This is a genomic window from Pseudomonas sp. SWRI68 (assembly GCF_014269165.1).
Classification (GTDB): domain Bacteria; phylum Pseudomonadota; class Gammaproteobacteria; order Pseudomonadales; family Pseudomonadaceae; genus Aquipseudomonas; species Aquipseudomonas capeferrum.
On record NZ_JABWRU010000007.1, the window covers coordinates 217,015 to 267,613 of the forward strand.

At 64.1% G+C, this 50,599-nt stretch carries 40 protein-coding genes, 1 rRNA gene and 2 pseudogenes (1 of these 43 cut by a window edge); 21 read left to right on the forward strand and 22 right to left on the reverse strand.

Translation table 11 applies throughout. The features are described 5' to 3' along the window. On the forward strand, window positions 1-1,086 hold the 3' portion of the coding sequence (locus tag HU770_RS13560) for an FAD-dependent oxidoreductase (protein ID WP_186663860.1). 282 nt of this gene lie to the left of the window's left edge; 1,086 of the gene's 1,368 nt are visible here — the last part of the coding sequence; the start codon falls outside the window, past its left edge; the stop codon is at window positions 1,084-1,086. Next, window positions 1,087-2,361, forward strand: a complete 1,275-nt coding sequence (preA, locus tag HU770_RS13565) for an NAD-dependent dihydropyrimidine dehydrogenase subunit PreA (RefSeq protein ID WP_033696706.1) — start codon at window positions 1,087-1,089, stop codon at window positions 2,359-2,361. Window positions 2,362-2,401: 40 nt separating this feature from the next. Here the strand turns inward: preA and HU770_RS13570 are convergent, their stop codons facing one another. From HU770_RS13570 to gnd, 8 genes are all read right to left on the reverse strand, one after another. Next, a complete protein-coding gene (locus HU770_RS13570; RefSeq protein ID WP_186660188.1) occupies window positions 2,402-2,797 on the reverse strand; it encodes a DUF4440 domain-containing protein in 396 nt (131 codons plus the stop codon). Window position 2,798: 1 nt separating this feature from the next. Further along, window positions 2,799-3,419: a TetR/AcrR family transcriptional regulator gene (locus HU770_RS13575; protein WP_033696704.1), complete on the reverse strand. Its 621-nt coding sequence runs from the start codon at window positions 3,417-3,419 to the stop codon at window positions 2,799-2,801. Continuing rightward, window positions 3,419-3,775 carry a VOC family protein gene (locus tag HU770_RS13580; RefSeq protein WP_033696703.1) on the reverse strand — a complete coding sequence of 119 codons (357 nt, stop codon included), beginning with the start codon at window positions 3,773-3,775 and terminating at the stop codon, window positions 3,419-3,421. Before HU770_RS13580 ends, HU770_RS13575 begins: the two co-directional genes overlap by 1 nt. 60 nt (window positions 3,776-3,835) lie before the next feature. After that, entirely contained in the window at window positions 3,836-4,123 is a 288-nt protein-coding gene (locus tag HU770_RS13585) for a HigA family addiction module antitoxin (RefSeq protein ID WP_033696702.1), read from the reverse strand. 15 nt (window positions 4,124-4,138) lie between these two features. Further along, the gene (locus tag HU770_RS13590; RefSeq protein ID WP_077068355.1) at window positions 4,139-4,417 is read right to left on the reverse strand and encodes a type II toxin-antitoxin system RelE/ParE family toxin; all 279 of its coding nucleotides are present in this window, start codon (window positions 4,415-4,417) and stop codon (window positions 4,139-4,141) included. A 129-nt stretch (window positions 4,418-4,546) separates the two neighbouring features. Further along, window positions 4,547-6,343 carry a glycoside hydrolase family 15 protein gene (locus HU770_RS13595; RefSeq protein WP_186663861.1) on the reverse strand — a complete coding sequence of 599 codons (1,797 nt, stop codon included), beginning with the start codon at window positions 6,341-6,343 and terminating at the stop codon, window positions 4,547-4,549. 72 nt (window positions 6,344-6,415) lie between these two features. Next, complete coding sequence (gene zwf / locus HU770_RS13600) at window positions 6,416-7,921, reverse strand: glucose-6-phosphate dehydrogenase (RefSeq protein ID WP_186663862.1); 1,506 nt, start codon at window positions 7,919-7,921, stop codon at window positions 6,416-6,418. Beyond that, window positions 7,918-8,940 (reverse strand): phosphogluconate dehydrogenase (NAD(+)-dependent, decarboxylating), encoded by a 1,023-nt coding sequence (gene gnd, locus HU770_RS13605; RefSeq protein WP_227697295.1) that lies wholly within the window; start codon window positions 8,938-8,940, stop codon window positions 7,918-7,920. The genes zwf and gnd overlap by 4 nt, the downstream gene beginning before the upstream one ends. A gap of 165 nt (window positions 8,941-9,105) precedes the next feature. Between gnd and HU770_RS13610 the strand changes: the two genes are divergently transcribed. The 8 genes from HU770_RS13610 (at window position 9,106) to HU770_RS13645 (ending at window position 21,556) form a co-directional block, all read left to right on the forward strand. Then, window positions 9,106-9,273, forward strand: a complete 168-nt coding sequence (locus HU770_RS13610; protein WP_077068354.1) for a DUF6026 family protein — start codon at window positions 9,106-9,108, stop codon at window positions 9,271-9,273. 542 nt (window positions 9,274-9,815) lie between these two features. Continuing rightward, window positions 9,816-11,375: a glycogen synthase GlgA gene (gene glgA / locus HU770_RS13615; protein ID WP_186663863.1), complete on the forward strand. Its 1,560-nt coding sequence runs from the start codon at window positions 9,816-9,818 to the stop codon at window positions 11,373-11,375. 14 nt (window positions 11,376-11,389) lie between these two features. Beyond that, the gene (treZ, locus tag HU770_RS13620; protein ID WP_186663864.1) at window positions 11,390-13,132 is read left to right on the forward strand and encodes a malto-oligosyltrehalose trehalohydrolase; all 1,743 of its coding nucleotides are present in this window, start codon (window positions 11,390-11,392) and stop codon (window positions 13,130-13,132) included. Continuing rightward, window positions 13,129-15,198: a 4-alpha-glucanotransferase gene (malQ, locus tag HU770_RS13625; RefSeq protein ID WP_186663865.1), complete on the forward strand. Its 2,070-nt coding sequence runs from the start codon at window positions 13,129-13,131 to the stop codon at window positions 15,196-15,198. The genes treZ and malQ overlap by 4 nt, the downstream gene beginning before the upstream one ends. Further along, the gene (locus HU770_RS13630; RefSeq protein WP_186663866.1) at window positions 15,195-17,969 is read left to right on the forward strand and encodes a malto-oligosyltrehalose synthase; all 2,775 of its coding nucleotides are present in this window, start codon (window positions 15,195-15,197) and stop codon (window positions 17,967-17,969) included. Before malQ ends, HU770_RS13630 begins: the two co-directional genes overlap by 4 nt. 14 nt (window positions 17,970-17,983) lie before the next feature. Beyond that, complete coding sequence (locus tag HU770_RS13635) at window positions 17,984-18,232, forward strand: DUF2934 domain-containing protein (RefSeq protein ID WP_033696691.1); 249 nt, start codon at window positions 17,984-17,986, stop codon at window positions 18,230-18,232. Between the two features lie 174 nt (window positions 18,233-18,406). Continuing rightward, window positions 18,407-20,560, forward strand: coding sequence for a glycogen debranching protein GlgX (gene glgX, locus HU770_RS13640; RefSeq protein WP_033696687.1), 2,154 nt, complete (start codon window positions 18,407-18,409; stop codon window positions 20,558-20,560). A gap of 201 nt (window positions 20,561-20,761) precedes the next feature. Continuing rightward, on the forward strand, window positions 20,762-21,556 hold the full coding sequence (locus HU770_RS13645) for an endonuclease/exonuclease/phosphatase family protein (protein WP_033696686.1): 795 nt from the start codon (window positions 20,762-20,764) through the stop codon (window positions 21,554-21,556). A gap of 3 nt (window positions 21,557-21,559) precedes the next feature. On the opposite strand, the gene HU770_RS27265 is transcribed toward HU770_RS13645, so the two are convergent. Continuing rightward, on the reverse strand, window positions 21,560-21,685 hold the full coding sequence (locus HU770_RS27265) for a hypothetical protein (RefSeq protein ID WP_256577300.1): 126 nt from the start codon (window positions 21,683-21,685) through the stop codon (window positions 21,560-21,562). A gap of 187 nt (window positions 21,686-21,872) precedes the next feature. On the opposite strand from HU770_RS27265, the gene HU770_RS13650 reads away from it, so the two are divergent. After that, window positions 21,873-22,949: an autotransporter outer membrane beta-barrel domain-containing protein gene (locus HU770_RS13650; protein WP_186661612.1), complete on the forward strand. Its 1,077-nt coding sequence runs from the start codon at window positions 21,873-21,875 to the stop codon at window positions 22,947-22,949. Between the two features lie 181 nt (window positions 22,950-23,130). Here HU770_RS13650 and glgB read toward each other — a convergent pair whose 3' ends face one another. The 3 genes from glgB to HU770_RS13665 are packed head-to-tail and all read right to left on the reverse strand — an operon-like array spanning window position 23,131 to window position 30,722. Beyond that, complete coding sequence (gene glgB / locus HU770_RS13655) at window positions 23,131-25,341, reverse strand: 1,4-alpha-glucan branching protein GlgB (protein ID WP_186663867.1); 2,211 nt, start codon at window positions 25,339-25,341, stop codon at window positions 23,131-23,133. Continuing rightward, entirely contained in the window at window positions 25,342-28,659 is a 3,318-nt protein-coding gene (treS, locus tag HU770_RS13660) for a maltose alpha-D-glucosyltransferase (RefSeq protein WP_186663875.1), read from the reverse strand. It lies immediately after the preceding gene. 44 nt (window positions 28,660-28,703) lie between these two features. Next, on the reverse strand, window positions 28,704-30,722 hold the full coding sequence (locus HU770_RS13665; RefSeq protein ID WP_186663877.1) for an alpha-1,4-glucan--maltose-1-phosphate maltosyltransferase: 2,019 nt from the start codon (window positions 30,720-30,722) through the stop codon (window positions 28,704-28,706). A 141-nt stretch (window positions 30,723-30,863) separates the two neighbouring features. On the opposite strand from HU770_RS13665, the gene HU770_RS13670 reads away from it, so the two are divergent. Further along, window positions 30,864-31,025 (forward strand): hypothetical protein, encoded by a 162-nt coding sequence (locus HU770_RS13670; RefSeq protein WP_003251307.1) that lies wholly within the window; start codon window positions 30,864-30,866, stop codon window positions 31,023-31,025. Between the two features lie 75 nt (window positions 31,026-31,100). Here HU770_RS13670 and HU770_RS13675 read toward each other — a convergent pair whose 3' ends face one another. After that, on the reverse strand, window positions 31,101-32,783 hold the full coding sequence (locus HU770_RS13675; protein WP_186663879.1) for an AMP-binding protein: 1,683 nt from the start codon (window positions 32,781-32,783) through the stop codon (window positions 31,101-31,103). A gap of 181 nt (window positions 32,784-32,964) precedes the next feature. Between HU770_RS13675 and HU770_RS13680 the strand changes: the two genes are divergently transcribed. From HU770_RS13680 to HU770_RS13695, 4 genes are read left to right on the forward strand one after another with little or no spacing between them, the layout of a single operon-like run. Beyond that, window positions 32,965-34,128 (forward strand): isovaleryl-CoA dehydrogenase, encoded by a 1,164-nt coding sequence (locus HU770_RS13680; RefSeq protein WP_186663881.1) that lies wholly within the window; start codon window positions 32,965-32,967, stop codon window positions 34,126-34,128. A gap of 19 nt (window positions 34,129-34,147) precedes the next feature. Continuing rightward, on the forward strand, window positions 34,148-35,755 hold the full coding sequence (locus HU770_RS13685) for a carboxyl transferase domain-containing protein (RefSeq protein ID WP_186661596.1): 1,608 nt from the start codon (window positions 34,148-34,150) through the stop codon (window positions 35,753-35,755). 3 nt (window positions 35,756-35,758) lie between these two features. Further along, window positions 35,759-36,574 (forward strand): gamma-carboxygeranoyl-CoA hydratase, encoded by an 816-nt coding sequence (locus HU770_RS13690; RefSeq protein WP_186663883.1) that lies wholly within the window; start codon window positions 35,759-35,761, stop codon window positions 36,572-36,574. Continuing rightward, window positions 36,571-38,523, forward strand: coding sequence for an acetyl/propionyl/methylcrotonyl-CoA carboxylase subunit alpha (locus HU770_RS13695; RefSeq protein WP_186663885.1), 1,953 nt, complete (start codon window positions 36,571-36,573; stop codon window positions 38,521-38,523). The genes HU770_RS13690 and HU770_RS13695 overlap by 4 nt, the downstream gene beginning before the upstream one ends. 94 nt (window positions 38,524-38,617) lie before the next feature. On the opposite strand, the gene HU770_RS13700 is transcribed toward HU770_RS13695, so the two are convergent. After that, window positions 38,618-39,325, reverse strand: a complete 708-nt coding sequence (locus tag HU770_RS13700) for a LexA family transcriptional regulator (protein ID WP_186663887.1) — start codon at window positions 39,323-39,325, stop codon at window positions 38,618-38,620. Between the two features lie 88 nt (window positions 39,326-39,413). Between HU770_RS13700 and HU770_RS13705 the strand changes: the two genes are divergently transcribed. Then, window positions 39,414-39,725, forward strand: a complete 312-nt coding sequence (locus HU770_RS13705; protein WP_033696675.1) for a hypothetical protein — start codon at window positions 39,414-39,416, stop codon at window positions 39,723-39,725. 433 nt (window positions 39,726-40,158) lie between these two features. Then, a complete protein-coding gene (locus HU770_RS13710) occupies window positions 40,159-40,674 on the forward strand; it encodes a DUF4880 domain-containing protein (RefSeq protein ID WP_186661587.1) in 516 nt (171 codons plus the stop codon). A 20-nt stretch (window positions 40,675-40,694) separates the two neighbouring features. Here HU770_RS13710 and HU770_RS13715 read toward each other — a convergent pair whose 3' ends face one another. From HU770_RS13715 to HU770_RS13730, 4 genes are all read right to left on the reverse strand, one after another. After that, window positions 40,695-41,027 (reverse strand): DUF3325 domain-containing protein, encoded by a 333-nt coding sequence (locus tag HU770_RS13715; RefSeq protein WP_186661584.1) that lies wholly within the window; start codon window positions 41,025-41,027, stop codon window positions 40,695-40,697. Then, complete coding sequence (locus HU770_RS13720) at window positions 41,024-42,544, reverse strand: PepSY-associated TM helix domain-containing protein (RefSeq protein WP_186663889.1); 1,521 nt, start codon at window positions 42,542-42,544, stop codon at window positions 41,024-41,026. Before HU770_RS13720 ends, HU770_RS13715 begins: the two co-directional genes overlap by 4 nt. Further along, a complete protein-coding gene (locus HU770_RS13725) occupies window positions 42,541-42,828 on the reverse strand; it encodes a hypothetical protein (protein WP_033696671.1) in 288 nt (95 codons plus the stop codon). The genes HU770_RS13720 and HU770_RS13725 overlap by 4 nt, the downstream gene beginning before the upstream one ends. Window positions 42,829-42,942: 114 nt before the next feature. Beyond that, window positions 42,943-45,183 carry a TonB-dependent siderophore receptor gene (locus HU770_RS13730; protein ID WP_186661576.1) on the reverse strand — a complete coding sequence of 747 codons (2,241 nt, stop codon included), beginning with the start codon at window positions 45,181-45,183 and terminating at the stop codon, window positions 42,943-42,945. A 200-nt stretch (window positions 45,184-45,383) separates the two neighbouring features. On the opposite strand from HU770_RS13730, the pseudogene HU770_RS27270 reads away from it, so the two are divergent. Together HU770_RS27270 and HU770_RS13740 are read left to right on the forward strand one after the other, a co-directional pair. Continuing rightward, window positions 45,384-45,524 (forward strand): annotated as a pseudogene (locus HU770_RS27270) (ArsB/NhaD family transporter); the annotation flags it as partial. Between the two features lie 18 nt (window positions 45,525-45,542). Further along, a pseudogene (locus HU770_RS13740) lies at window positions 45,543-45,674 on the forward strand (ArsB/NhaD family transporter); the annotation flags it as partial. Here HU770_RS13740 and HU770_RS13745 read toward each other — a convergent pair. Both HU770_RS13745 and HU770_RS13750 read right to left on the reverse strand, forming a co-directional pair. Next, window positions 45,671-46,969, reverse strand: a complete 1,299-nt coding sequence (locus tag HU770_RS13745) for a Y-family DNA polymerase (protein ID WP_186663891.1) — start codon at window positions 46,967-46,969, stop codon at window positions 45,671-45,673. The pseudogene HU770_RS13740 and the gene HU770_RS13745 sit on opposite strands and share 4 nt — an antisense overlap. Before the next feature lie 259 nt (window positions 46,970-47,228). Beyond that, a complete protein-coding gene (locus HU770_RS13750) occupies window positions 47,229-47,657 on the reverse strand; it encodes a S24 family peptidase (protein WP_033696667.1) in 429 nt (142 codons plus the stop codon). A 100-nt stretch (window positions 47,658-47,757) separates the two neighbouring features. On the opposite strand from HU770_RS13750, the gene HU770_RS13755 reads away from it, so the two are divergent. After that, window positions 47,758-48,462 (forward strand): SOS response-associated peptidase family protein, encoded by a 705-nt coding sequence (locus HU770_RS13755; protein ID WP_186661572.1) that lies wholly within the window; start codon window positions 47,758-47,760, stop codon window positions 48,460-48,462. Between the two features lie 34 nt (window positions 48,463-48,496). Here the strand turns inward: HU770_RS13755 and HU770_RS13760 are convergent, their stop codons facing one another. After that, on the reverse strand, window positions 48,497-50,311 hold the full coding sequence (locus HU770_RS13760) for an ABC transporter ATP-binding protein/permease (RefSeq protein WP_033696665.1): 1,815 nt from the start codon (window positions 50,309-50,311) through the stop codon (window positions 48,497-48,499). Window positions 50,312-50,480: 169 nt separating this feature from the next. Beyond that, window positions 50,481-50,596 (reverse strand): 5S ribosomal RNA (gene rrf / locus HU770_RS13765). Between the last annotated feature and the right edge of the window lie 3 nt (window positions 50,597-50,599).

Sequence of the window (50,599 nt, forward strand, 5' to 3'; positions counted from 1 at the left end):
GAAATCCTCTGCCAGCAAGCCTGCGTGCGCAACAACGCCCAGGAATGCGCACCGGTGCTGATCGGCCAACTGCAGCGCTATGCCTTGGACAACGCCCACTTCACCGAGCACCCCTTCACCCGCTCGCCAGCCACCGGCAAGCGCATCGCCGTGGTCGGCGCAGGCCCGGCCGGGTTATCCTGCGCGCACCGCCTGGCCATGCATGGGCACGACGTAGTGGTCTTCGAAGCGTGCGACAAGGCCGGTGGCCTCAACGAGTACGGCATTGCCCGTTATAAGTTGGTAGACGACTACGCCCAGCGCGAGGTGGAATTCCTGCTGGGTATCGGCGGTATCGAAATTCGCCACGGTCAACGCCTGGGTAGCAACCTCAGCCTGGGCGAGCTGCGCGATCAGTACGATGCGGTATTCCTGGGCCTTGGCCTGAATGCTGTGCGTCAGCTCGGCCTGGCCGATGAAGAAGCGCCTGGCGTGCTCGCCGCCACTGCATACATCCGCGAACTGCGCCAGACCGACGACCTGAGCCAACTGCCGCTGGCCGACCGCTGCCTGGTGATCGGCGCCGGTAACACCGCCATCGACATGGCCGTGCAGATGAGCCGCCTGGGCGCCCGTGACGTCAACCTGGTGTACCGCCGCGGCCACGCCGACATGGGCGCCACCGACCACGAGCAGGACATCGCCAAGGCCAACCAGGTGCGCCTGCACACCTGGGCGCGCCCCGATGCCGTGTTGCTGGATGACGCCGGCAAGGTGCGCGGTATGCGCTTCGCCCGCACGGCACTGGCAGATGGGCGCCTGCGCGACACCGGCGAAACCTTCGAGCTGGCCGCCGATGCGATCTTCAAGGCCATCGGCCAGCGCTTCGACGACGCCAGTCTCATCGACCCCGTGGCCACGCAACTGGCCCGCGAGGGTGAACGCATCCACGTCGATGCGCACATGCGCACCAGCCTTGCGGGTGTCTACGCGGGCGGCGACTGCACCGCCCTGGGCCAGGACCTCACCGTCCAGGCCGTGCAACACGGCAAGCTGGCCGCTGAAGCCATCCATGCCCAACTCATGCTCAATGTGGAGGCTGCGTAAATGGCCGACTTGTCTATCGAATTCGCCGGTATCAAGGCGCCCAACCCTTTCTGGCTGGCCTCGGCGCCACCCACCGACAAGGCCTACAACGTGGTCCGCGCGTTCGAGGCCGGTTGGGGCGGCGTGGTCTGGAAGACCCTGGGCGAGGACCCGGCGGCGGTCAACGTGTCGTCGCGCTACTCAGCGCACTACGGCGCCAACCGCCAGGTGCAGGGTATCAACAACATCGAGCTGATCACCGACCGCTCGCTGGAGATCAACCTGCGTGAGATCACCCAGGTGAAGAAGGACTGGCCCGACCGCGCGTTGATCGTATCGCTGATGGTGCCGTGCGAGGAACAATCGTGGAAGTTCATCCTGCCCCTGGTGGAGGCCACGGGCGCCGATGGCATCGAACTGAACTTCGGCTGCCCCCACGGCATGCCTGAACGTGGCATGGGCGCGGCGGTCGGCCAGGTGCCGGAGTATGTGGAGATGGTCACCCGCTGGTGCAAGACTTATTGCGCCCTGCCGGTGATCGTCAAGCTCACGCCGAACATCACCGACATTCGCCAGTCGGCCCGCGCCGCGCACCGCGGCGGGGCGGATGCGGTGTCGTTGATCAACACCATCAACTCGATCACCAGCGTTGACCTGGACCGCATGGTGGCCCACCCCATCGTCGGCGACCAGAGCACCCATGGTGGTTACTGCGGCTCGGCGGTCAAGCCGATCGCCCTAAACATGGTCGCGGAGATCGCCCGCGACCCCGAGACACGTGGCTTGCCGATTTGCGGCATCGGCGGTATCGGCAACTGGCGTGACGCTGCCGAGTTCATCGCCCTGGGCAGCGGCGCCGTGCAGGTGTGCACGGCCGCGATGCTGCATGGGTTCCGTATCGTCGAAGACATGAAAGACGGCCTGGCCCGCTGGATGGACCAGCATGGGCACCGCAACCTGGAGGCGTTCAGAGGCCAGGCTGTGGGGCATACCACCGACTGGAAGTACCTGGACATCAACTACAAGTCAGTGGCACACATCGACCAGGACGCCTGCATCGGTTGCGGGCGCTGCCACATCGCCTGCGAAGATACGTCGCACCAGGCCATTGCCAGCACGGCCAAGGCTGATGGCACCCACATCTACAGCGTGATCGAGGAGGAATGCGTGGGCTGTAACCTGTGCCAGATCACCTGCCCGGTGGAAAACTGCATCGACATGGTGGCGCAGGATACCGGCAAGCCTTATCTGAACTGGACGCAGGATCCGCGTAACCCCTATCGCGAGGCGAGCTGAGGCTGAAAAGGCCGGGGCCGCTGCGCGGCCCCATCTCTGGTCAAACCACCGCCGTCTCATGCAGGTACACCCACACCACCCGCTGCTCGTCACACTCCACAATGGCCAACGAATACCGCGCAGTCTCCTGCCCCTGCAACCGGTGCGTCTCCTTGTAGCGCACCGCCACACTCGCCCCCGCCTGCCACACTACCTGCACGTCACTGACCTCGATTTCCAGCCCTGGCCGAGCCCCGGCCCCCCGCTCGAACAACTGCCCCACCTGCTGCCGATCAACGATCGCGCCCGCCGTGGTGACCATACTGAAGTTGTCGGCAAACACTGCCAACAACTCGCTGCGAAGCGCCTCGGTTCGCGCAGCGGGCCGGGTGAATACTGCATGGATCAGATCATGTACATCGTGGATGCTGCGTGCAGCCCGTTCACTCAAGGTCATATCAAGGTTCCAAACCAATGCCACGCAGGATGACACTGGTCACCGTCTGCACCGCGTTTTCGAATGCCATGTCCGACAAGGGCTCGCCGCCATTGAGCAACGCCACTTGATAGCCAAAGTCGGCATAGTGCTGGGTCGATGCCCAGATCATGTACAACAGCGCAGACGGCTCTACCGGCAGGATGCGCCCGTCTTCCACCCAACGGCGAATCTTGGTCTCCTTCAGCTTCGCCCAGGGCACCAGGCTTTCGTCCAGGCTCACGCCCAGCACGGGCGCGCCGTGCAGCATTTCTTCAGCCCAGATTTTCGAGCCCAGCGAGCGTGACCGCGAATGGCCCATCTTGGCGCGGATGTAGCTGGTGAGCACCACACGTGGGTCATCGAAGTTCTCGAAACACAGCGCATCCTGCTTCCACACATCCAGCAGGTCCTGCAGCACGGCGCGGAACAGGTCGTCCTTGGTGCTGAAGTAGTAATGAAGGTTGGAGCGCGGCAACTCGGCCTGCTCGGCGATATCGCCCATCGAGGTGGCGCCATAGCCTTTCTCGGCGAACACCTTTTCTGCAGCCTGGAGAATCTTCTCGATGTTGCGCCGGCGGATCTCGATCTTGTGGTTGGCCATCAAGCTTGGGCCGTCCACACCGCCAGTTCATAGCCGTCCGGGTCGACGAAGTGGAACCTTCGCCCGCCGGGGAACGAGAACGTGGCACGGCTGATCTGCGCACCGGCGGCCTCGACCCGCTGCTGCGTGGCGTCGAGGTCGTCGGCGTACAGGATGACCAGCGGGCCACCCGGGCGTACCGGCTCGCCTGTAGTAAAGCCACCCGTCAGCCGACCATCGCTGAATTCAGTGTAGGCAGGGCCGTAATCGGTGAAGCGCCAGCCGAAGATGCTGCCATAAAAGGCCTTGCTCCGTGCGATATCGCTGACATTGAATTCGATGTTGTCGATCTGCCGATCGTGGCCACGAACGCTCATGCGTGCTCCTTGCCGAGAGGTAATTGCACTAGTCTACTCCGGTCGTTTCGCTCAATCGAATCAGGCAGCCTGGAACAACCGCGTGATCACAGGCTGCTGGCGGTGCCGCGCCTGCCAGATGTCGTAATCGGCCTGGATGGCCAACCACAGCCTGGCCGTACTGATACCCGCCATCTCCAGGCGTAATGCCAGGTCTGGCGACATTGCCGCACGGCCATGCAACACCCGCGAAAGCGCTTCACGCGAGAACCCAAGGTGCGACGCAAAGGCTTTCACCGTCAGGCCTAGCGCCGGCAGAACATCCTCACGCAAGCTTTCGCCGGGGTGTGGCGGATTGTGCAAAGGCATGGTCAGCCCTCCTGTTCAGTGATAATCAAGGTAATCAACCAGCTCGACATCCGAACCTGTAAAACGAAAAGTCAGTCGCCAGTTACCAGAGACGCTGATTGACCAAAAGCCTGACAAGTCACCTTTGAGCGAGTGCAAGTGCCATCCTGGAAGGCTCACGTCTTGTGCCGTCATGGCGCGATCGAGAAATTGCAACTGACGCTTCAAACGCTGTATGTGAGCGGCCTGGACCCCTCGGGTATTGCCCGTTTCATGAAGGATTCGTAATCCCTTGTGCCGAAAACTGATGATCATGGGTAGCTCGCCGTGTCCATTTGGGAGACGGGCTAAGTGTGACCCCACGCATCACACACAGCAAAGTAACATATGTGACTCGATGCGTCACACATTTATTAAGACCTGAAATCCTCCACAATGGGCACGCTAACCACAACGCGCCCGATCGCGCACCGGGCACTGCGCGCGGTGCAGGTTCAGCGCCGTGTTGATGATGCCGATATGGCTGAACGCTTGGGGGAAGTTGCCCAGCATTCGCTTGCCTGCCGGGTCGTACTGCTCCGCCAGCAACCCCAAGTCGTTGCACAGGCCGCTCAAGCGTTCGTACAGGGCCTGTGCCTGGGCTTGCCGGCCTAACAGGACATAGACATCGGCCAGCCAGAACGAACACACCAGGAAGGTGCCCTCCCCAGGGCTCAGGCCGTCGCTGCAGCTGTCGGTGTCGTAGCGCAACAACAGGCCATTTTTCAGCAGCCGCTTTTCGATTTCTGCCAGCGTGCGCAAAAACCGTGGGTCTTCCGCCGGCAGAAAGCCGGTCAATGCGATCTGCAACAGGCTGGCGTCCATTTCGTTGGCGCCGTAGGCCTGGACAAAAAACGCCCCGCTCGGGTCCAGCCCGCGCTCGCACACCTCACGGCGAATCTCGTCTGCCACCTGGCGGTAATGGCGCCCGCGCTCGCGGTCCTCTTCGGTGGTTTCGGCCAACCCCGCCGCGCGGTCGAACGCCACCCAGGCCATGACCTTGGAATGCACGAAATGCTGCCTGCCACCGCGAACTTCCCAGATACCTTCGTCCGGGTCTCGCCAGATGCGCTCCACGTACGGCAGGATCAAGCGGGCAATCGCGGCGCTGCGTGGGTGGCGGGGCAAACCGCCTTTGATCGCCTGGGTCATGGCATCGGCCAGCTCGCCGTAGATATCCAATTGCACCTGCCCGGCCGCCGCGTTGCCCACCCGCACCGGCTGCGAGTGCTCGTAACCGGCCAACCACGGCAGGGTGTACTCCTGCAGGTCACGCTCGCCGGCCAGGCCGTACATGATCTGCATCTGTTCGGGGTTGCCGGCCACCGAACGCAACAGCCATTCGCGCCAGGCCTGGGCTTCGTCGAAATAGCCCAGGTTCATGAACGCCAGCAGGGTCATGGTGGCGTCGCGCAGCCAGCAGAAGCGGTAGTCCCAGTTGCGTTCGCCACCTATGCGCTCGGGCAGCGAGGTGGTGACAGCGGCGACGATGCCGCCGGTGGGCGCGTAGGTCATGGCCTTAAGCGTGAGCAGCGAGCGCCGCACCAGGGCAGTGTAGGGACCGACCTCCGGGCTGCGGGCGGCAAAGGCCTGCCATTGATTGATGGTTTGCGCCAGCGCTGCCTCGACATCGCAATCGGGCTGCACAGGCAGGTGCGAGGGTTGGTGGCGCATGCTGAACACCTGACGTTGGCCGGCACCGACGCGAAAGCGTGCGACGGTGTGGTGGTCGCGTGCATGCGAGGGGACCGTGCTGCACAGGATCAGGCGGTCAGGGCCGGCTACGGCGCTGAGGGTCAGGGGGTCGAGCTTTTCTACCCAAGGCACGCTGCGCCCGTAGTCGAAACGCAGCACCAGGTCCATCTCGAAGCTGGTTTCGCCGGCCAGGCCTTCGACGATGCGCACGACCGAGTTGACCTCGCCCAGGGGCATCAGGTCGAGCACGCGCGCCCGGCCAGAGGCGGTGACCCAGGTGGTTTCAAGCACCAGGGTGTCCTCCAGGTATTGCCGGCTGGTGTGCTCGACCGGGTCGCAAGGGGCCAGGCGCCAGCGGCCGTTTTCTTCATTGCCCAGCAGGGCTGCAAACACGGCGGGGGCGTCGAAGCGGGGCAGGCACAGCCAGTCAATGGAGCCATCGCGGCTGACCAGGGCGGCGCTGCGGCAATTGCCGAGCAAGGCGTAGTCTTCGATGTGGGCGGGCATTGAGTCTCCTTTCGGTTGAGCCGGTTGGTCGCCTGTGTCGGCCTCTTCGCGGGGCAAGCCAGCTTGATCAGGTCACCCCAAACGGTGCCATTCCCGCCTGTCGCGGGTCAGCAGTTCATTGCCAGCCTCTGGCCCATCTTCACCTGCCGGGTATTCATGCACCTCGCCATCCTTGGCCCAGGCGTCGAGAAAGGGCTGCACCGCGCGCCAGCCGTTCTCGATGTTGTCGGCCCGCTGGAACAGCGTCTGGTCACCGGTCAGGCAGTCGTAGATCAAGGTTTCGTAGCCCGTCGCCGGGGTCATCTTGAAGAAGTCCTTGTAGGCAAAGCCCAGCTCGACGTTCTCCATCACCAGCTCAGGGCCCGGGCGCTTGGCCTGCAGGTCGAACCACATGCCCTCATTGGGCTGGATCTGGATCTTCAGGTAGTTGGGCTTGGGCCGCTCCAGCTCCGACTCGCGGAACTGCGCATAGGGCGCGGGCTTGAAGCAGATGGCGATCTCGGTGTCGCGCACGCTCATGCGCTTGCCGGTACGCAGGTAGAACGGCACGCCGGCCCAGCGCCAGTTGTCGATCATCACCTTGAGTGCCACGTAGGTCTCGGTCTGGCTGTCTTCGCCGACATTGGCTTCCTGGCGATAGCCGGGCAAGCGCTTGCGCCCCTGCTTGCCCGCCGTGTACTGGCCTCGCACCGAGTTTTTCAGCGCCATCTTCGCCGACCACGGGCGAATGGCGCCGACCACCTTGGCCTTTTCGCCGCGCACGGCATCGGCGCCAAAGGCGGCCGGAGGCTCCATGGCGACCATCGCCAGCAACTGGAACAGGTGATTGGGGACCATGTCGCGCAGGGCCCCGGTGTTGTCATAGAACGCACCGCGGGTTTCGACGCCGACGGTCTCGGCGGCGGTGATCTGCACGTGGTCGATGTAGTGGTTGTTCCAGAACGACTCGAACAGGCCGTTGGAGAAGCGGCTGACCAGAATGTTCTGCACCGTCTCTTTACCCAGGTAATGGTCGATGCGGTAGATCTGCCGCTCGCCCATCACCTTCAGCAAACAGGCGTTGAGTGCCTCGGCGCTGGCAAGGTCAGTGCCAAAGGGTTTCTCCACCACGACGCGACGAAAGCCCCCGGCCGACTCGTCGAGCAGGCCGGCCTGGCCCAGCCGCAGGGCCACTTCGGGGAAGAACCGTGGCGAGGTGGCCAGGTAGAAGATCGCGTTGCCATGACGGGTCGCTTCGATGCGCTTGGCAATCGCCTGGTACGTGGCCGGGTCAAGAAAGTCGCCGGTCTGGTAGTCCAGCCGTTTGGCCAGCCGCGCCCACAGTTTTTCGTCCAGGCACTTGGCGCTGCCCTCGCCGCCCTTGTCACGCTCCAGCATGAAGGCGTGCAGGCGCTCGGCGAACGCCTCGGCGGTGGCGGCATTGTGATCGACGCCAACGATGCGCAGGTTGCGGTCCAGCAACCCGTCACGGCTGAGGTTGTACAGCGCCGGCATCAGCAGGCGCTTGACCAGGTCGCCATTGGCGCCGAACAGAAACAGGGTGCAGGGAGGAGCTGCAGGGATCGTCTGTTTAGTCATTCGCCTTTCTTCTCGACATGCCCACCAAAGCCCAGGCGCATGGCCGAGAGAATCTTGTCGCCATACGTGCCCTGCTGCTGACGCGAACGGAAGCGGGCGAACAGCGCGCTGGACAGCACCGGCACTGGCACGGCCTGCTCCACGGCGGCATCGATGGTCCAGCGGCCCTCGCCACTGTCGGACACCGAACCACTGAACTGCGCCAACTGCGGGTCGGCCACCAGCGCATCGGCGGTAAGGTCCAGCAACCAGGACGTGACCACACTGCCGCGGCGCCAGACTTCAGCGATCTCGGCCACGTCGAGGTCAAAGCGCTGGTCTTCGGGCAGCTCGTTGCCGCCCTTGCTGCGCAGCAAGTCGAAGCCTTCGGCGTAGGCCTGCATCAGGCCGTACTCGATGCCGTTGTGCACCATTTTCACGTAGTGCCCGGCACCGGGTGGGCCTGCGTGGATGTAGCCATGCTCGGCGCGCTGGTGCTCGCCCTCGCGGCCATGGGTACGCGGGATGTCGCCGACGCCGGGCGCCAAGGCCTTGAACAGCGGCTCGAGGCGCTCGAACACGTCCTTTTCGCCCCCGATCATCATGCAGTAGCCACGCTCCAGCCCCCACACGCCGCCAGAGGTGCCCACGTCCAGATAGTGCAGGCCACGTTTGGCCAGATCGGCGGCACGGCGCATGTCGTCTTTATAGAAGGTGTTGCCACCGTCGATGATCGCATCGCCCGGTTCCAGCAGGTCGGCCAGTTGGGCGATGGTCTGCTCGGTAGGGTCACCGGCCGGCAACATCACCCACACCGCACGCGGGGCCTTGAGTTTTTGCACCAGGGCGCCGAGGTCGTGGGCACCTTGTGCACCCTCGCCCTCCAGCCCGACGACGGCGTCGCGGTTGCGGTCGTGCACCACGGTGCGATGGCCGGCGCCCATCAGGCGCCTTGCGATATTGCCGCCCATGCGGCCCAGCCCGACGATTCCCAGTTGCATGAGCCGATGCTCCCGTTTCGAAAATGGATGATGATGCAGTTAAGCGTTTCAGATTAGTCCAGCGTACCGCCCAAGGGTTCAGCGACGAACGGCGAGACCACGATAAACAAAAAAGTTCCCATGGGCGGCGAAAGAATTCAGAATGCGCCCCGCGTGAAGCGACTACGCTTTAACTGTCACCAGCCAAAACCGCGAGGTGTGCTCATGGGTACCTTGATGCCTGCTACTCCAACCCAGACCCTCTATGTCTCCGTACGCCGTGATGAGCTGCGTAAGTTGAAAGACGAACGTGACCAGTTGCGTCAGCAGGTCGCTCAGTTGCACATGATGCTTGAGCAAGCTCGCTCCGGCGACAAAGCTATCAATCTCTGATCGTGACCTTCCCCGGTGGGGGCTGACCGGCTCCCACGCTGCTCTACCTCCCCCTCTTCGCTTGCCTCTGCGCGCGCACCAAAACAGGGCATCCCCGTTCTCTGCGCGACGAAATGATGCGCGTCTGAAAGCCTGTGCCCTACCCTCGAGCACCCCGTTCACATCGGGTCACAGACGCCAACGTTTGCGTCTAAACCGGCCATAACGAAAGTGACCAGTGGGTCACCTTTTTTACTTCTTCTCTCCTACACTCAGCTTTCGGCCCGCCATTTGCTCATAGGAAGAGTGACGTAAAAAAGTCGAACTTTCACAAACGGCGGTGGGTCAGGAACTAAGTAGGCCAAATGCAACGGGACCTCCCCCGCTTCGGCCCACCAACCCCATTCAGTCCAATCGCCTTCGGCCGGAATGCTGATCGCGCTGTGCCTGCGCGCACGACTCAGGGGCATGGATAGCACTACACGGATTTGAACCAGAGAGAACCAACACGAGATAACGCCGCGGGTGCCAGCACCCGGCCAAGCATAGGGACGGAGAGAAGTATGATCAGTGCCGCTGTCGAGCCTCACGTAGATTCATTCAAACCGGACAACCGCGAGCCGCTTACCCCGGAATTCGCCACGACAGGCAAGGCACCCGGCGCACAGCGCCAGCACAACCCGAACAAACGCAAGATCCTGTTCGTCACCTCGGAAATCGCCGACCTGGTCAAGACCGGCGGCCTGGGCGACGTCTCTGCCGCCCTGCCCCGCGCCTTGGCGCACCTGCACGATGTGCGCGTATTGATCCCCGGCTATCGCCAGGTGATGGAGAGCGACAACCCGATTCACATCGTCGGCGAATTGGGCGGCCACGCCGCACTGCCGCCGTGCAAGATCGGCCGTATGGACCTGGCCGATGGCCTGGTCATCTATGTGTTGATCTGCCCTGAGCTGTACCAGCGTGACGGCACTCCCTATGGTGCCAACAATGGCCGCGACTGGCCCGACAACCATATCCGCTTCGCCCGCCTGGGCCTGGCTGCAGCCGAGATTGCCGCCGGCGAAGGCATGATCCACTGGAAGCCCGAAGTGGTGCACGCCCACGACTGGCCTGCAGGCCTGGCCCCGGCCTACATGCACTGGCGCGGGCTGAACACGCCGACCCTGTTCACCATCCATAACCTGGCCTACCAGGGCGTCTACAGCCGTGGCTGCAGCCCGGAGCTGGCAATCCCCGAGCACGCCATGCAGCAGGAAGGCATGGAGTTCTACGGCAAGCTGTCGTTCCTCAAGGCCGGCCTGGCCTACTCCAGCCACATCACCACGGTCAGCGCCACCTATGCCCGGGAAATCACCACCCCCGAGTTTGGCTGCGGCCTGGACGGTTTCCTTGCGGCCAAGGCCCAGCAAGGCCTGCTGGGCGGCATCCCTAACGGCATCGACGAAAGCTGGGACTCGGCCACCGACAAGCACCTGCAACACAACTTCAGCATCAATGACTGGGACGGCAAGGCGCGCAACGCCGAAGCCGTACGCCAGCTGTTCGAGCTCGAGCCCTCCGAGGGCCCGCTGTTTGCCGTGGTCTCGCGCCTGGTCTACCAGAAAGGCCTCGACCTGACCCTGGGTGTGGCTGACTACATCGTCGAGCAAGGCGGGCAGATCGCGATCATCGGCCGTGGTGAGCCGGAAGAAGAACAGGCCATGCGCGAACTGGCGCTGCGCCACCCGGGCCGTATCGGCGTGCGCATTGGTTTCAACGAGACCGACGCGCGGCGCATGTTCGCCGGCAGCGACTTCCTGCTGATGCCGTCGCGCTATGAACCGTGCGGCCTGAGCCAGATGTACGCGCAGCGCTTCGGTTCACTGCCGGTGGCGCGCAACACCGGCGGGCTGGCCGATACCATCGAGTGTGGGGTCACGGGTTTTCTGTTCAACGAATCGACCGTCGAGAGCTACCGCGAAGCGCTGAGCCGCGCCTTCTATGTGTACGGCAAGAAAGACTTGCTCAACGCCATGCGCTGCCTGTCGATGACCCAGCCGTTCAACTGGTGCCAGGCGGTGGAACCCTACGCTCGCCTCTATGAGGACTTGGTCAAGCAGGCACAGTTCAGCCACAACTGAGCGGAGAATCGAAGATGCACAGGCATGGCGCACAGTTGTTGGACGCCACGTCGGCGCGCTTCGCCCTCTGGGCGCCGGATGCGCGCAGCGTGAGCGTGGAAATCGAGCAGCAGCCGCCGGTCGAGCTGCTGCCCGACAATGATGGCTGGTACACCGGCACCGCCCCGTGCCAGGCCGGCGATCGCTATCACTATCGGATCGACGGCAAACTGCAGGTAGCGGACCCCGCGTCGCGCTACCAGCCCGAGGGCGTGCAGGGGCCGAGCGAACTGGTGGATGTGGCCAGCTACGACTGGCAACACCCCTGGCAGGGCCGCCCGTGGCACGAAGCGGTCATTCAGGAATTGCACGTCGGCGTGCTGGGCGGCTATGCCGGGGTTGCCCGGCAACTGCCACGCCTGGCCGACATCGGCATCAGTGCTGTCGAATTGATGCCGCTGGGGCAGTTTCCGGGTGAACGCAACTGGGGGTACGACGGCGTGCTGCCGTTCGCGCCGCAGAATACCTACGGCAGTCCGCAGCAGCTGTGCGCGCTGGTCGACAAGGCCCATGGCGAAGGGTTGATGGTGCTGGTGGACGTGGTCTACAACCACTTCGGCCCGGACGGTAATTACCTGCACCAGTACGCCAGCCCGTTTTTCCGCGAAGACCAGCAGACGCCGTGGGGCGCGGCCATCGACTTCCGCCGCGCCGAGGTGCGCGAGTTCTTCATCCAGAACGCCCTGATGTGGCTGTGCGACTACCGCTGCGACGGCCTGCGCCTGGATGCGGTGCACGCCATCGACCAGCCAGACTTTCTCGTCGAGTTGGCGCAACGGGTACGCGCTGCGGTGGAGCCTGGCCGGCATGTGTGGCTGGTGCTGGAGAACGAGCACAACCAGGCCTTTTTACTGGAGCAAGGTTTCGACGCGCAGTGGAATGACGACGGCCACAACGCCCTGCACGTGCTGCTGACCGGCGAAACCGAAGGCTATTATGCCGACTACAAACAGCGCCCCATCGACCAGCTCGCCCGCTGCCTGTCGGAAGGCTTCGTGTTCCAGGGCCAGGCCAACCGCCATGGCGAGCCGCGCGGTGAACCCAGCGGGCACCTGGCGCCGAGCGCGTTCGTGCTGTTCTTGCAGAACCACGACCAAATCGGCAACCGCGCCCTGGGTGAACGCCTGACCCGCCTGTGCCCGCCGCCAGCCCTGCGTGCGGCCACGGGCCTGCTGCTGCTGGCGCCGATGATCCCGCTGCTGTTCATGGGCGACGATGACGGCAGTTGCCGCCCGTTCCTGTTCTTCACCGACTTCCACGATGAACTGGCCGATGCCGTGCGCGAAGGCCGACGCGGCGAATTCGCCCACTTCACCGCATTCGCCGACCCCGCGCAGCGTGAGCGCATTCCCGACCCCAACGCCGAGCAGACATTCGAGTCATCACGCCCGCAGCACAATGAGGTCATTGCCGGCTGGCACGGCCTCTATCAGCAGTTGCTCGACCTGCGCCGTCGCCATGTCATCCCGCACCTGCCTGGCAGCCGTGCGCTGGGCGCCGACGTGCACGGCGACAAAGCGCTCAGCGCACGCTGGCGGCTGGGCGATGGCAACACCTTGCGCATCGACTTGAACCTGGCCGCAAGCCCCCAAGCCGTGGAACTACCCCCTGCCGCAACACGGCTGTTCGACAGCAGTGACAACCGCCACCCCGATACCCATCTGGCCGCGTACAGCTGCGTGGTCAGCCTGATTCCCCCTGGCCAGGAGCGCCCATGAGCGAAACCGCCCTGCACCGTCTGGCGGCCCGCGTCGGGCTCAGCCGTGACTGGATCGATGCCAACGCCCGGCCCCAGCAAGTCAGTGACGCCGTACTGCGCAACGTCCTCGAAGGCCTGGGCCACCCCGCCGTCGACGAGACCGCCATCCAGGCCAGCCTGCGCGCTGTGGAGGCCGCCGAGGACAGCGAGCACCTGCCGCCCTTGCTGACCGTCGAGCTGGGCCAACCGCTGGCCCTGCACCGCTATTTCAGCGCAGGCAGCGCGGTGCGTTGCACCTTGGAAGACCACAGCCAGCACAGCCTGGCCCTGGACAGCCAGGCTCGCCTGCCCGGCGAACTGCCCTTGGGCTACCACAGCCTGGAAATCGACGGCCGCACCTTCACCGTTGCCGTGGCGCCGTCGCGCTGCTACAGCCTCGAAGACAGCGTGCCGCAACCGCCACCGCGCTGCTGGGGCCTGGCAGTTCAGCTGTACAGCCTGCGGCGCAGCGGCGATGGCGGCTACGGCGATTGCCTGGCGCTGGAGCAACTGGCACGTACGGCCGCCGAGCGCGGTGCCGACGCCTTGGCCATCAGCCCGATCCACGCCCTGTCGTCCATCGACCAGCAGCACTACAGCCCCTACTCGCCCTCCAGCCGCCTGCTGCTCAACAGCCTTTATGCCAGCCCGGCCGCGCTGTTTGGCGAGCGCGCCGTGCGCATGGCCATCGAAGCCTGCGGGCTGCAGCAGCAGCTCGAAGACCTGGAGCAACGCCCGCTGGTCGACTGGCCCCGCGCTGCCAGTGCCCGCCTGCGCCTGCTCGAAGCGCTGTACCAGGACTTCAGCCAGGGCGATCACCCGCTGCGCAAGGACTTCGACAGCTACCGCGAGGCCGCCGGCCAGGCCCTGGAGCACCACTGCCGCTTCGAGGTACTGCAGGCACAAGCGGTGGAGCATGGCCTGGGCGCCGACTGGCGCAAGTGGCCCAGTGCCTGGCACGACCCCTACCACGCCGAGGTCGAAGCCTTCGCCAATGCCTACCCGGCCAAGGTCGAGTTCCACGCCTTTTGCCAATGGCTGACCGAACGCAGCCTGCAACGAGCCCAGGAGGCCGCCCGTGGCAATGGCATGGCCGTCGGCCTGATCGCCGACCTGGCGGTAGGCGCCGACGGTGCCGGCAGCCAGGCCTGGAGCCGCCAAGACGAGTTGCTGGCCAACCTCAAGGTCGGCGCGCCGCCCGACATTCTCAACCGCTCGGGGCAGGACTGGGGCATTTGCGCGTTCTCCCCAGAAGGCCTCAAGCGCAATGGCTACCGCGCCTTCATCGAGATGCTGCGGGCCAACATGGCCCATGCCGGTGGCCTGCGCATCGACCACGTCATGGGCCTGCGTCGGCTGTGGCTGATCCCCCGGGGCGCCAAGCCCAGCGAGGGCGCATACCTGAACTACCCCCTCGAAGACCTGCTGCGCCTGCTGGCGCTGGAGTCGGTGCGCCACCAGGTGATCATCCTCGGCGAAGACCTCGGCACCGTGCCCGAAGGCCTGCGCGAACACTTGGCCGACAAGGCCGTGCTGGGCATGCGTGTGCTGCCCTTCGAGCAGACCCAACCCGGCCACTTCAGGCCCATTCTCGACTGGCCGGACAGCGCCCTGGCCACCACTGGCACCCACGACCTGGCCCCGCTGGCCGGCTGGCTGCAGAACCGCGACATCGACTGGAGCCATCGCCTGCAGTTGATCGACGCCGCCACCGAACTCCATTGGCGCCACGAGCGCCAGAAAGAACACGACGGCCTGCGCCGCACCCTGGAGGCCAACTACGGCCCCTTGCCCGACAACGACGCGGTGATCGACGCCGCCCTGCGCTACGTCGGCCATACCCGCGCCCCGCTGGTGCTGGTGCCACTTGAAGACCTGCTGGGCTGCGACGAACAACCCAACCTGCCCGGCACCACCGAAGGGCACCCCAATTGGCGCCGGCGCTTCGCCCTGCCGGTGCGCGAACTGCTCGACGACGAAGACGCCGCACGGCGACTGGAGCTGCTGGCCCAAGCCCGTGAACAAGCCTGGGAGCGTGACCGATGAAGCCCTTGACCGCGACCCTGCGCCTGCAATTTCACAGCGACTTCACCCTCGACCACGCCGTGCCGCTGGTGCCGTATTTTGCCCAGTTAGGCATCAGCCACCTGTATGCCTCGCCGATTCTCAAGGCCCGCGCCGGCTCCCGCCACGGTTACGACGTGGTCGACCCGACCCAGGTCAACCCGGAGCTAGGCGGTGAGGCTGCACTGGAGCGCCTGGTGGCCGCACTGCGCCAGCACGGCATGGGGCTGATCCTCGACACGGTGTCCAACCACATGGCCGTGGGCGGCGCCGACAACCCGTGGTGGCAAAGCCTGCTGGCCTGGGGCCGGCGCAGCCCGTATGCGGCGTTCTTCGATATCCAGTGGCACTCCAGCGACCCGCTGCTGGCCGGCCAGTTGCTGCTGCCCTTCCTGGGCAGCGATTACGGGGCGGCCTTGAAGCAAGGCGATATGCCGCTGACGTTCGACAAGCACCACGGTGTGCTGCAGATTGCCCACTACGAACACCGGTTCCCCATCTGCCCGATCGACTACGGCTGGATCCTCGCGCAAAGCCCCGAACCCGCCTTGCAGGCGTTGGCCGCGCATTTCACTGCCCTGCACGACAGCGCCCAACCGCTGGCCGACGCCCTGCCCTTGCAGGCTGAACTGGCGCGCCTGGTAAAAGACGGCGCCGACCTCGACGCGGCCCTGCTCGCTTTCGATAGCCGCAGCGAGGCCGGTTTCAAGCGCCTGCACCTGCTGCTAGAACGCCAGACCTACCGCCTGGCCAGCTGGCGCACCGCCGCCGACGACATCAACTGGCGGCGCTTCTTCGACATCAACGAGCTGGGCGGCCTGCGGGTCGAGCGCGCCGTGGTGTTCGAAGCCACCCACGCCAAGCTGTTCGAACTGATCGAACGCGGCCTGGTGGACGGCCTGCGCATCGACCATATCGACGGCCTGGCCGACCCACGCGGCTATTGCCGCAAACTGCGCCGAAGGGTCGATGGCCTGCTGGCCCGGCGGCCCTTGCATGCGGCGCTGGAGCACTTCCCGATCTACGTGGAGAAGATTCTCGGGGCCAACGAACACCTGCACCGCGACTGGCTCACCGACGGCACCACCGGCTACGAGTTCATGAACCAGGTCTCGCTGCTGCAACACGACCCGGCGGGCGAAGCGCCGTTGACCGAGCTCTGGGCCAACGTCAGCGAACGCCCGGACTTCGCCGAGGAGGTGCGCCTGGCCCGCCACCTGGTGCTCAACGCCAGCCTGGCCGGTGACTGCGAATCGGTGGCCCAGGCGTTGCTGCAAGTGGCTCGCGACGACCTGATGACCCGTGACTTGACCCTTGGCGCCATCCGCCGGGCCTTGCAGGCGCTGGTCGCGCATTACCCGGTGTACCGCACCTACTTCAACGCCTGCGGCCGCCCAACCGAGGACGAAGCGTTCTTCCAGCAGGCCTTGGCCGCTGCCCGCCAGGACCTTGGCGAGGCGGACTGGCCACTGCTCGAACAGCTCGAACGATGGCTGGGCGGCCAGCCCTGGCGCGGCTTACCACCGGGCCGGCCGCGCAAGCACCTGCGCCATGCCTGCGTTCGCTTCCAGCAACTGACCGCACCCAGCGCCGCCAAGGCAGTGGAAGACACCGCCTTCTACCGCAGTGCGCGGCTGCTGTCGCGTAACGACGTGGGCTTCGAGGCCGAGCGCTTCAGCGCGGGCCCAGCGTACTTCCATAACGAGGCACAGCGGCGCCTGCGCGACTTCCCCGACAGCCTGCTGGCCACCGCTACCCACGACCATAAACGCGGCGAAGACACCCGCGCCCGCCTGGCGGTGCTCAGCGAACGCGGGCCGTGGCTGGCCAGCCGCGTGGAGCATTGGCGCGAGCTGGCGGCGCCCCTGCGGGCACAACTGGACGATGGCCTGGCACCCAGCCCCGGTGATGAGCTGATGCTGCTGCAGACGCTGCTGGGCAGTTGGCCGCTGGGCCTTGAGCCACACGATGACGGCGCACTGCGCCAGTACGCCGAGCGCCTGCGGCAATGGCAGCAGAAGGCCCTGCGCGAAGCCAAGCTGCGCAGCAGCTGGAGCGCCCCGAACGACGCCTACGAGGCCGCCTGCGCACGCTACATCGATGGCCTGCTGCTCGATGGCGAAAACCAGCAGTTGCGCAAGTCGCTGGCCGATGCCGCCCAGCTCATCGCCTGCCCAGGCGCGCTCAACGGCCTGGTCCAGGCGCTGTTGCGCATGACCGTGCCCGGCGTGCCCGACCTGTACCAGGGCAATGAATACTGGGACTTCAGCCTGGTCGACCCGGACAACCGCCGCCCAGTCGACTACGCCAGCAGGCGCCGCACCCTGGACGACGCCACGCCGGTCGCCGAACTGCTGGCGCACTGGCGCGATGGCCGCATCAAGCAAGCGCTGGTGGCGCGGGTGCTGGACTGTCGCCAGGCGCATGCCGAACTGTTCCGCCGTGGCGCCTACCTGCCGCTGACCGTGCAGGGCCGGCATGCCGACAAGGTGCTGGCTTTCGCCCGCCTGGGTGACGACGAGCGCGCCATCGTGATCGCGCCGCGCCTGGCCAGCGGCCTGCTCGGTAGCGCCCCTACACCGTTGATCCCGGCCCATAACTGGGACGACACCCGGCTGATACTGCCGTTTGCCTTGTCGTCTGCCAACTCGACGGGACTTTTCCCCTGTGCTGCGGTCAGCCTTTCAAAGGAGCTGCCGTTGAGCGCCGTACTGTCGGAATTTCCAGTCAATGTGTTGATACAACAATCTTGAGCATCAGGAGCGTCATGATGAGTGTCGATGAAAAACGTATTCGTGAATTTGCCTACCAGATCTGGGAATCGGAAGGTAAGCCGGTCGGTGAGGAGGAGCGCCACTGGGACATGGCGCGCAAGCTCGCCGAGGCTGAAGCGCTTGCGCCCAAGGCAGCGCCACGCAAGAAAGCGCCGGCCAAGCCTAAGGTAGCAGCAGAGCCGGTTCAGAAACCTGCAGCGGTGAAGAAGCCTCGCGCGGTGAAGAAGCCGGCTGCTGGTTAAACCTGTACCGGCCTCTTCGCGGGGCAAGTCGGATCGCCGCACCGCCGCTCCCACACAGTCAGGCCTGCACCCTCCCTGTGGGAGCGGCGGTGCGGCGATCCGACTCGCCCCGCGAAGAAGACGGCACAGACGCTGCACTGTTTCCCCCTTCACCACGGCCACACGAGGACCGCCATGAGCCCCCGCATCCCGAAGAAAACCCGCTCAGTCGCCCCATCGCGCATTCGCGAAGGTATGCCCTTCCCCCTCGGCGCCACCTGGGACGGGCTTGGGGTCAACTTCGCCCTGTTCTCGGCCAATGCCACCAAGGTTGAGCTGTGCCTGTTCGACTCCAGCGGCGAACAGGAAATCGAACGCATCGAACTGCCCGAGTACACGGACGAGATCTACCACGGCTACCTGCCCGACGCGCACCCGGGCCTGGTCTACGGGTACCGCGTCTACGGCCCTTACGAGCCCGAGAACGGCCACCGCTTCAACCCCAACAAACTGCTGATCGACCCCTATGCCAAGCAACTGGTCGGCAGCCTGAAATGGTCCGAGGCCCTGTTCGGCTACACCATCGGCCACCCCGACGGCGACCTGTCGTTCGATGAGCGTGACAGCGCGCCCTTCGTGCCCAAATGCAAGGTTATCGACCCGGCCTTCACCTGGGGCCGCGATCAGCGCGTGCAGATACCGTGGGAGCGCACCATCCTCTACGAAGCCCATACCCGCGGCATCAGCATGCGCCACCCGGCGGTGCCCGAAGCGCTGCGCGGGACCTTCGCCGGCCTTGCCAATGACGAGCTGCTCAAGCACATCAAGGACCTGGGCGTTTCCAGCATCGAACTGCTGCCGATCCACGCCTTCGTCAACGACCAGCACCTGCTGGACAAGGGCCTCAACAATTACTGGGGCTACAACAGCATTGCCTTTTTCGCCCCCCACCCCCGCTACCTGGCCAGCGGCAAGATCGCCGAATTCAAGGAGATGGTTGCGCACCTGCATGACGCCGGCCTGGAGGTGATTCTGGATGTGGTCTACAACCACACTGCCGAAGGCAACGAGCGCGGCCCGACGCTGTCCATGCGCGGCATCGACAACGCCTCCTACTACCGCCTGATGCCCGATGACAAGCGTTACTACATCAACGATTCGGGCACCGGCAATACCCTGGACCTGAGCCACCCTTGCGTGCTGCAACTGGTCACCGACTCACTGCGTTACTGGGCCGGTGAGATGCACGTGGACGGCTTCCGCTTCGACCTGGCGACCATCCTTGGCCGTTACCATGACGGCTACAGCGAACGCCACGGGTTCCTCGTCGCCTGCCGCCAGGACCCGATGCTGAGCCAGGTCAAGCTGATTGCCGAACCTTGGGACTGCGGCCCCGGTGGCTACCAGGTGGGCAACTTCGCGCCCGGCTGGGCCGAGTGGAACGACCGCTTCCGCGATACCGTGCGGGCGTTCTGGAAAGGTGACGAAGGCCAGCTGGCCGACTTCGCTTCGCGCATGACCGCGTCGGGCGACATGTTCAACAACCGCGGCCGGCGCCCCTATGCCTCGGTCAATTTCGTCACCGCCCACGATGGCTTCACCTTGCGCGACCTGGTGTCCTACAACAACAAGCACAACGAGGACAACGACGAGAACAACCAGGACGGCACCGACAACAACCTGTCGTGGAACTGTGGCGCCGAAGGCCCCACCGACGACCCGGAAATCAATGCCCTGCGCATGCGCCAGATGCGTAACTACTTCGCCACCCTGTTGTTTGCCCAAGGCACGCCGATGATCGTCGCCGGCGACGAGTTCAGCCGCACTCAGCACGGCAACAACAACGCCTATTGCCAGGACAGCGAGATCGGTTGGGTCAACTGGGACCTGGACGACGAGGGCGCCGCGCTGCTGGCCTTCGTCAAGCGCCTGACCCGCCTGCGCCTGGCCTACCCGGTGCTGCGCCGCTCACGCTTTCTGGTGGGCGACTACAACGAGGCGATCGGGGTCAAGGATGTCACCTGGTTGGCGCCGGATGGCAGCGAAATGAGCGTCGAGCAATGGGAAGACCCCCATGGCCGGTGCCTGGGCATGTTGATCGACGGGCGTGCCCAGGTCAGCGGCATCGCCCGGCCAGGCGCCGAGGCGACGGTGCTGCTGATCGTCAATGCCCATCATGACGTGGTGCCGTTCCAGTTGCCGACCGTGCCTGACGGTGATTACTGGAGCTGCCTGGTGGATACCGACCGGCCAGAGTTGCGCAAGGGGCAGCACTTGGCGTTCGAGAGCACGTTCGAGGTGAAGGGGCGCTCGATGCTTTTGATGGTGTTGCAACGCGAGGAAGAGTGAACCCGAAGGGCCCTGACCGGTCCCTTGTAGGAGCGGCCTTGCGTCGCGAAAGGGCTGCGCAGCGGCCCCTGGATTTCAGCTTCGCCGCAGAGCTGGATTTCAGCTTCGCCGCAGAGATTGCTGGGGCCGCTGCGCGACCCTTTCGCGACGCAAGGCCGCTCCTACAAAGGCCGTGCGTGACGTTTTAACAGAGGAGCCACTGTGAACCTCGAAGCCGGCAGTGCAGGTTTCGCCACCGTCAACCAGGCCCCGGCCGTGCATCGGCTGCGGGTACTCACGGTCAACACCCACAAGGGGTTTACCGCCTTCAACCGGCGCTTCATCCTGCCGGAACTGCGCGAGGCGGTGCGCAGTACCCAGGCCGACATCGTCTTCCTCCAGGAAGTGCTGGGCAGCCACGACCGCCACGCTGCGCGCTACCCCGGTTGGCCGCAAACCTCCCAGTACGAATTTCTCGCCGACAGCATGTGGAGCGACTTCGCCTACGGCCGCAACGCGGTCTACCCCGACGGCCACCATGGCAACGCCCTGCTGTCGAAGTACCCGATCATCGAGCACCGCAACCTCGACGTGTCAATCACCGGCCCCGAACGCCGTGGCCTGTTGCATTGCATCCTCGATGTGCCCGGCCCACACCAGGTGCATGCCATCTGCGTGCACTTGTCGCTACTGGAAAGCCACCGCCAGCAACAGTTGCAACTGCTGCGCAGGTTGCTCGAATCACTGCCGGAAGGCGCCCCGGTGATCATCGCCGGCGACTTCAACGACTGGAAGCTGCGCGGCAATCGCACCTTGGGCCTGCGCAACGACTTGCACGAAGCGTTCGAGCGCCACCACGGGCACTTGGCGCGCACCTACCCCGCGCGCATGCCGCTGCTGCGCCTGGACCGTATCTACCTGCGCAACGCCGAAAGCCATGCACCGCGGATTCTGGGGCACAAACCTTGGACGCACCTCTCCGACCATCTGCCGCTGGCCGTCGAGGTCAAGCTGTAGCAATCATTCTTCATAGCCAAGCAGCGGTAAATAGCGAACTTCGATATCCCCGAGTATTTCACTCAACAAATCAGCTACTTGTACCGAATCACAGGCTATGAACAGATCCTTCACGCTTTCTTGACGCAAGCCCAGACCTCTCCTTAGCTGAACAGTATCTAGTCGTAAAGATCTCGCGCCGGGCCTCTAGCTCGCGCCTTCGTGCGCGTTTGCGAAAGCAGGCGTGCTGGTTTGGGTCGCCCCCTGTTTTTGCCGTACAGCTCGTGACAACAGGCCAGGTCCTTGGGCTGTACCACAAAAACTACGGAGATCCGCCATGAAAAGAACCTCGAATCCCTTGCGCTTCGACAGCATTTTCTGCGCGGTTTCCACGTCGCTGCTTCTGGCAACCCCGGTGGAAACTTTCGCATTCGAATTGCAGGACGACCCGACCTCCCCCCGTTTTCTGCAACAAGCGGCGGTCCCGCAGCTATCGCTCGACCCGGTCAGCGCCAGCGGGTTGAACATCGGTACCCTCAACGCATTCTCGGAAAAGATGTCCGAGCGCCACGACCAGGGAGTAGCCGACCTGGTCGCCAGCCAGTGGTCGCAATTCTTCCCTGGCGCCCCGCGCACCGGTGCACAGGCGCCCGACCAGTTAGAGGCCCCCAGCCAGCAACTGATGATCGGCCCGGACCTGTTCATGCGTGAAACCACGGCGGGCAATGTGCACCGCGCGGGCATCTTCGTTGGCCACAACAACCTGCAGAGCAGCTTCAATGGCATTCGCCCGCTGCTGGGCGACAAGCAGCGCAATGCCGTGAACCTGAGTGGCGAAAGCCTGGGCGTGTACTGGAGCATGACCCATGAACGGGGCTGGCACCTGGATGCCGTGGCCATGGGCTCGCGTATCGATATCAATGGCCGTGGCGAGAGCGGCCAGCGCCTGGACGACAGCGGCCATGCCATGACCTTCTCGCTGGAAGGTGGCTACCCGATCGGCCTGGGCGGGGGTTGGGTGATCGAGCCGCAGGCACAGTTGATCAACCAGCAGTTTTTCCCCGGCAGTCGCGTGCAGGAGGAGACGTTGCAGGCGTTCGACAGCCAGCCCAGCTGGAGCGGCCGGGTCGGTGCCAAGTTGTCCGGGCGCTACGAGGTGCGTGGCATGCCGATCGAACCTTATGTGCGGACCAACGTCTGGTACGACTTCAGCAATGCCGACGAGGTGAAGCTGGACCAGGTCGACAAGATTTCCAGCTCGCGGTATTCGACCACAGTGGAATTGGGGTTGGGGCTGGTGGCCCGGGTGACGCCGAATGTGGCGTTGTTTGTGAGTGCCGATTACAGCAGCGATGTGGATGACAATGACCTGAATGGGTTGATCGGCAGCCTTGGGGTGCGGATGCGCTGGTAGCCGGTAAGCTCGGTTGTGTAGGAGCGGCCTTGCGTCGCGAAAGGGGTGCGTAGCAGCCCCTGGATTTCAGCTTCGCCGCAGAGCTGGATTTCAGCTTCGCCGCAGAGATTGCTGGGGCCGCTGCGCAGCCCTTTCGCGACGCAAGGCCGCTCCTACAACAGCAACCGAGTTGGCAGGCCGATCAGGCGGGTTTGAGGATCAATACGCCCAGCGGCGGCAGGTTCAGCGCCAGCGACAATGGCTGCCCATGGCTGGACACCTGGTCACTTTCCACGGCCCCCAGGTTGCCTACATTCGACCCGGCATACAGTTCGGCATCGCTGTTCAGCAGTTCTTCCCAGCGCTCGCCAAACGGCACGCCAATCCGGTACCCCTCGCGCGGCACCGGGGTGAAGTTGGCCACCACCAGCAACGGCTCGCCATTGCTGCTCCAGCGCAGCCAGGCATACACGCTGTTTTGCGCGTCGTCGCCGATCAGCCACTGGAAGCCCTGGGGCTGGCAATCCTGTTCGTGCAGCGCCGGCACCTCGCGGTACAGCCGGTTGAGGTCGCCGACCAAGCGCTGCACGCCCTTGTGCTCGGGGTACTGCAGCAGGTACCAGTCCAGCTCGCTGTCGTGGTTCCACTCGCGCCACTGGCCAAATTCGCAGCCCATGAACAACAGCTTCTTGCCCGGGTGCGCCCACATGAACGTCAGGTAGGCCCGCAGGTTGGCAAACTTCTGCCAGCGGTCGCCCGGCATCTTGTCGATCAGCGAATGCTTGCCATGCACCACTTCGTCGTGGGAAATCGGCAGGATGAAATGCTCGGAGTAGGCATAGATCAGCCCGAAGCTCATCTCGTTGTGGTGATAGGTGCGGTGCACCGGGTCGTTCTGGATGTAGTGCAAGGTGTCGTGCATCCAGCCCATGTTCCACTTGTAGGCAAAGCCCAGCCCGCCCTGCTGGATCGGCTGGCTCACGCCCGGCCAGGCGGTGGACTCTTCGGCGATGATCAATGCGCCCGGGGCCTCGTGCGCCGCCACGCCATTGAGGTGGCGGATGAAGTCGATGGCCTCCAGGTTCTCGCGCCCGCCATGGCGGTTGGGCACCCATTCGCCGGCCTTGCGCGAGTAGTCGCGGTAGAGCATCGATGCCACCGCGTCGACCCGCAGGCCGTCGATGTGGAACTGCTTGAGCCAGAGCAACGCCGAGGCCAGCATGAAGCCGCGCACTTCGTTACGCCCAAGGTTGTAGATCAGCGTGTTCCAGTCCTGGTGGTAACCCTCCAGCGGGTTCTCGTATTCGTACAAGGCGGTGCCGTCGAAACGCGCCAGGCCATGTTCGTCGGTGGGGAAATGCGCCGGCACCCAGTCGAGGATCACACCGATGCCGCCCTGGTGGCAGGCGTCGATGAAGGCGGCGAAGTCTTCGGCACTGCCGTAGCGCGAGGTGGGCGCGAACATCGACAGGGGCTGGTAGCCCCACGAGCCGCCGAACGGGTGCTCCATGATCGGCATCAGTTCGATGTGGGTGAAGCCCAGCGCCTGCACATAGGGCACCAGGCGCTCGGCCAGCTCGCGCCAGTTGTAGTAACGCGCGACTTCGCCCAGGTCATCCAGCTCGCATTGCCACGAGCCGACATGCAACTCATAGATCGACAGGGGCGCGCTGTAGGCGTGACGTTGCGCACGCTGCGCCATCCAGTCGTGGTCCTGCCAGGGGTGGCTGAGCGCGCTGGCCACCTTCGACGCCGTGCTCGGCGGCAGTTCGGTGGCACGGGCCAGCGGGTCGGCTTTCAAGGGCAACACACCGTCTTTGCCCAGCACCTCGAACTTGTAGGTTTCGCCAACGCCAAGGCGTGGCACGAACAGCTCCCAGACCCCTGCACTGTGACGCAGGCGCATGGGGTGACGGCGGCCGTCCCAGTTGTTGAAGTCACCCACCACCGACACCCGTCGGGCATTCGGTGCCCACACCGAGAAGCACACGCCGTCGACGCCGTCGGCCTGCATCGGCTGCGCACCGAAGCGCCCCGACAGGTCGCGGTGGTTGCCCTCGGCGAACAGGTACAAGTCCATATCGCCCAATTGCGGGCCAAAGCTGTACGGGTCTTCGGTCACCTGCTCGCCGCCGGCCCAAGCAATGTGCAGCTGGTACGACTGTGCCTCATCAAGGTGCGCGGTAAACAGCCCCGGCAGGCTGCCCTGGCGCATTTCGGCGAGTACGCGCCCATCGTCGCGCGCCAGTACGCGCACATTCAGGGCAGTGGGCAGGAAGGCGCGCACGAACTGCCCACCCGCGCCATCGCCATGGGGGCCAAGTACCGCAAATGGATCGGCGTGCTCGGCGCGGGCCAGGGCGTCGAGGTCCCGTTGCCGAAGACCGCCGTTTTCACGCGTGGTTGCATTCATCTATGACTCTCCCCAGGTACTGATCAGTCCATGCAAGCCATGCAAAGGCACGGCCAGCCAATTCGGTCGATTTTCAGCTTCGTATGTGATTTCGTACGCGGCTTTTTCCAGGCAGAACAATTCCAGCGCGGCACGCTCGCCTTCCGCCTGTTGCCAGGCGTGGGGCATGGCAGCGGTGGCCAGGCCATAGGCTTCGACAAAGGCATGCCGCGACTGGTGCAGGTACTGCCTGGCCACCCGTTGCCGCGCCTTGCGCGCAGGGTCGGAAAGGTCCACGGCAGAGGCGCTGCGCAGAATCATCGCAGCAGCATAGTCGAAGGATCGCAGCACGCCGCTGACATCTTTGTAGGGGCTGTGCCGGGCCCGGCGCTCTTCCACGGGGCGGGACGGCTCACCCTCGAAATCGATCAGGTAGGCATCGCCCTGCACCACCAGCACCTGGCCCAGGTGCAGATCGCCGTGCACCCGCATCAGCAAGCCGCCCTGGGCTTGGTGCGCGAGGTTGTCGATGTGCTGGGCAAGGCCGTCGCGCTGTTGCTGCAGGTCATCTACCAGCGCTTGGCTGTCGCTGTCGAGGCTGTCGCGGTGCTGGGCCAGCAGGTCGAGGGCGTGGGTCAGTTCGGCACTGATCTGGCTGCTCCAGCGTTCGCTGTCCCGGGCATCGCTTGGGCGCGGCTGGAAGGCGGTGTCTTCGGTCGGTGCCGCCAGCAACAGGTGCATTTCGCCCAGGCGCTGGCCGAGCAAGGCGGCGAAGCCGTCGAGTTCGGCCAGCGCATCGGTGTGGGCTTCGCTGGCCGCGCTGGACGGCTCCATTTCGTCGCGGATGGCCCGTTCCAGGGTGTTCTGGGTCCAGGCCCAGGCATCGCCCTGGTTGCTCAGGTAGCCCTGGGCAATCATCAGCAGGTGCGGGGTGGCGTGCTCGTCCACGCGGCTGACCCACGCCAGCAGCGGCGAAATATTGGTAAAGCCCGCCGCGGTCAGGTAGGCGCTCATCTCAAGCTCGGGGTGAATGCCCGGGTTGACCCGGCGGATCAACTTGAGCACCACCCGGTCAGCGACCACCACCGAGCTGTTGGACTGCTCGGCACTCAAGTAGCGCACCGGGCTGTCTTCGCCAAGCCCCAGCCCGGCCAGTTGATCGGTGCACTCGAAGCGCAGCTCGCCCAGGCCATTGCCGCACGGCAGCCGGTGGCGCTCCTGGCAGGCACGTAGCACGGCGCGGATAAACGGCTCGAGGACGAACGCGTCGGTGATCAGGCCGACCTGGCGGCCCCGGCGCACCCGCGACAGCGCCAGCTGCTGGGGCAAGGCGCTGTTGATCTGCTCTTCGGGCAACAGGCCGAAGGGCAGTTGGTAGTGGTTGGCCACACCGTCGCTGAGCACCTCCAGCTCGCTGAGCAGCACCGGTGTGGTCGCGGTGCCGAAGCGCACGCCATAGCGCAGGCGAACCTGGTCGAGCGGCCCTTCCTTGCCGGCGAACCAGCGCCGTTTAGGCAGGTACTGCGGCAGTATCGAGGCTTCGAGTGTTTCGCTGGAAGGCGCTTCGAGCAGCTCTTCCAGGCGCTTGCGCAGCACCAGTGTGGTCAATTCGGGTAACCCCTCGGTAGCCTGGATGTGCCAGCTGGGCATGCGGTCGTGCGAGGCCAGCAGGAACCAGTAGAACGCATACGGCGGTAACGTGAGCAGAAAAGGCAACTGGCCGATCGGTGGGAAGGCGCTGCCACCGAGCATTTCCACCGGCACTTTATCGGCGTATTGCGACAGCTCCAGTTCAGCGGCCTGTGCGGCACGGGACACGTTGGCCACACACAGGATCACCTCGCTGTTGCCGTCCTGGTCGACGTACTCGCGCAGGTAAGCGAGGATGCGCCGGTTGCTCGGTGTGAGCATGCGAATGCTGCCCCGGCCAAAGGCCTTCTGCTGGTTGCGCACCGCCAGCAGGCGGCGGTTCCAGTTGAGCAGCGAATGCGGGTCGTGGGCCTGGGCTTCGACGTTGACCGTCTGGTAGCCGTACAGCGGGTCCATGATCGGCGGCAGCACCAGGCGCTGCGGGTCGGCGCGGGAGAACCCGCCGTTGCGGTCCGGCGACCATTGCATGGGGGTGCGCACGCCATCGCGGTCGCCCAGGTAGATGTTGTCGCCCATGCCTAGCTCATCGCCGTAGTACAGGGTCGGTGTACCGGGCATCGACAGCAGCAGGCTGGTCAGCAGTTCGATGCGCCGGCGGTCGCGTTGCAGCAAAGGCGCCAACCTGCGGCGGATACCGAGGTTGATACGCGCGCGGCGGTCTTCGGCGTAGTAGTTCCACAGGTAGTCGCGCTCGCGGTCGGTGACCATCTCCAGGGTCAGCTCATCGTGGTTGCGCAGGAAGATCGCCCACTGGCAGTGGGCGGGGATCTCTGGGGTCTGGCGCAGGATGTCGGTGATCGGGAAGCGGTCCTCCATCGCCAGGGCCATGTACATGCGCGGCATCAGCGGGAAATGGAAGGCCATGTGGCACTCGTCGCCGTCGCCCTCGCCAAAGTACGGGCGGGTGTCTTCGGGCCACTGGTTGGCTTCGGCCAGGAGCATGCGGTCCGGGTAGTTGGCGTCGATCTCGGCGCGGATGGCTTTGAGCACCCGGTGGGTCTCGGGGAGGTTTTCGTTGTTGGTGCCGTCGCGCTCGATCAGGTAGGGGATGGCGTCCAGGCGCAGGCCGTCGACGCCCAGGTCGAGCCAGAAGCGCATCACCCCGATCACGGCCTTGAGCACCTGCGGGTTGTCGAAGTTGAGGTCCGGCTGATGCGAGTAGAAGCGGTGCCAGAAGTATTGGCCGGCGACCGGGTCCCAGGTCCAATTGGACTTTTCGGTGTCGAGGAAGATGATGCGTGTGCCGTCATACTTCTGGTCGTCATCCGACCACACGTAGAAGTCGCGCGCCTTGCTGCCGCGCTTGGCCAGGCGGGCGCGCTGGAACCACGGGTGCTGGTCGGAGGTATGGTTGATGACCAGTTCGGTGATCACCCGCAGGCCGCGCTTGTGCGCCTCGGCAATGAAGCGCCGGGCGTCGGCCATGCTGCCGTAATCGGGGTGCACAGCCTTGTACTCGGCGATGTCGTAGCCGTCGTCGCGCCGTGGCGAGGGGTAGAACGGCAGCAGCCAGAGGGTGTTGACGCCCAGTTCGGCGATGTAGTCGAGCTTGCTGATCAGCCCGGCGAAATCGCCAATGCCGTCGTTGTTGGCGTCGAAGAACGACTTGATGTGCAGCTGGTAGATCACCGCGTCCTTGTACCACAGCGGGTCGTCGATGAAGGCTGCCGGTCGGGAACGCTTGGCCATGGGTGACTCCTTTCAATTGCGGGTTCAGCACCGCCCCTGAGGGACTAACGGGCCTTTTCTATGCGCCAGATACCAAACGGCTGATGCCAGGGTTCGATACGCATCCACTGGGTCTTGCCGTGCCAGGTCCAGCGGTGGCCGTTCATCAAGTCTTCACCCAACGTGTCGGCATTGTCGTCCAGCCCCAACTCCCACAGCGGCAACTCGAAGCTGGCTTCCTGGGCGTTGTGCGGGTCCAGGCTGATGGCCACCAGGATGAAGTTGTCGCGCTCGGGCGTGCGCTTGGCGAAGTACAGGATGTTGTCGTTCCAGCAATTGAAGAACGCCACCCCCAGGTGCGTCTGCAGGGCGCGGTTCTGCCGGCGAATTCGGTTGAGCTGGGCGATCTCGGCAATGATGTTGCCGGGCTGGGTGAAATCACGCGGGCGGATTTCGTACTTCTCCGAATCGAGGTATTCCTCCTTGCCGGGCAGCGGTGTGGCTTCGCACAGCTCGAAGCCCGAATACATGCCCCACAACCCCGACCCCATGGTGGCGAGGGCCGCGCGAATGAGAAAACCGGCACGCCCTGAGGTGTGCAGGAAAAACGGGTTGATGTCGGGTGTGTTGACGAAGAAGTTGGGCCGGTAGCACAGGCTCCACGGTGGCTGGTTGAGCTGTTCGTAGAACTCGCGCAATTCCTGCTTGGTGTTGCGCCAGGTGAAATAGGTGTAGCTCTGCGCGTAGCCGACCTTGCCCAGGCGCGCCATCATCGCAGGCCTGGTGAAGGCTTCGGCGAGAAAAATTACGTCCGGGTGCTGGCTGCGCACATTGGCGATCAGCCATTGCCAGAATGGCAACGGCTTGGTGTGCGGGTTGTCGACGCGGAAAGTCTTGACGCCCTGCTCGACCCAGCCGACCACCACATCGCGCAGCGCCAGCCACAGCGAAGGCACGGCGTCGGGGGCGTAGAAGTCGACGTTGACGATGTCCTGGTACTTCTTCGGCGGGTTTTCCGCATAGCGGATGGTGCCGTCGGGGCGCCAGCTGAACCAACCAGGGTGCTGTTTGAGCCACGGGTGGTCCTGGGAGCACTGGATGGCGAAATCCAGGGCGATTTCCAGGCCATGCTCGGCAGCGGCGGCTACCAGGCGGCGGAAATCTTCACGGGTGCCCAATTCAGGATGAATGGCATCGTGCCCGCCTTCGTCGCTGCCGATGGCGTATGGGCTGCCCGGGTCGCTGGGCGCTGCCTGCAAGGCATTGTTGCGGCCCTTGCGGTGCTGCTTGCCAATCGGATGAATGGGTGGGAAATACAGCACGTCAAAGCCCATGTCGCGGATCATCGGCAGGCGTTCGTGCACGTCATTGAAGGTGCCGTGGCGCTCGGGGCTGTCGGTGATCGAACGCGGAAACAGCTCGTACCAACTGGCGAATTGCGCGGCGGGGCGGTCGACGTCGACGGGGAAGTCACTGCTGCGGGTCAAGTAGCTGCGGTGCTCGGCCTCACTCATCAGCCGCGCGGTGCTCTCGCACAGAAACACCGCCACTTGGTCATCGGTGCTCAACCCAGGCAAGCGCTGCTGCACGGTTTGGAGTTCGTCGCGCAACGCGCCTTGGCTCAGCTCGATGCCTTTGCCCAGCATCAACCTGCCTTCTTCCAGCTCCAGCTTCACCTCCACCCCGGCGTGGTACTTTTTCTCCAGGTCGTGGCAGTAGGTGGCGAACGGGTCGATCCAGGCTTCAATGCTGAACAGGTGCGGGCCTAGTTCGGTCGGGGTGAACTCGGCCAGCCACAGGTCATTGCCCGGCGACTGCATCGGCACGCAGTGCCAGCGCCGGCTGTTCGCCTGGCGCCAATTGAGCATCACGGCCAGGCGGTCGTGGCCGTCGCTGTAGACCTTGCTGCTGACTGCGACCGCCTGGCCGCTGATGGCCTTGACGGCGAACGTACCACCGTCGAGCGCGGGTTGCGTGCCTTCGATCACGATGCGCGGCGCCAGCAGCGCCTGGGACAGGCTAATGGCCTGGTCCGGGTGATCATTCGCCGCAGGCACGCTCTGGAAGGGCTCGTTTCGTGACATCGGACCTTGCTCCCTTAGGCTGGTGGCGGTAAGGGTTCAGAGCCGAGCGCGGGCGTGGGGGTTCAAAAAAATTGAGCGAATGGCAGCCCCTGACAGTCAGAGCCTGCAGCACCTCTTCATTCACCCACGCGAGGTCAGGCCATGAACATTCCCATTCCACCGGAGACACCCGATCCCAACATCGACGACCCCAGCTTGCCGCCGCCCGTACCGGAAGAAGACCCGGACGAGCTGCCGATCAAGCCGACGGTACCGCCGACAGTGGGCGACCCGCCGAGCCAGGAGCCACCAGTGAAGGCTTAAGGATAGAGGCTTTTACAGTGGCTGCACTGGCCTCTTCGCGGGCTTACCCGCGAAGAGGCCGGCAGCGCAAACCTGTCAACCCGCAGAGACCGCCGAAATTTCCGCCGAGCTGATTTCGCGCATCCGAAACTTCTGCACCTTGCCCGTCACCGTCATCGGGAACTCGTCGACAAAGCGGAAATGCCGCGGCACCTTGTAATGCGCGATACGTGCCTTGCACCAGCCGTGCAGCTCATCAACCGTAGCGCTATGCCCCGGATGCAGTTTGATCCAGGCCACCACCTCTTCGCCATATTTGCTGCACGGAATGCCGATCACCTGCGCATCGGCCACCGCCGGGTGGGTATAGAAGAACTCCTCCAGCTCGCGTGGATAGATGTTCTCGCCACCGCGGATGATCATGTCCTTGTTGCGCCCGACGATGCGCACATGGCCCTCTTCGTCCATCACCGCCAGGTCGCCCGAGTGCATCCACCCCGCGGGGTCGATGGCATCTGCCGTGGCCTGCGGATTGTCCCAGTATCCCAGCATCACGCTGTAGCCACGGGTGCACAATTCGCCGATTTCGCCCCTGGGTACGATGCAGCCGTCGGCATCCACCAGCTTGTTCTCCAGCTGCGGCTGGGTGCGGCCGACCGTGGTCACGCGCAGTTCAAGCGCGTCATCCGGGCCGGTCTGCAGTGATACCGGGCTGGTCTCGGTCATGCCGTAGGCGATCTGCACCTGGGCCATGTGCATCTGGTCGATGACCCGGCGCATCACCTCGATCGGGCAGGTGGCGCCGGCCATGATGCCGCTGCGCAGGGTCGAGAGGTCCATGCCCTGGCGGGCCGGGTGGTCGAGCATGGCGATGAACATGGTGGGCACGCCGTAGAGGATGCTGGCGCGCTCTTCGGCAACCGCGCGCAGGGTCAGCTCGGCATCGAAGGCGTCATTGGGGTAGACCATCGTGCTGCCATGGGTAATGCTACCGAGGTTGGCCATGACCATGCCGAAGCAGTGGTACAACGGCACCGGGATCACCAAGCGGTCATCGCTGGTCAGGCCCAGGCTCTCGCCGACCATGAAACCGTTGTTGAGGATGTTGTAGTGGCTGAGCGTCGCCCCCTTGGGTGCGCCAGTGGTACCGGAGGTGTACTGGATGTTCACCGGCTGGTCGAACTGCAGGCTCTGCTGGCGGGCCTGGTAGGCTTCGGCAGGCGTCTGCCCTGCCCGCTCTGCCAGCGCAGGCCAAGGCAGAAAGCCCTGCGGCGGGTTGCAGGCCAGGCTGATCACCCCGCGCAAATCGGGCAAGCGTTCGCTGGCCAGCTCACCGGGGGCCGCTGCAGCCAGCTCCGGTACCAGCTCCTGGACCATGGCGTGGTAATCGGACGTCTTGAAGGTATCGGCGCACACAAGCCAGCGGCAGCCGGACTGCCGCAGCACGTATTCCAGCTCACCCACGCGGTAGGCCGGGTTGATGTTGACCAGAATCGCGCCGACCTTGGCGCTGGCCAGTTGCAGGATGCACCACTGGGCGCAGTTGGGCGCCCAGATGCCGACCCGGTCGGCGGTGCCCACGCCCAGGGCCATCAAGGCGCGGGCGTGTACATCGACCTGTTCGGCCAACTGCCCCCAGGTGTACCGCAGGCCCTGGTGGCGCACCACCAACGCTTCGCGGTCGGGGTAACGGGCCACAGTGGCGTCGAAGGCCTGGCCGATGGTCAGGGTCAGCAAGGGCCGGTCCTGGCGACCGCGGGTATAGCTCGGTTGACTCATGGGTGTCCCTTCTTGTGGTTGTTCTGGGCACGATTGAAGCAAGCGGGAGATACTCTGGCGCAGATTTACGTTTACGTAAAGGTGATGCTGAGATTGACAGTAATAGAAGGCAGGTTTACGTTAACGTAAAGGTGAAAAAGACACTGTGCTTTCCCTATTTCAAGAACAAGAAGGTGCCCCCATGCATTACCCCTCCCTGAACTTCGCCCTGGGCGAGACCATCGACATGCTCCGCGACCAGGTGCGCAGCTTCGTCGCCGCCGAACTGGCGCCGCGTGCCGCGCAAATCGACCACGACAACCTGTTCCCTGCCGACATGTGGCGCAAATTCGGTGACATGGGCCTGCTGGGCATCACCGTATCGGAAGAATACGGCGGCGCTGGCCTGGGCTACCTGGCCCATGTGGTGTCGATGGAAGAAATCAGCCGGGGCTCGGCCTCGGTGGCACTGTCCTACGGCGCGCACTCCAACCTCTGCGTCAACCAGATCAACCGCAACGGCACCCATGAGCAAAAGCTCAAGTACCTGCCCAAGCTGATCAGCGGCGAACACATCGGCGCGTTGGCCATGAGCGAGCCCAACGCCGGCTCCGACGTGGTCTCGATGAAGCTGCGCGCCGAAAAACGCGGCGACCGCTACGTGCTCAACGGCAGCAAGACCTGGATCACCAATGGCCCCGACGCCAACACCTACGTGATCTACGCCAAGACCGACCTGGACAAGGGCGCACACGGCATCACTGCGTTCATCGTCGAACGTGACTGGAAAGGCTTCAGCCGCAGCAACAAGTTCGACAAGCTGGGCATGCGCGGCTCCAACACCTGCGAGCTGTTCTTCGATGACGTCGAGGTGCCCGAAGAGAACATCCTCGGCCAGCTCAACGGCGGCGTACGCGTACTGATGAGCGGCCTGGACTACGAGCGCGTGGTGCTCTCCGGCGGCCCGACCGGCATCATGCAAAGCTGCATGGACCTGGTAGTGCCTTACATCCACGACCGCAAGCAATTTGGCCAGAGCATCGGCGAGTTCCAGCTGATCCAGGGCAAGATCGCCGACATGTACACCCAGCTCAACGCCAGCCGCGCCTACCTGTACGCCGTGGCCCAGGCCTGCGACCGTGGCGAGACCACCCGCAAGGACGCTGCCGGGGTCATCCTCTATACCGCCGAACGCGCCACGCAAATGGCCCTGGAGGCTATCCAGATTCTCGGCGGCAACGGCTACATCAACGAGTTCCCGGCCGGGCGCCTGCTGCGCGACGCGAAACTCTACGAGATCGGCGCCGGCACCAGCGAAATCCGCCGGATGCTGATCGGCCGCGAACTGTTCAACGAAACCCGCTGAGCACAAGGGACGGGCGCACATGGCTACCTTGCACACCCAGATCAACCCGCGTTCGGCGGAGTTCGCCGGCAACAGCGCGGCCATGCTCGAACAGGTCCAGGCCCTGCGTGGCCTGCTTGCCCACATCGCCCAGGGCGGCGGCCCCAAGGCCCAGGAACGGCATACCTCGCGCGGCAAACTGCTGCCGCGCGAGCGTATCGACCGCCTGCTGGACACAGGCTCACCCTTCCTCGAAATCGGCCAGTTGGCCGCCCATGAGGTGTATGGCGAAGACGTGCCCGCCGCGGGCGTGATTGCCGGCATCGGCCGAGTCGAAGGCGTGGAGTGCATGATCGTGGCCAACGACGCCACGGTCAAAGGCGGCTCCTACTACCCGCTGACGGTCAAGAAACACCTGCGCGCGCAAACCATCGCCCTGCAGAACCGCCTGCCGTGCATCTACCTGGTCGATTCCGGTGGCGCCAACCTGCCGCGTCAGGACGAAGTGTTCCCTGACCGCGAGCACTTCGGGCGGATCTTCTTCAACCAGGCCAACATGAGCGCGCTGGGCATCCCGCAGATCGCCGTGGTGATGGGCTCGTGTACCGCCGGCGGCGCCTATGTGCCGGCCATGGCCGACGAAGCGATCATGGTCCGCCAGCAGGCCACCATCTTCCTGGCCGGCCCGCCGCTGGTGAAGGCCGCCACCGGTGAGGTGGTGAGCGCCGAAGACCTCGGCGGCGCCGATGTGCACTGCCGCATCAGCGGCGTGGCCGACCATTACGCCGACAATGACGAACACGCCTTGGCCCTGGCCCGGCGCAGCGTGGCCAACCTCAACTGGCACAAGCTGGGCACCTTGCAGCGCCAGGCGCCGATCGCCCCGCTGTACCCTGCCGATGAGCTGTACGGCGTGGTACCGGCAGACGCCAAGCAGCCGTTCGACGTGCGCGAGGTCATTGCCCGCCTGGTCGATGGCTCGGTGTTCGATGAGTTCAAGGCACTGTTCGGCACCACCCTGGTGTGCGGCTTCGCCCACCTGCACGGCTACCCGATAGCGATCCTGGCCAACAACGGCATTCTGTTCGCCGAGGCCGCGCAAAAGGGCGCGCACTTCATCGAACTGGCCTGCCAGCGCGGCATCCCGCTGCTGTTCCTGCAGAACATCACCGGCTTCATGGTCGGCAAGAAGTACGAGGAAGGCGGCATCGCCAAGCATGGCGCCAAGCTGGTGACCGCGGTGGCCTGCGCCCAGGTACCGAAGTTCACGGTAATCATCGGCGGCAGCTTCGGCGCCGGCAACTATGGCATGTGCGGCCGCGCCTACGACCCACGCATGCTGTGGATGTGGCCTAACGCACGCATCGGCGTGATGGGCGCCGAGCAGGCCGCAGGCGTGCTGGCGCAGGTCAAACGCGAACAAAGCGAGCGCAGCGGCCAGCCCTTCAGCGCCGAGGACGAGGCCAGGCTCAAGCAGCCGATCCTCGACCAGTACGAGCACCAGGGCCACCCCTACTACTCCAGCGCCCGGCTGTGGGACGACGGCGTGATCGACCCGGCACAGACCCGCGACGTGCTCGGCCTGGCGTTGTCCGCCGCGCTGAACGCCCCGATCGAACAGAGCCGCTTCGGCATTTTCCGGATGTGATCCATGAGCGATTTCAGCACCCTTGAAGTGGTCAACGACCCTCGCGGCTTCGCCACCCTGTGGCTCAGCCGCGAAGACAAGAACAACGCCTTCAACGCCCAGATGATCCGCGAGCTGATCGTCGCCCTCGGCCAGCTAGCCGAAGACAGCAGCCTGCGTTTTCTGCTGCTGCGTGGCCGTGGCCGGCACTTCAGCGCCGGCGCCGACCTGGCCTGGATGCAACAGTCGGCACAACTGGACTTCAACACCAACCTCGATGACGCCCACGAGCTGGGCGAGCTGATGTACACCCTGCACCGGTTCAAGGCGCCGACCCTGGCCGTGGTGCAAGGCGCGGCCTTTGGTGGCGCGTTGGGCCTGATCAGTTGCTGCGACATGGCCATCGGCGCCGAAGACGCCCAGCTGTGCCTGTCGGAAGCGCGCATCGGCCTGGCCCCGGCGGTCATCAGCCCGTTCGTGGTCAAGGCCATCGGCGAGCGCGCCACGCGCCGCTATGCCCTGACCGCCGAACGCTTCAGCGGTGCGCGCGCCCGTGAACTGGGCCTGCTGGCCGAGGTGTACCCGGCCCATGAACTGGATGCCCAGGTAGAAGCCTGGGTGGCCAACCTGCTGCTCAACAGCCCGCAAGCCCTGCGCGCCAGCAAAGACCTGCTGCGCGAGGTCGATGACGGCGAGCTGAGCCCTGCCCTGCGCCGCTACTGCGAAAACACCATCGCTCGCATCCGCGTCAGCGCCGAAGGCCAGGAGGGCCTGCGCGCCTTCCTCGAAAAGCGCCGCCCAGCCTGGCAAACCGACGATAACAAGGAGCCGCGCCCATGAGCCGCACCCCGTTGACCACCCTGCTGGTCGCCAACCGCGGCGAGATTGCCTGCCGGGTGATGCGCACCGCCAAGGCCATGGGCCTGACCACCGTTGCCGTGCACAGCGCCACCGACCGTGACGCACGGCACAGCCGCGAAGCCGATATCCGCGTCGACCTCGGCGGCACCAAGGCCGCCGAAAGCTACTTGTTGGTGGACAAACTGCTTGCCGCGGCCAAGGCCAGCGGCGCCCAAGCCATCCACCCGGGCTATGGCTTTCTTTCCGAAAACGCAGGCTTTGCCCGCGCCATCGAAGACGCCGGGCTGATCTTCCTCGGCCCACCGGCCAGCGCCATCGACGCGATGGGCAGCAAGTCGGCGGCCAAGGCCCTGATGGACGCTGCCGGCGTGCCGCTGGTGCCGGGCTACCACGGTGAAGCCCAGGACCTGGATACCTTCCGCGCCGCCGCCGAACGCATCGGCTACCCGGTGCTGCTCAAGGCCAGCGCCGGTGGTGGCGGCAAAGGCATGAAAGTGGTCGAGGACGAAAGCCAACTGGCCGACGCCCTGGCCTCGGCGCAGCGTGAGGCGCAATCGTCGTTTGGCGATGCTCGCATGCTGGTGGAAAAGTACGTGCTCAAGCCACGCCACGTAGAAATCCAGGTGTTCGCCGACCAGCACGGCAACTGCCTGTACCTCAACGAACGTGACTGCTCGATCCAGCGCCGCCACCAGAAAGTGGTCGAAGAAGCCCCTGCCCCTGGCCTGTCCCCCGCGCAGCGCCAGGCCATGGGCGAGGCCGCGGTGCGCGCTGCCCAGGCCATCGGCTATGTGGGTGCGGGCACGGTGGAGTTTCTGCTCGATGCCCGCGGCGAGTTCTTCTTCATGGAGATGAACACCCGCCTGCAGGTCGAACACCCGGTTACCGAAGCGATCACCGGCCTCGACTTGGTCGCGTGGCAGATCCGCGTGGCGCGCGGCGAGGCATTGCCGATCACGCAGGCACAGGTGCCGCTGATCGGCCATGCCATCGAGGTGCGCCTGTATGCCGAAGACCCGGCCAACGGCTTTCTGCCAGCCACTGGCAAGCTGGCCCTGTACCGCGAGTCGACCCCGGGCGAAGGCCGTCGGGTGGACAGCGGGGTCAGCGAGGGTGACGAGGTGTCGCCGTTCTACGACCCCATGCTGGGCAAGCTGATTGCCTGGGGCGAGGACCGTGAACAGGCGCGCCTGCGCTTGCTGGCGATGCTGGACGAGTTCGCCATCGGCGGGTTGAAGACCAACATCGCCTTCCTGCGGCGCATTCTCGCTCACCCGGCGTTTGCCGAGGCCGAGCTCGACACCGGGTTCATCCCGCGTCACCAGGATGTTTTGCTGCCCGCCCCGCAAGCGCTGCCAGCACCTTTCTGGGAGGCGGCCGCCGAAGCCTGGCTGCAGGGCCAGGCCGGTCAGCAACGGGACGACGACAACCGTTCGCCGTGGGCTGAGCGCAACGGCCTGCGCCTGGGGCTGCCAGCGCGTAGCTGCCTGCATCTGGCCAGTGCCGGGCAGGACCAGGCAGTGGCGCTGGAACGCAGCGCGGCCTCTACCTGGCAGCTCGATGGCGAGCAACTGGTGCACGACCAGGAAGGCGTGCGCCGTCAGCACCTGGCGATACGCCGCGGTGGCACCTTGTACCTGCGCTGGGAGGGCGAGATGCAAGCCATCGAAGCCTTCGACCCGATTGCCGAGGCTGAGGCCAGCCATAGCCACCAAGGTGGCCTGGGCGCGCCCATGAACGGCAGCATCGTGCGGGTGCTGGTCGAGCCGGGGCAGGTGGTGGAGGCCGGTACCGCACTGGTGGTGCTGGAGGCGATGAAAATGGAGCACAGCATTCGCGCACCGCATGCTGGGGCGGTGAAGGCGCTGTTCTGTCAGGAAGGGGATATGGTCAGCGAAGGGACGGTGCTGGTCGAATTGGTGGAATGATTCACGGCGGCCCGGCTTGAGGTTTGGGGTGTCTATGCGATCGAGTGCCGCGCGAGCGGCGCTCGATTACATAGGCGCTACAAAAAACCAGCAGTCAAAACGCCCCATGCACCCGCACGACCACGCCCAGAAACACGCAGCCCTCCTCGCACAACAGTGCCGGGTAACTGCTGTTCAGCGCCTTCAGGTACAACTGCCCACCCTCTTCGGCCAGCTCACGGAAAATCGCCTGTTTGCCCGGTTGGCGGGCGATGACCAAGCGCCCCGGCTCAGCCTCCACCCCTGGGTCCACCAGCATGCGCATGCCCTGCGGCACGCTGCGGCCACTGGCGGCACTCATCGCATCGTTTTCAACGGTCAGCCAGAACGCCTTGCCCTGGGCCATGTAGTCCGTCTGCTCGTATGCAACAGGCTCCGCCAGCGCCTCTGCACCGAGTTCATCCCAACTCAGTACCGGGTAGCGGAAACACACGATGTATTGCATGAGATCCAGGTCGTCGTTGGCATCATCCACATCATAGATGCCTCGCGCCTCGCCAACCTGCCCCACGATGCGCAGCCGTAAGCTGACATTGTAATGAGGCATGCCAAGCTCGATGAACGTTCGGTTCATCGACTCGATCTTCGGTTGTCGCCGCTTGTTCACCCAATGCCCTACGCTGCCTTGCGACACGCCAACGCGCTCGGCAAGCTGCTCTTGAGTAAGCCCTAGCTCCTCCATCCGGTCGCGGACGAGGGCAATCCATTTATCCATATTCATCGCTGGCACGATACGGACTGCCTTCCGGCGCTCAATAAACATTCAGTATTATTTATCAGAAAGCGCGAAAATACTTTAGGTATTAGTATCGACCTGAACCCTTTCCCTATTGGCATTCGCAGGTATCAGGATGAAACCACCGCAAAACGACGAAACAGATCTCGACAGCGAAGCGGCCCGCCGCGCCCTCGACTACTACCTCAACCCCAACCCGACGCGCCCCAGTACCGAGAACAAGATCTGGACGCTCCACGAAGGCGTAAGCGGTGAGCAAGCCCAGGAGCACGCCATCGCCCTGCTCCGCTGTGCCGCCGCCACGGCGCAGGAAACCGCTGTCCATCAGCAAGGCACCCAGCGTGAGCTGACCTTCGCATTGATGCACATGATGGACATGGCGCGCGCACTGCTGGAGCACAAACGCACCGCGCAGACGGGTTTGTAGGTAACAAGGAAGGGAGATACGTGATGGCCGGGTAACGGCAAAGGCCCCGATTGCCGGGACAAGGAAGCGCATCGGTAAAACTATTTTACCGAATTAGCGAAAAATCATTTGACTGGCAAATGATAACGATTATTATTGCACTCAGCTGATCGCGAGATCTGCTGGATAACCTGGAGCTTAGGTCGCTCTCAGATTATCTCCTCATCAGGCTAATCACGGTTTTTGACCCGGCTTTTTGCCGGGTCTTTTTTTTGCTCTTCAGGCTAATGAAGATCGTGAATGGCCGGCATGATAGCAAAAGTGTGTCATACCGTGAACGCTCATTACAAAAGTTTGCCGAATCAGCACTTGAGAATCAATCTCGTTTCACCTACGCTGATGAGGCATCAAGGAAGATGCCCCCACACCTCCCCCTTTGAGCAAGGAGCTGTCCATGACACGTCTGCTGCTGCCCCTTGAACACCCAACCCCCACTGCCGAGCACGCTGCCGAAGACGCCCTGCTGCATGCCCTGAAACGCCTGCCCCGACGCGTCCAGCAAGTGTTCCTGCTCAACCGTCTCGACCAACTGGATTTCGCCACCCTCTCTGCCCGGCTTGATTTGCCGTTGAGCAGCATCGAGCGCCATATGAACCAGGCGCTGCAGGCAGGCCGTTCGCGCCTCGATGTGCTGGCGAGCGTTGCCGGGCAATGGTACGTGCGCCTGCAGAGCCCCCACGTGAGCGCGTGCGAGCGCATCGACTTTCGCCGCTGGCTGGATGCCGACCCGGCGAACTTGCAGGCGTTTCACGACACCGAGCTGCGCTGGCGCAGCCTACTGGCCCCGGCCCGGCAACTTGGCCAGGACGGTTGGTACCGCCAAGGGCGCGCGGCGCTGTCGTTGGGGGGGTGTTCGATTGCAATGGGCCTAGGCGTTGCAGCGTTGCTGCTGTTTGGCTTTTGGGCCTGACCCCTGCTCAGTAACGGGCATCACCCAAACAGCTGCACCATCCCCCACACAGGCACAACCGCCGCCAAGCCGACTGCCAGCCGTGGCCAGTACGGCAGCAGCATCACCAGCAGCATCCCCGACAACGACATCGCGCCCAGCCAGGCCACCGGCCCCATGGCCCACCCCCAGGCTTGAGCGCACAACAGCAGGCTGACCAGCAACGCGAGCCACCCCGCGCCGCGCAACCCCACACGCAGCGCACGTGGGCAGGGCCGCTGCCATACCTGCTTGTAATGCCGTTCCAGGCCCTGGCACAGTCCGAGCATGCCGACGTAAGCGAACAACACGCCACCTGTGATCCACATCATCATGTGCCAGCCTCCACATTGCGCCCAGCTTTGGCCCGGATCGGCGCCGGTACCGCTATGCTCACCCGCCACGCCACCAGCCCCAGCAAAACGCCCATCACCAGGGCACTGAGTACCACCCCCACGCGCATCGCATCCCCCGCGCCGCCCAGTGCGCCCAAGCCGATGCACAGCACGGCCACCAGCAGCAGTTGCTCGACCCAAGCCCGCCGGGCCGGCCTGAGGCCTGCATGCAACAGCGCCAACACCCACACACCGAAGAACGTACGCACTTCCCAGCTTTCCCGTTGCGCCAGCTCGACCGGCAGCAAGCGGCTGGCCCACAGCAGGGCCACGCAGGCCAGCAGCAAGCCGCTGATGAAACCGACATTGCACACTTCGGCCACCCGGTACCAGCGCCGCGCCGAAGCCTGGGCCGTGCCGTTGGCATACTTGCGCCCACGCTTGACGCAGAACAACACCAACCCACTGGCGATCATCACGCAACTGACCAGCCCACAGATGAAGTACAACCAGCGCATCGGGTAACCGCCAAACTGCGCGAAGTGCAGGCCGACCATCACCCGCTGGGTCAGGGGGGCCGCGCGCCATTGCGGTACATCGCTGAGCAGCTCGCCACTGACGCCATCGAAGACCATGGCCTGGCCTTTGGCGAGGGCGATGCGGTTACCCAGCTCGGGGCGGATTTCGATGCGCGCACCGGCCGTGTTGGGGTTGCGGATGTTGAGGCCGCCCAGCGGCCCCAGCCGGGCCTCGGCCTGGGCCAGCAACGGTGCCACATCGACCAATTGGCCCGGCTGCCTGGCCAGCTGCCGAGGCTGCTCCAGGCGGGCATTGCCCTGGGCATTGAAGTAGGCGCGGCTGTCGCCTTCGAACAGCGCATCGACCCCTGCCGGGATGTAGATGAGCATGAAGATCACCAGCCCGGTATAGGTGATCATCAGGTGGAACGGCAGCAACAGCACAGCGCTGGCATTGTGAAAGTCCAGCCATGAACGTTGGCCCTTGTTGGGCCGGAAGGTGAAGAACTCTTTGAAGATTTTCTTGTGGATCACGATGCCCGTGACCAGTGCGGCCAGCATCACCAGCGCCAACGCACCGACCACGAAGATACCCCAGTTGCGCGGCAGGTCGAGGGTGAAATGGAAGCGGAAAAAGAAGTTGCCGCCAACGCTGTCACGCACCTCGATGGCCTCGCCGGTTCGCGGGTCGAGCTGCACGCCACCGCCATGGCGACGGTCGCCGGTGGATACGCGCAACCCCGGCGAGCGTTCGGTCGGCAGGCTGATGCCCCAGTTGCCGGCCTGCGGTTCATGGGCCTGCAGGTAGGCAACGGCCCGTCGCGCGGCATCGGCCTGGGAAACCTCGGTAGCCGGGACCTCTGGCTGCATCCAGTGGTCGAGTTCCTTGTCGAACACCGCCAGGGTGCCGGTGACGAAGATGGCGAACAACAGCCAGCCGAAGATCAGCCCGGCCCAGGTATGCAGCCAGGCCATCGATTGTGTGAAGGTATTCTTCATGCCAGCCACCCCAATGCCTGCGGCCAGAAGCCGAGCAATGCCAGCGGTGCGGCGAGGGCCAAGGGTGCCCAGGCGCGCACGGCATCACGGCTGGCAAAGGCCCAGAGGATTGCGCCGGTGTAGAAGACGAACGCTGGCAGGGTCGCGACAATGACTGCATCGGCGGCTGAAAGCGGCAACAACCGGGCCAGACAGGCACTGGCGGCGTAGCTGAGCGCGTAGCCGCCAAACAGTGCGGCCGCGCTGCGGGAGAGGATCTGCAGCCAGGCGGGGGCTTGGATCATCGGGTGTTCCTCAAAGGTCATGATGGGGCGCGAAGCAAGGCCGCGCCTGCGTACAGGAGCGGCCTTGCCGGGGCGCCGGACCGATCGCAAAGGGCCGCACAGCGGCCCCAGGGATCAGAAGGTGATGTTCAACGAGGCAAACACCGCCCGACCCGGTTGGTTATAGGTATTGGCCCCCGAGCTGCTGGCATTGCCACCGCGCAGGATCTGTTTGTCGAACACGTTGTTCACCCCCACCCGCACGTCATAGTTGGCGTTGAATTTGTAGCCCGTGCTCACGTCCACCAGGCCGTAGGCTTCCACATCCTGCTGCGCATCCTGGTCGTAGCTTTCCTGGGTGCGGTAGTTGTAGGTCGGCGATTTCTGCTTGCCGAAGTACGTACCCGCGACCTGGAACGACAGCTTGTCGGTGGCGCGCCAGTCGAGGGTGGTATTGACCGTGTACTCCGGGATCACCGACAGCGGCTCGCCAGTCTCGCGGCTGTCGTTGTCGAGCATCCAGGTCAGGTTGGTGTTCCAGTCCAGGGTCGGGGTCAGCTCGATGAAGAAGTTGCCCTCGATACCTTCCACGCGCGCCTCGCCGGCGTTCTCCCACTGGGTCACGCGACGGCCGCTGTTGATGGTGTAGAGCACATCGGTGTCACCGATGATCTTGTTCTTGTAGTCGTTGCGGAAGTAGGTCGCGCTGGTACGCCAGGTGCCACGGTCGTACAGCAGGCCGATCTCCTTGTTGACGCTGATCTCGGGCTTGAGGTCGGCGTTGCCTTGCAGGTAGCAGCCACCGGAGTTGGTCTGCTGCACGCTGCAACCGTTACCCCGGCTGTAGAGCAGGTAATTGGGGTTGGACTGGTACAGGTTCGGCACCTTGTAGGCCCGGGCGATACCGCCCTTGAGCGACAGCGCCTCGGTCAGCTTGTGCGACAGGTTCAGGCTAGGGCTGAAGTTGTCACCGAAGGTTTCGTGGTGGTCGAAGCGCAAGCCCGGGGTGACGGTGGTGTCGCCAACAATGATGTTGTCTTCGACGAACAGCGCGTAGCTCTTGGCGGTCATCTTCGAGTTGCTGCGATCGAAGCCGTTGATCGCGTCGTTGCCACCGCCGCTCGGGTCGAAACTCTGCGGGCGGAACGAGCCCTGATCGTTCAGCGACTCGTACAGGTACTCCCCCCCAAGGGTCAGCACATGTTCGGTGCTGCCCATCGCGAACGGCAGGTTCACTTCGCTGCTCAGGCGTGTATTGCGCAGCCGCGACATGGCCGCGCCGCTGTCGTTGATCGCGCCTTCCGGGCCACCGGCCAGGCCTTCATTGAGGCGCCAGTTGCGCACGTATTCATAGGCCAGGGTGGTCTTGCTGGTACCCCAGGTAAAATCGCCCAGGTGCGTCAGGTCGTAGGTGTTGCGTTGCATCACGTTGGTCTCGTGGCCATACAGGCTGGAGATCAGCTCGACATTGCTGCCACCGTTGCTGTTCATGGTGTCGCCGGCGTAGAGGTTGCCTTGGCGGCTATAGCCGGCGCTGGCTTCGAGGCGGTGCTCGTCGTTGAGCTTCCAGCTCAACAGGCCGTTGATGTCCTTGTTGCGCACGCCTTCGCGGCCAGCCGACAACGCACTGTTGGCATGGCTGGCGTTGATGTCCAGGTCGTCGGCATCGGTCTTGGCCAGGCCACCGTACAGGCGGAACCCAAGGTTTTCGGTGAGCCCGCCGCCCAGGTTGAAGTTGGCGCGGCGGCTGGCACCCTCAGCGCTGTCTTCGGGCATCTGCGTGTACAGGCTGACGCTGCCCTTGAGCTCATCGGTCGGGCGCTTGGTGATGATGTTGACCACCCCACCCATGGCGCCGGAGCCGTAACGCGCCGCCGCCGGCCCGCGCAGGATCTCGATGCGCTCGACCGCTTCAGCCGGCACCCAGTTGGTTTCGCCACGGGTGTCGCGGTCGCCGTTCCAGCCGTAGCGCACGGCGTTACGGGCGTTCGAAGGCTTGCCGTCGATGAGGATCAAGGTGTTTTCCGGCCCCATGCCGCGCAGGTCGATCTGCCGGTTGTTGCCGCGCGCACCGCTGGCGCTGTTGCCGGTCAGGTTGACCCCAGGCTCGCGACGGATCAGCTCGGACAGGTCATTGCTCGGGGGGTGACGTTTGATGTCTTCTTCGGTGATGATCGACGAACCCAGTGCCTGCCGCGCCTCGCGCTCGGCGGTGACGAGGGTGTCCTGGATGACCAGGGCATTTTCAGCAACCGGTACTTCCAGCACTTCACCCGTGCGTTGCTCTTCGGCGTGGGCTGCGGTCGCGACCATGGCCGGCGAGGCCAGCGCGACGAACGCCAGGGCCAGGCTGTTGGGTGAGGTTCTGGATTGCATCGGTACATCTCCTGCGGTTCATGAGCGAAAGGCACATCCTTGCCAGGCCGGAGAGCCCTCGCCCACCGCCCTCGCAAACACAATGTGGAGGTCAATAGGGGTGGTAAATATAGTGATTCTCAAATGAGTTTAAATCTTATTTACGAAACTTACATGTTTGTAACGGAACTTTGCTGAAACGCCCGAGCTTGCCCTACTCTGTGGCGGCCTCTTTGGCCCATCGAGACCTCGTCATGTCGATGCTGCTGGCGCTGCGCTTCTCGCCTGCCGCGACTCTGGCCTACGTGATGGGCGCAGGTTTCATCGCCGACACCGCCAGCCTGCCGCTGGTGGTGGTGGTGGTGGTGGTGGTGTCGAACCTGGGGCTGCATGTGCTGGCGCGCAAAGGGGTCAGCATTGGCTGGGGGTATTTCTTGAAGGTCGGGGTACTGCTGACGGTACCGGTGTTGCTGGTGACATTGGCGGCGTTGGCGGTGCGCTTGAGTATTTAGGTGCACCGGCGCTCTGTGGGCGCGCGGTTTACCCGCCACAACCCATCCACCTGCGTGGTAAAGCCTGCGCTCATCAACTCACGCCGCATCGCCCATTGCGCCGCCGCCGGCACCGCCGCACTGCGCAGCGTGCCCCTGCCCCAGCGCGCATTCACACCGTCGATCACGCTCATCACCCGCTCCGTCTGCAGCGTCTGCGACGGCGTAAACAAGTCGCCGGTGAACTCCCCGCGCCGGCACAACTGCAACAGCAACACCTCTGCCTTGCTGTAGCGAAAGCCCTGCCGATACACCCGGCCCACCGCCTCCAGGGCCATGCGCGTGAGCAGCCGCACGTCATCGGTAGGGTATGGCAACTGCACCACCACGCCATTGGCATACTTGGCTTCGTCCGGGTTGAACATGCCGGTACGGATGCTGACACGCATCTTGCTCGCCAGTGAACCCTGGCCACGCAGCTTCTCCGAGGCGCGCATCACGTAGGTGGCCACTGCTTCCTTGATGGGCGCCAGTTCGGTCAGGCGCTGGCCGAACATACGGCTGCAACAGATTTCCTGGCGTGGCGGATCGATGTCCTGCAGTTGCAGGCACGGCGTGCCGGCCAGTTCGCGCGCGGTCTTTTCCACCACCACGCTGAAGGTCTTGCGCAACAAGCCCGGCTCGGCGCGGGACAGGTCCCAGGCCGTGCGGATGCCCAAGCCCTGCAGATGCGCGGTGAGGCGCTTGCCGATGCCCCAGACCTCGGACACGTCGCACTTTTTCAGCACCCACTCACGATGCGACGCAACCCGCAGGTCGACCACCCCGCCGCTGTGCACCGCCCAGCGCTTGGCCGCATGGTTGGCCAGCTTGGCCAGGGTCTTGGTGCCGGCGATGCCAACGCCCACGGGGATGCCGGTGTGCTTGAGCACCCGCTCGCGAATGCAACGGCCAAGGTAGTCGAGGTCGCCAGGCACGCCGGCCAGGTCCGCGAAGGCTTCGTCGATGGAATACACCTCCAGTGCCGGGACCATGCCTTCGATTACCGTCATTACGCGCTGGCTCATGTCGCCGTACAGCGCGTAGTTGGATGAAAAAGCCACGACACCATGGCGGTGCAGCAGCTCCTTCACCTGATAATACGGCTGGCCCATCTTCACCCACTGCTTGGCCTCGGCGCTGCGGGCGATGATGCAGCCGTCGTTGTTGCTCAACACGACGATGGGTGTGCGCAACAGATCGGGGCGGAACACACGCTCGCAACTGGCGTAGAAGCTGTTGCAATCGATCAGGGCGAAAACGGGAGAAGGATTCATCGGGCGGCAACACAAATACTGTATTCATATACAGTTAAACACATCGCTGCGCGGATGCTGCTACCCGCTCATCCGATTTGCATCCTGGGCCAGGGCTCCTACAGTTTCGAACGTAGCCACCAGGCCGAGGCCCCGCGATGCGCAGCGTCGAGAAACCCCAGCACATGGCCACCGCCAAGGCCTTGCCGAAGATCCCACGCAGTGTGCGCCGGGGCTACCTTTGCAGGGCTTGGCCTGCTGCGCTGAACGGGCTGCGCCGCTATTTCAGGTCATGGCTGCGGACGCTGAACGTCACCACGCCCCAGATCGTCAACTCGTCGCCTTCGAGGATGTACCTCGGCGGGTAACGCGGATTCTCCGAGCGCAACGCCACCTGCCCGCCAATGCGGTGCAGCCGCTTGCACAGCGGCTCGCCATTGACCGCAGCGATCACGATCTGGCCATGCCGCGCTTCGAGGGAGCGGTCGACCAGCACCAGGTCGCCGTCGAAGATCCCGGCGCCCTGCATGCTGTCGCCGTCTATCCTGACCAGATACATGTGCGGGGCGCGCAGGTTGAACAGTTCGTCCAGCGAAATGGGCTGCTCCATGTGATCCGCCGCCGGTGACGGAAAGCCTGCCGGGATACGGAACAGATAACGTGGAACAACACCGCTACCGCAGGTGATGGGGCCCAGGATGGATGTCATGGCACGGCCTTGAAATTAACTGTATATAGATACAGTATCGACCTGCTGAGTATCAGGTCAATTTCGGCGTAGGAAATTTCGACAAGTGGGGGTAGATGCCATGTGCGGACGCTTCGCTCAATATCAGGGCCTGGCCGATTACCTGCGTGAACTGGACGCCGAACAGGACGTAATCAGCGGCTACGACAACCTGCCAATCGGACGCTACAACGTTGCCCCCGGCAGCCGGGTGCTGATCCTGCACAATGCCGAGCACGGCCTGCGCATCGACCCTTGCCACTGGGGCTGGGCACCTTTCTGGGCCACTCGCAAACACCCGGCCCCCATCAATGCGCGGGTCGAGACAGTGACCACCGGCAAGTTCTTCAAGGCCCTGTGGCCTCAGGGGCGGGCCTTGGTAATGGCGGATGGTTGGTACGAATGGGTGGCCGACCCGCACGATGCCAAGCGCAAGCAGCCCTATTACATCCGCCTGAAAAGCCGCGCGCCGATGTTCATGGCCGCGTTGGCCGAAGTGCACACGGGGCTGGCGCCCAGCGAGGGCGATGGCTTCGTGATCATCACCGCCGCCAGTGATGAGGGAATGGTCGACATCCATGACCGCCGGCCTCTGGTACTGGGGCCGGCGGACGCGCGCGCGTGGATTGACGCTGATGTGCCAGCCACACAAGCCGAACGCCTGGCGCGGGAGCGATGCCTGCCGGTGGAGGCGTTCGAGTGGTTTGCGGTGGGCAAGGACGTAGGGAATGTGCGCAACGACGGTGCCGAGTTGATCGTGATGCAGCATACCGAGCACCAGCCCTGACGTCGTCTTGCCGTTATCCGCGTGTGCAATATCGCTAAACCGGAACCTGCGCCGGGTGCTGCTCCTGTACTGACCACCCCCCATGCCCATCCACTTCCAGGCGGTGGGTGTGGAACGCCGCCAAGGTACTGCGGTGGCCGACACTGACCAGCAAGGTGTCTGGCATTTCGCTGCGCAACAGCGCATACAGCGCATGCTCCAGCCCTTCATCCATTGCCGAGGTGGACTCGTCGAGAAACACCACCTGGGGCTGGTTGAACAGCACGCGGGCAAACGCCAGGCGTTGTTGTTCACCGACCGAGAGTATGTGCGACCAGTCACAACTGACATCTAGGCGCTCGGCAAGGTGGGCCAGGTTGACTTGGCGCAAAGCCTGCTGCATGCGCGCTTCGTCCTCGGGCACGCTGGCCGAGGGGTAGGCGATGATGGTACGCAGGTCACCCAACGGCAGGTAGGGCCGCTGCGACAGGAACAACGCCTGATGCCCCGTAGGCCGTTTCACCTCACCTTCGGCGTATGGCCAGAGGCCCGCCAGGGCGCGCAACAAGGTGGTTTTACCGCTACCCGACGGCCCTTTGATCAACAGCGCCTGACCGGCACGCAGGCTCAGGGCGAGGTCGGCGATCAGGTGATGGCCATCGGGGCGAAGCACCTGCAAACGGGTGATATCCAGGGCGTGCGCCTGTTCCTCGGTGTTGACGCGCGGCAGTGAACTGGCCTGCTCGTTGGCATCCAGGAAGCCGGTCAAACGATCGAGGGTGGCACGGTATTGGGCAAACGCATCGTAGGACTCACGGAAGAAAGACAACGAATCCTGCACTTGGCCAAATGCCTGGGAGGTCTGCATGACGTCACCCAGCTTGATTGCGCCACTGAAGAAGCGCGGCGCCTGGAGGATGAACGGGAACACTACGGCGACCTGGCTGATGCCCAGGTTGAAGCCGCTGAACTTGAGGTTTCGGAAGACCAGTGCCCACGCGTTGACGATCAATGCGCCAAAGCGGCCCAACAACGTACCCCGCTCGACATCCGCGCCCTGGTAGAAGGCAATGTTCTCGGCATTTTCGCGCAGACGCATCAGGGCGTAACGGAAGTTGGCGGTGAGTTTTTCGTTGAGGAAGTTCAGGCGAATCAGCGGGCGCCCGAGACGAAAAGCGATCCAGGTGGCGACGATCACATACAGGTACACGGCGAAGACCATCGCCCGTGGTACCTCGTACCCCGCCACTTCAAGCGGCGCCGACAACCCCCAGAGGATGCCAGTGAAGGCTACCAGCGAGACCAGCGCGCTGACCGCGCCGAGCGCAAGCGACACCGAGTTGGTGACGAACGCGTTTACGTCCAGCTCGATACGTTGGTCAGGGTTATCTACCGGCTCAGCGAGGAACTGACTACGGTAATAGGCATCGCCATGCATCCAGTCGCGGGTCAAGCGCTCGGTGAGCCAGACTCGCCATTGAATGCTGAAAGCCTGTGTCACGTAGAACGTGAACAGCGAGCGCAATACGTGAATGGTCGCCAGCACCGCAAATACCCCAAGCAGGTACCAGAAGGCATTCTGGTCGAGGCCTTGCAGGGCACTGTAGAACCCGTTGTACCAGAACGAGAACAGCACGTTCAGACGCACCGAGAACAGTGTCAGCACCAGTAGCAAGGCAAACACCAACAACGGCCGCCAGCTGCGCCTGAAGCTGAAATATGCCCCGGCAAGCTGCCAGAACTGGCTGCCCCAGCGGGTATAGCGTACTGCCAGTGTGGCGGCTGCGGTGAAGCAGACCAAGGTGATGAACGAGGCAATTGCAAGCCAGCTCAGACTCTCTTGCAGGGCCTGGTGCCAGTTCATTTCCATGATGGATATCCATGCTGAGTATTTCCGCGAGGGTAGCACTACCCCGCGATTGATCAGGCATAGATGACGCAGATTTCATTGTCGGGTGCCCGGCAGCGCGATAGAGAGTGCAAGCCGGAAAAGACAAAACCCCTACCTGCTCGCGCAGATAGGGGTTTTGCGAAATGAATCTTGACAATGACCTACTCTCACATGGGGAGACCCCACACTACCATCGGCGATGCATCGTTTCACTACTGAGTTCGGGATGGGATCAGGTGGTTCCAATGCTCTATGGTCGTCAAGAAA

Coding starts and splice junctions, on each gene's coding strand:
- preA (WP_033696706.1), top strand. CDS start 1,087: ATGGCCGACTTGTCTATCGAATTCGCCGGTATCAAGGCGCCCAACCCT.
- HU770_RS13570 (WP_186660188.1), bottom strand. CDS start 2,797: ATGACCTTGAGTGAACGGGCTGCACGCAGCATCCACGATGTACATGAT.
- HU770_RS13575 (WP_033696704.1), bottom strand. CDS start 3,419: ATGGCCAACCACAAGATCGAGATCCGCCGGCGCAACATCGAGAAGATT.
- HU770_RS13580 (WP_033696703.1), bottom strand. CDS start 3,775: ATGAGCGTTCGTGGCCACGATCGGCAGATCGACAACATCGAATTCAAT.
- HU770_RS13585 (WP_033696702.1), bottom strand. CDS start 4,123: ATGCCTTTGCACAATCCGCCACACCCCGGCGAAAGCTTGCGTGAGGAT.
- HU770_RS13590 (WP_077068355.1), bottom strand. CDS start 4,417: ATGATCATCAGTTTTCGGCACAAGGGATTACGAATCCTTCATGAAACG.
- HU770_RS13595 (WP_186663861.1), bottom strand. CDS start 6,343: ATGCCCGCCCACATCGAAGACTACGCCTTGCTCGGCAATTGCCGCAGC.
- zwf (WP_186663862.1), bottom strand. CDS start 7,921: ATGACTAAACAGACGATCCCTGCAGCTCCTCCCTGCACCCTGTTTCTG.
- HU770_RS13610 (WP_077068354.1), top strand. CDS start 9,106: ATGGGTACCTTGATGCCTGCTACTCCAACCCAGACCCTCTATGTCTCC.
- glgA (WP_186663863.1), top strand. CDS start 9,816: ATGATCAGTGCCGCTGTCGAGCCTCACGTAGATTCATTCAAACCGGAC.
- treZ (WP_186663864.1), top strand. CDS start 11,390: ATGCACAGGCATGGCGCACAGTTGTTGGACGCCACGTCGGCGCGCTTC.
- malQ (WP_186663865.1), top strand. CDS start 13,129: ATGAGCGAAACCGCCCTGCACCGTCTGGCGGCCCGCGTCGGGCTCAGC.
- HU770_RS13630 (WP_186663866.1), top strand. CDS start 15,195: ATGAAGCCCTTGACCGCGACCCTGCGCCTGCAATTTCACAGCGACTTC.
- HU770_RS13635 (WP_033696691.1), top strand. CDS start 17,984: ATGATGAGTGTCGATGAAAAACGTATTCGTGAATTTGCCTACCAGATC.
- glgX (WP_033696687.1), top strand. CDS start 18,407: ATGAGCCCCCGCATCCCGAAGAAAACCCGCTCAGTCGCCCCATCGCGC.
- HU770_RS13650 (WP_186661612.1), top strand. CDS start 21,873: ATGAAAAGAACCTCGAATCCCTTGCGCTTCGACAGCATTTTCTGCGCG.
- glgB (WP_186663867.1), bottom strand. CDS start 25,341: ATGAATGCAACCACGCGTGAAAACGGCGGTCTTCGGCAACGGGACCTC.
- treS (WP_186663875.1), bottom strand. CDS start 28,659: ATGGCCAAGCGTTCCCGACCGGCAGCCTTCATCGACGACCCGCTGTGG.
- HU770_RS13665 (WP_186663877.1), bottom strand. CDS start 30,722: ATGTCACGAAACGAGCCCTTCCAGAGCGTGCCTGCGGCGAATGATCAC.
- HU770_RS13670 (WP_003251307.1), top strand. CDS start 30,864: ATGAACATTCCCATTCCACCGGAGACACCCGATCCCAACATCGACGAC.
- HU770_RS13675 (WP_186663879.1), bottom strand. CDS start 32,783: ATGAGTCAACCGAGCTATACCCGCGGTCGCCAGGACCGGCCCTTGCTG.
- HU770_RS13680 (WP_186663881.1), top strand. CDS start 32,965: ATGCATTACCCCTCCCTGAACTTCGCCCTGGGCGAGACCATCGACATG.
- HU770_RS13685 (WP_186661596.1), top strand. CDS start 34,148: ATGGCTACCTTGCACACCCAGATCAACCCGCGTTCGGCGGAGTTCGCC.
- HU770_RS13690 (WP_186663883.1), top strand. CDS start 35,759: ATGAGCGATTTCAGCACCCTTGAAGTGGTCAACGACCCTCGCGGCTTC.
- HU770_RS13695 (WP_186663885.1), top strand. CDS start 36,571: ATGAGCCGCACCCCGTTGACCACCCTGCTGGTCGCCAACCGCGGCGAG.
- HU770_RS13700 (WP_186663887.1), bottom strand. CDS start 39,325: ATGTTTATTGAGCGCCGGAAGGCAGTCCGTATCGTGCCAGCGATGAAT.
- HU770_RS13705 (WP_033696675.1), top strand. CDS start 39,414: ATGAAACCACCGCAAAACGACGAAACAGATCTCGACAGCGAAGCGGCC.
- HU770_RS13710 (WP_186661587.1), top strand. CDS start 40,159: ATGACACGTCTGCTGCTGCCCCTTGAACACCCAACCCCCACTGCCGAG.
- HU770_RS13715 (WP_186661584.1), bottom strand. CDS start 41,027: ATGATGATGTGGATCACAGGTGGCGTGTTGTTCGCTTACGTCGGCATG.
- HU770_RS13720 (WP_186663889.1), bottom strand. CDS start 42,544: ATGAAGAATACCTTCACACAATCGATGGCCTGGCTGCATACCTGGGCC.
- HU770_RS13725 (WP_033696671.1), bottom strand. CDS start 42,828: ATGATCCAAGCCCCCGCCTGGCTGCAGATCCTCTCCCGCAGCGCGGCC.
- HU770_RS13730 (WP_186661576.1), bottom strand. CDS start 45,183: ATGCAATCCAGAACCTCACCCAACAGCCTGGCCCTGGCGTTCGTCGCG.
- HU770_RS13745 (WP_186663891.1), bottom strand. CDS start 46,969: ATGAATCCTTCTCCCGTTTTCGCCCTGATCGATTGCAACAGCTTCTAC.
- HU770_RS13750 (WP_033696667.1), bottom strand. CDS start 47,657: ATGACATCCATCCTGGGCCCCATCACCTGCGGTAGCGGTGTTGTTCCA.
- HU770_RS13755 (WP_186661572.1), top strand. CDS start 47,758: ATGTGCGGACGCTTCGCTCAATATCAGGGCCTGGCCGATTACCTGCGT.
- HU770_RS13760 (WP_033696665.1), bottom strand. CDS start 50,311: ATGGAAATGAACTGGCACCAGGCCCTGCAAGAGAGTCTGAGCTGGCTT.